Source organism: Hydrogenophaga sp. 2FB, assembly GCF_005503365.1.
Classification (GTDB): Bacteria; Pseudomonadota; Gammaproteobacteria; order Burkholderiales; family Burkholderiaceae_C; genus Hydrogenophaga.
In genome coordinates this window covers 1-56,181 of sequence record NZ_SCML01000014.1, presented here as the reverse complement: position 1 = coordinate 56,181, position 56,181 = coordinate 1, and the positions used below count along the sequence as shown (strand labels likewise).

The following is a 56,181-nucleotide window of genomic DNA, read 5'->3' as shown; positions in this document are numbered from 1 at the left end:
CAAGGTCGACAGCTACGCCTACTACGACGCCGAGAAGCGCGGCGTCAACTTCGACGGCATGCTCGCCAGCCTGAACGCGGCCACGCCCGGCACCATCGCCGTGCTGCACGCCTGCTGCCACAACCCGACGGGCTATGACATCACCCCGGCACAGTGGGATCAGGTGATCGCCGTCGTCAAGGCCCGTGGCCTCACGCCTTTCCTGGACATGGCGTACCAGGGCTTCGGCCATGGCATTGCCGAAGACGGCGCGGTCATCGGCAAATTCGTCGCCGCTGGCCTCACCTTCTTCGTCTCGACGTCCTTCTCCAAGAGCTTCAGCCTGTATGGCGAACGCGTGGGCGCGCTGTCGGTGCTGTGCGAAAACGCCGAAGAAGCCTCGCGCGTGCTGTCGCAACTCAAGATCGTGATCCGCACCAACTACTCCAACCCGCCGATCCACGGTGGCGCGGTGGTCGCCGCCGTGCTGAACAACCCCGAGCTGCGCGCCGTGTGGGAAAAGGAACTGGGCGAGATGCGCGTGCGCATCAAGGCCATGCGCCAGAAGCTGGTGGACGGGCTCAAGGCCGCCGGCGTGAAGCAGGACATGGGCTTCATCACCAGCCAGATCGGCATGTTCAGCTACTCCGGTCTGAGCAAGGACCAGATGGTGCGCCTGCGCAGCGAGTTCGGCGTGTACGGCACCGACACCGGCCGCATGTGCGTGGCCGCGCTCAACAGCAAGAACATCGACTACGTCTGCCAGTCGATTGCCAAGGTGGTTTGATACACCCCCGCAGGATCAAAAAAACCGCGCATTGCGCGGTTTTTTTTCGCGTTCAACCCCACACCACCGAACGCATGGAAATCGACGCGCCCTGGAAGCCGTCGTTGAAAAACCGGGGCGCCTCGTCCGCACCTGCGGCCCCGGCTGCGTACAGCAGCGGCAAGTAGTGCTCCCAGCTCGGGTGGGCCATCTGGGCCACCGCGCCGAGCTGTTGAAAATCGCTCAAGGCTTCCAGCCGGCCTTGCTCGATGTGCTCGGCCGTGACCCGGTCGAATTCGATCGCCCAGTCGTAGGCCTGGTTGTCGGCGGCATCGCGGCGCATCGTGCGCAGGTTGTGAACCATGTTGCCACTGCCGACGATCAACACGCCGCGCTCGCGCAATTGTGCCAACTGACGGCCAACGGCGAAGTGCTCAGCAGCGGGGCGCCGGTAGTCCATGCTCAGCTGGATGACCGGGATGTTCGCTTCGGGAAACATGGGCTTGAGCACCGACCACGCGCCATGGTCCAGACCCCATTCACCCTCGTCCAGATCCAGCGCGCGACCCGAATCGGGCTGGTGGACCACACCGCTGATCGCGCGCGCCATCGCGGGCGAGCCGGGCGCCGGATACTGCTGGTCAAACAGCGCCTGGGGAAAGCCGCCGAAGTCGTGGATGGTGGGCGGGGCCTGCATGGCGGTGAGCTGCCATCCGGAGGTCAGCCAGTGCGCCGAAATGCACAGGATCAGCGCCGGTGGCGCGCCGCGCAAGCGCAAGTCGTTGCCCAGAGCCTCCCAGCTGCGCCGCCAACGGTTGTCTTCGATCGCGTTCATGGGACTGCCATGCCCGAGAAACAGCACCGGCAAGCGCTCGGTGGCCGGCAAAATGTCGGCAAGGTCCATGGCGCGCTGGGCGACGGGTGTGAGGGGTGCGGTGGTGGAGGTGTTCATAGGGATCCCAAGGGCGGTGGCAGTGATGACCGTCCAGAATTCTTTCACGAAGGTGACGGCAGGCCGTACAAGTTAGGTGCGGCCCACTTCACCATTTGGTGCACAAACTGCTATATTGCACCGCAACATAACTGTATTTGACGGGCGCCCCATGCTGTACCAAATCTACGAAACCCAGCGTTCGATCATGGAGCCGTTTTCCGATCTGGCCGAAGTGGCCGCGCGGCTCTACAGCAACCCCATGCTTCCGCTGGCGCAATTGCCCGGCGCGCAACGCATCTCCGCAGGGTACGACCTCCTCCACCGCCTGGGCAAGGACTACGAAAAGCCGGTCTTCGGCATCCACACGGTCGACGTGGACGGCGTGGACATCGCGATCCACGAACGCATCGAAATCGACAAACCGTTCTGCGAGCTGCGCCGCTTCAAGCGCTTCTCGGACAACACCGAAACCCTGGCCAAGCTCAAGGGCCAGCCGGTGGTGCTGATCGTCGCGCCGCTGTCGGGCCACTACGCCACGCTGCTGCGCGACACGGTGCGCACCATGCTCAAGGACCACAAGGTCTACATCACCGACTGGAAGAACGCCCGCCTCGTGCCCCTGGCCGACGGCGAGTTCCATCTGGATGACTACGTCAACTACGTGCAGGAATTCATCCGCTACCTGCAGCAAGGCTATGGCAACTGCCACGTGATCAGCGTCTGCCAGCCCACCGTGCCGGTGCTCGCGGCCGTTTCGCTCATGGCCAGCCGCGGCGAAACCACGCCGCTGTCCATGACCATGATGGGCGGGCCGATCGACGCGCGCAAATCGCCCACGGCGGTGAACAACCTGGCCACGCAGCGCAGCCACGAGTGGTTCGAGAACAACGTGATCTACCGCGTGCCCGACAACTTCCCCGGCGCGGGCCGCCGCGTCTACCCGGGCTTCCTGCAGCACACCGGCTTCGTGGCCATGAACCCGGACCGCCATGCGTCCAGCCACTACGACTACTTCAAGGACCTGATCAAGGGCGACAACTCCAGCGCCGAAAGCCACCGCAAGTTCTACGACGAGTACAACGCCGTGCTCGACATGGACGCCGACTACTACCTCGAAACCATCGAGACCGTGTTCCAGGAATTCAAGCTGGTCAACGGCACCTGGGACGTGAAGAACGAAGGCGGCAAGCTCGAGCGCGTGCGCCCGCAGGACATCACCCGCACCGCCCTGCTCACCGTCGAAGGCGAGCTCGACGACATCTCCGGCTCGGGCCAGACCGCCGCCGCGCACGGGCTGTGCACCGGCGTCCCGAAGTCGCAGCAGATGCACTACGAGGCCCAGGGCGCGGGGCACTACGGCATCTTCAGCGGCCGGCGTTGGCGCGACATGGTGCACCCGGTGGTGAAGACCTTCATCCAGGCCCACCAGCCAGCCGCGGTCGCAGTGGCGCCTGTGGTCGCACACCCCCCTGCGGTCGCGAAGCGGCCTGCCGCCAAAAAGGCCGCACCTAAAGTGGTGGCCAGCAAGACCGTGGCGACGAAAAAAGCGCCCATCGCCGCCAAGCGCGCGGCGCGCAAGACCGGCAAGGCCTGAACGGCCTTTTGAAGGTCACCGGCGCTGCCGCAGCGCCGGTATATTCGTCCGCATGAACGAACTCGCCCGGCGCATCGACGACGCCCTGCCGCAAACGCAGTGCACGCGCTGCGGCTATCCGGACTGCGCCCGTTACGCGCAAGCCATCGCGGCCGGTGAAGCGGGCATCAACCAGTGCCCGCCCGGGGGCGCCGAGGGCATCGAGCGCCTGGCCGCCCTCACCGGTTTGCCGGTGCGGCCGCTGGACCCCCGCTGTGGCATCGAAGGTCCGGTGACGGTGGCGGTGATCGACGAGGCCTGGTGCATCGGCTGCACGCTGTGCATCCAGGCCTGCCCCACCGACGCCATCGTCGGCATCCACAAGCGCATGCACACCGTGGTCGAACCGTACTGCACGGGGTGCGAGCTGTGCCTGCCGGTGTGCCCGGTGGATTGCATCTCGCTGGAGATCGTCAGCGGCGAGCGCACCGGCTGGCAAGCCTGGACCGCCGAGCAGGCGCAGCAAGGCCGCGAGCGCTACAACAGCCGGCAGTTGCGCCTGGCGCGCGAGAAACAGGAACACGACGCACGGCTGGACACGAAGGCGCGCGAGAAGCTCACCGATCTGGCCGCGCACTCGCAGATCACCGACGAAGCCGTGCTGGACAAGAAGCGCGCGGTGATCGAAGCCGCGCTGGCCCGCTCTCGCGCGAAGCGCGGTCAAGCGGGCGGCTGAACTCAGGCCATGGCGCGCGCAACGGTCTTGTAGACGCCGCAGCCGACGTACAGATCGTCGATCTTCACCACGTAGGACATCTTGCCCTGGATGGCGCCGGTGACCGGGTTGGCAATGTCGTACTCCACCCAGCCCTCGCCGATCTCGGCTTGCGCGACGATCGCGTTGAGCAAGGCCTGCCCGTCGATGCCCGCAATGTCCTGCACCCGGCTGCCCACCTTCTCCGGCTTGCCACCGAAGGCGCGGTAGATGCCCGCGCTGTCGAGCGCAAACACGTACATGTCGCGGTCGTGGAAGCCGCTCGAGGGCTCGGTGATCGCGCGCACGAAGCCCTCGCGCCCGCCCCGTGTGCGCTGCGCCTGGGCGCGGCTCACCAGTTGCATGGCCTCTTCGGCCGTGCCCTGCTGCAGCATGAAGGATGACACCGCGCGGGAGAGGTGCGCGGCGCGCTGTTCGAGTTGATCGGCCTGCGTCACCGCGCGCTCCACCATTTGCGCGTTGCGCTGGGTGATCTGGTCGAGCTGTGACACCGCGGAAGAAATCTCGCTCAGGCCGGTGCTTTGCTCGGCGCTGGACGCGGAAATCAGGGACATGTTGGCGGCCACCCCGCGCACGCCCGCGACGATCTGTCCGATGCTGCCGCCGGCTGTGCGGATCTGCGCCACGCCCGCCTCCACCTGGCTGCGCGACGCTTCGATGAGCGCGCGAATTTCCTTGGCCGATGCCGCCGAGCGTTGCGCCAAGGTGCGCACCTCGTTGGCCACCACGGCGAAGCCACGTCCCTGTTCACCCGCCCGGGCCGCTTCCACCGCGGCGTTGAGCGCCAGGATGTTGGTCTGGAAAGCCAGGCTGTCGATCACGCCGATGATGTCGTTCATCTGCTGAGCGCTCTTCTGAATGCCCTCCACGGATTGCACCGCGCTGCCCATCGATTGCGCGCCCGATTCCGCCACATCGCGCACCTGCGCGGCCTGTCGGTCGGACTCGCCCGCGGTATGGGCGTTCTGTTGCACCGTGCCCGAGAGTTCGTGCACGCTGGCCGCGGTCTGCTCCAGATTGGCCGCCTGTTGTTCGGTGCGATCGGCGAGGTCGCGGTTGCCGGCTGCCAGGCTCTTGCCCGCGTGTGCCACCAGCGCCGAATTGCTGCGCACTTCGGCCACCATGGCCGAGAGGTTGCCGATGGTTCGGTTGAGCAGTTGCGCCAGTTCGGCCAGCTCGTCGTGCCCCTGCGTGCGCAAGTTCGAGCGCAGATTGCCCGAGGCGGTTTGCTCCGTCGCCTCCAGCACCTGGCGAAAGTCGCGCTGGAAGCTGACGTAGAAACTCAGCATGAGATAGGCCTGCAGCACCAGGCCGGCCGCGGCCACCCAGGCGGCGTGCCCCGCCAACCACCACGTGGCCAGGGGCGGCAGCGCGCAGGCGCCCGCCAGCAACAACAACTTGGCGCGCAAATGCAGCCGCCGCATCAGCCAGATGCCGGGCGACAAGGGATGAATTCCGGGCATGGCGGTCCGCTCTCCTGAACGTCAATGGCTGCGATCGACCATTCGATCAAGCCACGAGATTACGTTCGCGGACCGCCCCGCAGTGGACCGAACAACGCCTCAAAAGGCGCCCTGCTCCCGCGTTTTGCCGGCGCCCGGGTCAGGCTGGTGTCAGGCAGGTTGGCTTGCCAGGCGCGCGAACGCGTCCACCACCTCGGCCGGCGCCTGCACCAGCTCGATCAGCACGCCCTCGCCCGCAATGGGGAATTCTTCGTTGGCCTTGGGGTGCAGGAAGGTGATGTCAAAACCCGCCGCACCCTTGCGAATGCCGCCGGGCGCGAAGCGCACGCCGTGCGCGCTGAGCCATTCCACCGCCTGGGGCAGATCGTCGATCCACAGGCCCACGTGGTTGAGCGGCGTGGTGTGCACCGCCGGCTTCTTGTCCGGGTCCAGCGGCTGCATCAGATCGACCTCGACCTTGAACGGGCCGCTGCCGATGGCGCAGATGTCTTCGTCCACGTTCTCACGTTCGCTGCGGAAAGTGCCGGTGATCTCCAGGCCGAGCATGTCGACCCAGAGTTTTTGCAGGCGCTGCTTGTCAGGCCCGCCAATGGCGATCTGCTGGATGCCCAGCACTTTGAAGGGGCGTGAAGAAGGCATGTGTCAATGACTCCGTTGAAGCTTCAGCCGAACTCGACGATGGGCTGGTCCACCACCAGCGACTCGCCCTTGCTTGCCAGCACCTTGGACACCACGCCGTCGGCGGCGGCGAACAGCACGTTCTCCATCTTCATCGCCTCGATCACGGCCACGCGCTCGCCCGCCTGTACCTTCTGGCCCAGCTGCACCGCCACGTCCACCAGCAAGCCCGGCATGGGCGAGAGCACGTATTTGCTCATGTCGGCCGGGGCCTTGAAGGGCATGAGCGCGTGCAGCTCGGCCATGCGCGGCGACACCACCATGGTCTCGATGCGCGTGCCGTTGTGCTGCACCACCAGCGCCAGCGGGTTGCGCGGCGTGCCGCGCTCGATCTGCGCCGTGTAGGGCTGGCCGTTGCAGGTCCCGGTCACGCAAATGTCGTTCAGACGCGAGGGGCTGGACATGGCATAACGCTTGCCATCGACCGTCACCATGGCCGAGCCGATCTGGCCCACCACTTCATCGACGTGCACCGCCTTGTAGATGTGCTCGCCGGTGGCGCTGAGCACGATCACCGAGTAGTCGTGGCCCACCTTCACGCCGTAGCCGGGCAACTGCCCCGACAAACCGGCCGCGCGCTCGCGCGACTTGCGCCGCACGAAGGCCGCCAGCGCGACGAGAAAGTCCGGGTCGCTGTGCGGCACGTCTTCGGCGCGGAAGCCCTGGCCATAGTGTTCGGCGATGAAACCAGTGTTGAAATCGCCCGCCACGAACTTCGGGTGTGCCAGCAGCGCCGCCTGGAACGGGATGTTGCTGCTGATGCCGCGGATGACGAAACCGTTGAGCGCCTCGCGCATCTTGGCGATCGCCTCCGTCCGGTCCTTGCCGTGCACGATCAGCTTGGCGATCATGGAGTCGTAGAACATCGGGATCTCGCCGCCGTCCTGCACACCGGTGTCCACGCGCACGCCGAGCAAATCGGCCGTGTTGCCCTGGAACATGGTCTGGGCCGGCGGTGCGAAGCGCACCAGACGGCCCGTGCTGGGCAGGAAGTTGCGGAACGGGTCTTCGGCGTTGATGCGGCACTCGATGGCCCAGCCGTCGCGCTTCACATCGGCCTGCGTCAGCGGCAACTTCTCGCCCGCGGCCACACGGATCATCAGCTCCACCAGGTCCAGACCGGTGATGCATTCCGTCACCGGGTGCTCGACCTGCAGGCGCGTGTTCATTTCGAGGAAGTAGAAATCCTGGTCCTTGCCGACCACGAACTCCACCGTGCCCGCGCTCTGGTACTTCACGGCCTTGGCCAGCGCCACGGCCTGCTCGCCCATGGCCTTGCGCGTGGCGTCGCTGATGAAAGGCGACGGCGCTTCCTCGATCACCTTCTGGTGGCGGCGCTGGATGGAGCACTCGCGTTCGTTCAGGTAGATCACGTTGCCGTGCGAGTCGCCCAGCACCTGGATCTCGATGTGGCGCGGCTCCTGCACGAATTTTTCGATGAAGATGCGGTCGTCGCCAAAGCTGTTGCGCGCCTCGTTGCGGCAGCTGGTGAACCCTTCGAAGGCTTCCTTGTCGTTGAAGGCCACGCGCAGGCCTTTGCCGCCGCCGCCGGCACTGGCCTTGATCATCACCGGGTAACCGATGTCCTTCGCGATCTCCACCGCGCGTTCGGCGGATTCGATGGCGTCGTTCCAGCCCGGGATGGTGTTGACCTTGGCCGCGTTGGCCAGTTTCTTCGAGGCGATCTTGTCGCCCATGGCCGCGATGCTGAAGTGCTTCGGACCGATGAAGGCCATGCCCTCGTCTTCCACGCGCTTGGCGAAGGCTTCGTTTTCCGAGAGGAAACCGTAGCCCGGGTGGATGGCCTGCGCGCCGGTCTTTTTGGCGGCCTCGATGATCTTGTCGGCCACCAGGTACGACTCGCGCGACGGTGCGGGGCCGAGCAGCACGGCCTCGTCGGCCAGTTGCACGTGGCGCGCTTCCTTGTCGGCCTCGGAGTACACCGCCACTGTGGCGATGCCCATCTTCTTGGCGGTAGCAATAACCCGGCAAGCGATCTCACCGCGGTTGGCAATCAGGATTTTGGTAAACATCTTGTTGTTCTCCATGTGGCTCACAGCGGAATGTTGCCGTGCTTGCGCCACGGGTTCTCAAGCTTCTTGTCTTTCAGCATCACCAGGCTGCGGCAGATGCGCTTGCGCGTCTCGTGCGGCAGGATCACGTCGTCGATGAAGCCGCGCGCGCCCGCCACGAAGGGGTTGGCGAAGCGGGCCTTGTACTCGGCCTCGCGCATGGCGAGCTTGGCCGGGTCTTTCTTTTCTTCGCGGAAGATGATTTCCACCGCACCCTTGGCGCCCATCACCGCGATCTCGGCGTTGGGCCAGGCGAAGTTCACATCACCGCGCAGGTGCTTGGAGGCCATCACGTCGTACGCGCCACCGTAGGCCTTGCGCGTGATCACGGTGATCTTGGGCACGGTGCATTCGGCGTACGCGTACAGCAGCTTCGCGCCGTGCTTGATGATGCCGCCGTATTCCTGCGAGGTACCGGGCATGAAGCCGGGCACGTCGACGAAGGTGATCACGGGAATGTTGAAGGCGTCGCAGAAGCGCACAAAGCGCGCGGCCTTGATGGAGCTCTTGATGTCCAGGCAGCCGGCCAGCACCAGCGGCTGGTTGGCCACGATGCCCACGGTCTGGCCGTCCATGCGCGCGAAACCGATCAGGATGTTCTTGGCGTACTCGGGCTGCAGTTCGAAGAAGTCGCCATCGTCGACCGTCTTGACGATGAGTTCCTTCATGTCGTACGGCTTGTTCGGGTTCTCGGGCACCAGGGTGTCCAGGCTGAGTTCCGCGCGGTCGATCGGATCGCCGCTGGGGCGCACCGGGGCTTTTTCGCGGTTGTTGAGCGGCAGGTAGTTGTAGAGCCGGCGCAGCATCAGCAGCGCTTCCACATCGTTCTCGAACGCCAGATCGGCCACACCGCTCTTGGTGGTGTGGGTGATGGCACCGCCCAGTTCTTCGGACGTCACTTCCTCGTGCGTCACGGTCTTCACCACCTCGGGGCCGGTGACGAACATGTAGCTCGAGTCCTTGACCATGAAGATGAAGTCGGTCATGGCCGGCGAGTACACCGCGCCGCCGGCCGAGGGGCCCATGATCATGCTGATCTGCGGCACCACGCCCGATGCCATCACGTTGCGCTGGAACACGTCGGCATAACCGCCGAGCGAGGCCACGCCTTCCTGGATGCGCGCGCCGCCCGAGTCGTTGAGGCCGATCACCGGCGCACCGACCTTCATGGCCTGGTCCATCACCTTGCAGATCTTCTCGGCGTGCGCCTCGGACAGCGCGCCGCCGAAGACGGTGAAGTCCTGGCTGAACACGAACACCAGGCGGCCGTTGATCATGCCGTAGCCGGTGACCACGCCGTCGCCGGGAATCTTGTTGTCCTGCATGCCGAAGTCGGTGCAGCGGTGCTCGACGAACATGTCCCACTCTTCGAAGGTGCCTTCGTCGAGCAGCACGTCGAGCCGCTCGCGCGCGCTCAGCTTGCCTTTGGCATGTTGAGCGGCAATGCGCTTTTCGCCACCACCGAGTCGCGCGGCGGCGCGCTTGCGTTCGAGTTGTTCAAGGATGTCCTGCATGGAGTTTCTCCGGAATTAACAGTCGGTCAATCAATCAAAAAGGTCCAACAGCTGGCGCGCGGCGGTCGACGGCGGCAGCTCCCCCGCGAGCACCCGGCGGGTGGTCTCGTCGAGGTCGGCGCGCACGTGCGGGTGCGCGCGAAAACGTTGCTTCAGGCCCGCGTCGATGCGCTCCCACATCCAGGCGCGGGCCTGGTGCTGGCGGCGCTGGTCGAGTTGGCCATTGTGGGTCTGAACGGTGCGAAAGCGCGAGACTTCGGCCCAGAACGCGTCCACGCCACGGCCATGCAGCGCGCTGAGCTGGATCACCTGCGGGTGCCAGAACGCGTCATTGTGGTGGGCGTGTTCGGGATGGCCGTGCAAGCCGAGCAGGCGCAACGACGAGGTGATCTGCGCGCGGGCGCGTGTGGCGGCGTCGGGGTCGATGTCGGCCTTGTTGATCACGACCAGATCGGCCAGCTCCATCACGCCCTTCTTGATCGCCTGCAGGTCGTCGCCCGCGTTGGGCAGTTGCAGCAGCACGAACATGTCGGTCATGCCGCTCACCGCGGTCTCGCTCTGGCCCACGCCCACGGTTTCGACGATCACGATGTCGTAGCCCGCGGCCTCGCACACCAGCATGGCCTCGCGCGTTTTCTCGGCCACGCCGCCCAGCGTGCCGCTCGAAGGGCTGGGCCGGATGTAGGCGTGGTCGTGCACGGAGAGTTTTTCCATGCGCGTCTTGTCGCCCAGTATCGAACCACCGGAGACGGAAGAAGACGGATCGATGGTGAGCACCGCCACGCGATGGCCCTTGCCGATCAGGTACAGGCCCAAGGCCTCGATGAAGGTGCTCTTTCCCACGCCCGGCACGCCGCTGATGCCCAGGCGCAAGGCGTTGCCGGTGTGCGGCAACAGCGCCGTGAGCAGCTCATCGCCTTGCGCGCGGTGGTCGGCGCGCGTGGATTCGAGCAGCGTGATGGCTTTGGCCATGGCACGGCGTTGCACGGCAGGCTCGCCGCGCACGATGCCATCCAGAAGAACCGGAGGGGTCACCCCTGGGCCTTCCGGATTTGCTCCAGGACATCCTTGGCACTGGCCGGAATCGGCGTGCCCGGACCATAGATGCCCTTCACGCCCGCTTCGTAAAGCATCTCGTAGTCCTGGCGCGGAATGACCCCGCCCACGAACACGATGATGTCGTCCGCGCCTTGCTTCTTCAGCTCGGCAATGATCGCCGGCACCAAGGTCTTGTGGCCCGCCGCGAGCGTGGAGACACCCACGGCATGCACGTCGTTCTCGATCGCCTGGCGCGCGCACTCTTCGGGGGTCTGGAACAGCGGCCCCATGTCCACGTCGAAGCCGAGATCGGCAAAGGCCGTGGCCACCACCTTGGCGCCCCGGTCGTGGCCGTCCTGGCCGAGTTTGCTGATCATCACGCGCGGGCGGCGGCCCTGGTCCTGCGCGAAGGTATCGATCTCGGTCTTGAGGGCTTCCCAGCCCTCGGCGGAATCGTAGGCAGCAGCGTACACACCGGTCACCTTTTGCGTATCGGCGCGGTGGCGCCCGTAAATCTTTTCCAGCGCATCGCTCACCTCGCCCACCGTGGCGCGCAGGCGAACGGCCTGGATCGACAGTTCGAGCAGGTTACCTTCCCCGCTCTCGGCGGCGGCGGTGAGCGCGTCCAGCGCGTCTTGCACCTTCACCGCATCGCGCGTGGCGCGGATCTTTTGCAGGCGGGCAATCTGCCCGTCGCGCACCTTCACGTTGTCGATATCCAGGGTGTCGATCGCGGCTTCGGTGCCGAGCTTGTACTTGTTGACGCCCACGATCACGTCCTTGCCGGAATCGATGCGCGCCTGCTTCTCGGCCGCGGCGGCTTCGATCTTGAGCTTGGCCCAGCCGCTGTCCACCGCCTTGGTCATGCCGCCCATGGCCTCGACCTCTTCGATGATGGCCCAGGCCTTGTCGGCCATGTCCTGCGTGAGGCTCTCCATCATGTAGCTGCCGGCCCAGGGGTCGACCACATTGGTGATGTGCGTCTCTTCCTGAATGATCAGCTGCGTGTTGCGCGCGATGCGCGAGCTGAACTCGGTGGGCAGCGCAATCGCTTCGTCCAGCGCGTTGGTGTGCAGCGACTGCGTGCCACCGAACACGGCGGCCATGGCTTCGATGGTGGTGCGCACCACGTTGTTGTAGGGGTCCTGCTCGGTGAGCGACCAGCCCGAGGTCTGGCAGTGCGTGCGCAACATGAGGCTCTTGGGGTTCTTCGCGTTGAAGCCCTTCATGATGCGCGTCCAGAGCAGGCGCGCCGCGCGCATCTTGGCGATCTCCAGGTAGAAGTTCATACCGATCGCCCAGAAAAACGAGAGGCGGCCGGCGAAGTCGTCCACGTCCATGCCCTTGGCGATCGCGGTCTTCACATACTCCTTGCCATCGGCCAGCGTGAACGCCAGTTCCAGCGCCTGGTTGGCACCGGCTTCCTGCATGTGGTAACCCGAGATCGAGATCGAGTTGAACCTCGGCATGTGCTTCGCCGTGTACTCGATGATGTCGCCGATGATCTTCATCGACGGCTCGGGCGGGAAGATGTACGTGTTGCGAACCATGAACTCCTTGAGGATGTCGTTCTGGATCGTGCCGCTCAGCTTGTCCTGTCCCACACCCTGCTCTTCGGCCGCCACCACGTAGCCCGCCAGCACCGGCAGCACCGCGCCGTTCATGGTCATGGACACGCTCACCTTGTCCAGCGGGATCTGGTCGAACAGGATCTTCATGTCCTCCACGCTGTCGATCGCCACGCCGGCCTTGCCCACGTCGCCGGTGACGCGCGGGTGGTCGCTGTCGTAGCCGCGGTGCGTGGCCAGGTCGAACGCGACCGACACGCCCTGCCCGCCGGCGGCCAAGGCCTTGCGGTAGAAGGCGTTCGATTCCTCGGCGGTGGAGAAACCTGCGTACTGGCGGATCGTCCATGGGCGCACCGCGTACATGGTGGCCTGCGGGCCGCGGATGAAGGGCTCGAAGCCCGGCAAGGTGTTGGTGTGGACCAGCCCGGCCGTATCTTCCGCCGTGTACAGCGGCTTGACGCGAATGCCGTCGGGCGTGATCCAGTCCAGCGCCGACACGTCGCCACCGGGGGCGGACTTGCGGGCGGCCTGGGCCCAGGCTTCCAGGGTGGCGGGGGCGAATTCGGGCTGTTTCTGGCTCATGGCTAAGACTCGGTTGGCGGGATTCAAAAGCGCTCAGAGTTTACATGATTCATAATTATTGATGCAGAATATTCCTGCGGCCGTACAATCCGGCCCTGTCGCTTCCCCCACGGACATTCCCTCTCACATCCATGCCCGCCTTGTCGCTCGCGCCCCGCGCCCTCTATGAAGAAGTTGCAGAGCTGCTGCGCCAGCGCATCTTCCGGCGCGAACTCGAACCCGGCAGCTGGATCGACGAACTCAAGATCGCCGAGGAATACGGCATCAGCCGCACGCCTCTGCGCGAAGCCCTCAAGGTGCTGGCCGCCGAAGGCCTGGTGACGATGAAGATGCGGCGCGGCGCCTACGTCACCGAAGTGTCCGAGAAAGACCTGGCCGATGTCTACCACCTGCTCTCCTTGCTCGAATCGGACGCGGCCGGCGTGGTGGCCGAGCGCGCGAGCGACGAGGAACTGGCCAGTCTGCAGGCGCTGCACAACGAGCTGGAAGCAGCCGTGGCCGACCGCGACCGCTTCTTCGCGTTGAACGAGCAATTCCACATGCGCGTGCTCGAACTCGCGCGCAACCGCTGGCGCGAGCAGATGGTGGCCGACCTGCGCAAGGTGATGAAGCTCAACCGGCACAACTCGCTGCTCAAGAGTGGTCGCGTTGAAGAGTCGCTGGCGGAACACCGCGCCATCGTCGCCGCCCTCGTTCAGCGCAACCCCGCGCTCACGGTGCAGCGCATGCAGGAGCACTTCCAGAGCGGGCTCGAAGCCGCGGCCTGATCCGGCCCTGGCACCCCTGCAGGAGTGCCGCGCTCAATGGCGCGGCGGCTCCGCCTCCCACTGCTGCACCGCCTTGCCGTGGCGGTCGACACTCTCCAGCCGCACCTTGAACCCCCAGAGGCGCGCGACGTGCTTGAGCACCTCCGTGGCCTCGTCGTTCAACGGCCTGCCGTGCTGGCGGGTGTGCCGCAGGGTCAGAGAGCGGTCGCCCCGGACGTCCACGCTCCAGACCTGGATGTTGGGTTCACGCTCGTTGAGGTCGTGTTGGCGCGACAGCGCATCGCGCACCCGCCGGTAGCCGGCTTCGTCGTGGATCGCGGCGACCTCCAGTTCCGCCTTCTGCGCATCGTCCACAACGTCGAACAGCCGCATGTCGCGGATCAGACGGGGTGAGAGGAACTGCCCGATGAAGCTTTCGTCGCGGTAGTGCCGCATCGCGTGATCGACCGTCTTGAGCCAGGGAGAACCGGCGATGTCGGGAAACCACTGCCGGTCCTCCGGTGTGGGCGCCTCGCAAATGCGCTTGAGATCGGTGAACATGGCAAAGCCCAGCGCATAGGGGTTGATGCCGTTGTAGCCGGGGTGCGTCACCGGCGGCTGGAAGACCACGTTGGTGTGCGAGCGCAGGAACTCGATCATGAACCCATCGCTCAGCCGCCCCTGGTCGTACAGCGTGTTGAGCAGCGTGTGGTGCCAGAAACAGGCCCAGCCCTCGTTCATGACCTGGGTCTGGCGCTGCGGGTAGAAATACTGCGCCACCTTGCGCACGATGCGCACCACTTCACGCTGCCAGGGCTCCAGCAAGGGGGCATGCTTTTCGATGAAGTACAGCAGGTTTTCCTCTGGCTCGGGTGGAAAACGGCGGTTGCTCTTCTCCGCGGGCGGGTCGCTCGAGCGGGGCAGGGTGCGCCACAGGTCATTGACCTGCTGCTGGAGGTACGCTTCGCGCTCCTTGCGACGGACCTCCTCTTCCGCCAGCGACGGCTTCTGCGAACGGCGGTAACGGTCCACGCCCTGCCCCATCAAGGCATGACACGAATCCAGCAACTCCTCGACCGCCTGCATGCCATGCAATTCCTCGCACTCGGCCACGAAGTTGCGCGCATAGACCAGGTAGTCGACGATGGACTCGGCATCGGTCCACATGCGAAACAGGTAGTTGCCCTTGAAGAACGAGTTGTGTCCATAACACGCGTGCGCCATCACCAGCGCCTGCATCGTCAGCGTGTTCTCCTCCATCAGATAGGCGATGCAGGGGTCGGAATTGATCACGATCTCGTACGCCAGTCCCATCTGGCCACGCCGGTAGTTTTTCTCCACGGCAATGAACTGCTTGCCGAACGACCAGTGCCGGTAGCTCACCGGCATGCCGGCCGAGGCATACGCGGCGATCATCTGCTCGGCCGTGATCACCTCCAGTTGCACCGGATACGTGTCCAGGCCGAAATCTTGGGCCACACGGGCGATCTCCGCGTGGTATGTCTCGATCAGTTCAAAGGTCCAGTCCGAGGGGCAAGGCAACAGCGGCCCGCGTGGCGAACGGGGTTCGCTCCCGCGGGCCGCGACCGGGTTGGCATCGTCGCGGTTCATGAGGCTCCCGTCTTCGCGAACAGCTCGCGAAACACCAGGTAGATGTCCGAGGCGTTGGTGATCCTGCTCATCGCGAGCTTCGGCTCCGTCTCCTTGACCTGGGCGTATTCCTCCCAGAGGCTCTGCTCCTCGCCGGCCACCTGCACGTAGGCGAAGTAGCGCACCAGCGGCAACAGCTTGTCGGTCAGCAGTTCAGCGCACCGCGCCGAATCGTCGTACCAGTTCTCGCCGTCCGAGGCCTGGGCGCCGTAGATGTTCCAGTCGCTGCTCGGGTAGCGGGCCTCGATGATTTCGTGCATCAGCGTGAGCGCGCTGGACACCACGGTGCCCCCGCTCTCCGTGGCCTCGAAGAACTCCGTCTCGCTCACCTCGGCGGCCTGCGTATGGTGGCGGATGAAGATGACATCGGTCTTCTCGTAGTGCCGCATCAGGAACAGGTAGAGCAGGATGAAGAACCGCTTGGCGATGTCCTTTCGCGCCTCGTCCATCGAACCCGACACGTCCATCAGGCAGAACATCACCGCCTTGGAGGTGGGCAGCGGAACGCGCACCCGGTTGCGGAAACGCAGGTCCAGCGGATCGAGGAAGGGAATGCGGCGCACCTTGCGCTTCAGTGCCTCGACGCGCTCCTGCAGCGCTCGAAGCACCGTGCGCGGCGTGTCCGCGCTGCGCTCGGCGTGCACCAGTTCCTCCTGCAACGCACGGAGTTGCCGGTGCGGCTCGCCCCCCATGGCAATGCGCCGACCGAGCGCGGTGCGCAGCGATCGCACGATGTGCAGGCTGGCCGGGTTGCCCGAAGAAACGAAGCCCGTGCGCTGTGTTCGCCACTCCGGCGCGTCGGGAAGCAGTTGCGTGCGCACCAGGTGCGGCAGGGCCAGGTCGTCGAAAAAGACCTGCATGAATTCCTCGCGCGTGATGCGGAAGACGAAGTCATCTTCGCCGCTGCCATCCGGGCTGCCATTGTTTCCCGTGCCGCCGCCACCACCGCCGCCCCGGGGCCGTGAAATGCGGTCTCCCTGCACGTACTCGCGGTTGCCGGGATGCACCGACTCCCGCACGCCGCCCTGGCCATGCCCGAAGACGGGCTCCGACACATCGTGCCGAGGCAGCGTGATGTCTTCGCTCTGCTCGATATCGCGGATGCTGCGCCCCGAGACCGCCTTGCGCACCGCATCGCGGATCTGCTCACGGTAGCGGCGAAGGAAACGCTCCCGGTTGCCGATCGACTTGTTCTTTCCCGAAAGACGGCGATCAACGATCTGCTGCAGCATGATGCCCTGCCTTGTGGATGTCAGGTGGCGCCGACGCAGGCGCTCAAGAACTCTTTCGAACGCGCAGGTACCAGTCGCACAGCAGGCGAACCTGGCGTGTGGTGTAGCCTTTGTCCACCATGCGGTTGACGAAGTCCTCGTGCTTTTTCTGCTCGTCGGCGCTGGCCTTGGCATTGAAGGAGATCACCGGCAGCAGGTCCTCGGTGTTGGAGAACATCTTCTTCTCGATCACGGCGCGCAGCTTCTCGTAGCTCGTCCACGCCGGGTTCTTGCCCGCGTTGTTGGCCCGCGCGCGCAACACGAAATTGACGATCTCGTTGCGGAAATCCTTCGGGTTGCTGATGCCCGCGGGCTTTTCGATCTTCTCCAGTTCGGCGTTGAGAGACGACCGGTCGAAGATCTCGCCGGTGTCGGTGTCGCGGTACTCCTGGTCCTGGATCCAGAAGTCCGCATAGGTCACGTAGCGGTCGAAGATGTTCTGGCCATACTCGGAATACGACTCCAGGTACGCGGTCTGAATTTCCTTGCCGATGAACTCGGCATAGCGCACCGCCAGCGTTTCCTTGATGAAGGCCAGGTACTTCTGCTCCAGCTCGGCGGCGAACTGCTCGCGCTCGATCTGTTGTTCCAGCACGTACATCAGGTGCACCGGGTTGGCCGCGACCTCGGTGCTGTCAAAGTTGAACACCCGGGAAAGGATCTTGAAGGCAAAGCGGGTGGAAATGCCGCTCATGCCTTCGTCCACGCCGGCATAGTCGCGGTACTCCTGGTAGCTCTTGGCCTTCGGATCGGTGTCCTTGAGGTTTTCGCCGTCGTACACCTGGAGCTTGCTGAAGATGCTGGAATTCTCCGGCTCCTTCAGGCGCGTGTACACCGCAAACTGCGCCAGCATTTTCAGCGTACCGGGCGCGCAGATGGCCTGCGCCAGCGACGAGTTGCGGATCAGCTTTTCGTAGATCCGGATTTCCTCGGACACCCGCAGGCAATAGGGCACCTTGACGATATAGATGCGGTCCAGGAACGCCTCGTTGTTCTTGTTGTTGCGAAAGGCTTTCCACTCGCTCTCGTTGGAGTGCGCCATGACGATGCCGTCGAACGGTATCGCGCCGAAACCCTCCGTGCCCTTGAAGTTGCCCTCCTGGGTCGCCGTGAGCAAGGGGTGCAACACCTTGATGGGCGCCTTGAACATTTCAACGAACTCCAGCAGGCCCTGGTTGGCCAGGCACAACCCGCCCGAATAACTGTAGGCGTCCGGGTCGTCTTGCGCAAACGTGTCGAGCCTGCGAATATCGATCTTGCCCACCAGCGACGAAATGTCCTGGTTGTTCTCGTCGCCCGGCTCGGTCTTGGCAATGGCGCACTGCCGCAAGACCGAGGGGTAACGCTTGACAACGCGGAAGCGGCGGATGTCGCCACCATACTCGTCCAGCCGCTTGACGGCCCAGGGCGACATCACGCGCTCCAGGTAACGCGGCGCGATGCCGTACTGCGACTGGAGCACCTCGCCATCTTCCACCGGGTTGAACAGGCCCAGCGGCGATTCGTTGACCGGCGAGTCCTTCAGCGCATAGAACGGCACACCCTGCATGAGATGCTTGAGGCGCTCGGCGATCGACGACTTGCCACCGCCCACCGGACCGAGCAGATAGAGGATCTGCTTCTTCTCCTCCAGCCCCTGGGCACCGTGCCGGAAATAGGACACGACCTGCTCGATCGGCTCCTCAAGCCCGTAGAAATCCCGGAACGCCGGGTAGATCTTGATGACCTTGTTGCCGAAAATGCGTGAGAGACGCTGATCGTGGCGGGTGTCCAGCAGCTCCGGCTCACCGATCGCCACCAGCATGCGCTCGGCTGCCGTGGCGTAGACCAGAGGGTCCCGCTTGCAAGCCTCCAGGTACTCTTCGATCGACAGCTCGTCTTCACGCGTCTGCTCATACCGAGACAGGAAATGGCGGACCGCATCCATACAACCTCCTTCTGGAGCGGTGGCAGGCTACGCAAGCCCGACATCTGCTCCTCTGTTGAGATGAGCCTCCACGATACGCCGTTCGGCCCGTTTGTGCTCGACCTCTCGCACACGACCGTTGTGCGGATCGCACGTGCTCGTCAGAGGATGGTTGCGTGAGAAAAGTTCTGACGCAATGAACCTTGCGGATTTTCGAGCTCGGTGCCCTCACCTTCAGGCTGCGCGTGTGCCTGCGCCATCGCCCAAACTTCGCGCGGTGGCAAGGGCTTCAAGCGGTGGTCGCTCCAGATCTGGCGCCAACGGCGCGCGCCCCGCAGTCCGTGGCGCAAGCCCAGCATGTGGCGCGCAATCGCGTACCAGGGACAGCCGTCTTCCAGGAAGGCGCGCTCCATGTACGCCACCATCTGCTCTTCCACTGCTTCGCGCGTCAGCGTGGACGGCGCTGCACCGAAGAAAGCCTCGTCCCAGCTCGTGAGCACCCAGGGGTTGTGGTACGCCTCGCGGCCCACCATCACACCGTCCACGTGTTGCAGGTGCTCGGCGATCTGCTCGTTGGTGGTGAAGCCACCATTGATGCCGAAGGTGAGTTGCGGAAAGTCGAGCTTGAGGCGGTGCGCGAGTTCGTAGCGCAGCGGCGGAATCTCGCGGTTCTCCTTGGGCGAGAGGCCGTCCAGCCAGGCATTGCGCGCGTGCACCATGAACACCTCGCACCCGGCCTCGCTCACGGTGCCGACGAAGTCGCGCACGAAGTCGTAGCTCTCCACGCGGTCGATGCCCACGCGGTGCTTCACCGTCACCGGGATCGACACCGCATCGCGCATGGCCTTCACGCCATCGGCCACGGTCTGCGGTTCGGCCATCAGGCAGGCGCCGAACGCGCCGCGCTGCACGCGGTCGCTGGGGCAACCGCAGTTGAGGTTGATCTCGTCGTAACCCCATTGTTCGCCCAGGCGCGCGGCCTGCGCCAGCTCGGTGGGGTCGCTGCCGCCCAGCTGCAGCGCCACGGGGTGCTCTTCGGCGTTGAAACGCAGGTGGCGCTGCACGCTGCCGTGCGTGAGCGCACCGGTGGTGACCATCTCGGTGTAGAGCAGCGTGCGCCTGGAGAGCAGCCGATGCAGGTAGCGGCAATGCCTGTCGGTCCAGTCCATCATGGGAGCCACGCTGACCCGCCAGGGTGAATAGGCCCCAGGGGGCTGTTGATTTTCCGGTGTGTTCATCGCTCTTCATTTTCTCAGAGTCGCGCGCTGAGGGCATGTGGCGGGAATTCGACCACAGGATGACGCCCTGTACGATGCCCACTCCCATGAGCCCGGACTTGAACACATCGACGCAAGCCACCGCATGAGAAACCCGTCACAGCGGCTCATGGCCGCCCTGCGCTTTCGCCAGCTGGAGTTGCTCGGCACGCTGGCCGACACCGGCAACATGCGCGCCGCGGCGCAACGGCTGCACATGACCACGGCCGCCGTCAGCAAGGGCCTGAAGGATGTGGAAGCGTTGTTCGAGCAGCAGCTCTTTCACCGCCTGCCGCGTGGCGTGGTGCCGACCACGGCAGGCACCCTGGTGGTGCAGCGAGGGCGCGTGCTGCTGGCCGAGATGGAGCAGTTGTCCGACGAGCTGGCCGCGCCCCTGCGGCCCCTGCAGGAACGCTTGAAGATCGGCGCGACGCCGTTTCTCGTGTGGACAGTGTTGCCGGGCATCCTGGCCGCGCTGCAAGCCCAGGGCCAGTTGCCGGGCGCGCTGCTCTTTGAAGGACGGCTGGCCGACATCGCGCGCCAGCTCGAAGCGGGCGAGGTGGACGTGCTGATCACCATGGATACGCCCTCGGAGCTGGGCAGCCTGTCGGCGCAGGGTTTCACCATCGACCACATCGGGCTGGAGCAGTGGCGCGTGGTCTGCGCGCCCCAGCATGCGCTCGCCGCGCAATGCAGCGTCCAGGGCGCACCCCTGCGCTGGGCCCAGGTGGCGCAGGAACGCTGGATCCTGCCGCCACGCCCGACCAACTCGCGCATGATGCTGGAGCACACGCTGCGCGGGCATGGTCTGCCCGCGCTCATCCCGCACATCGAAACCATGAACGCGATCAGCCACCTGGCGCTGGCCGAGCAGAACCTGGGCCTCACGCTGGCGGCCCAATGCACGCTGACCGAACGGCTGGCACGCGGCAGCCTGGTGGAGTTGCCGATGGAGGACCTGCCGCCGCCCGTGGCGATCGCCATGGTCTACCGGCGCAGCGGCAGCACCTCGGCTCAGCTCACCGCGCTGGCCGAGGCGGCGCAACGCGCCAGCAACGCCGCCGCATCGGCGCGGGCGATGTCCAAGGCGTCGAGCAGGAAGTTGTCGGCGCGGAAGTCGCGCCCGTAGGTCACCGCCAGCAATGTGAGGCAGGCCGACAGCACCGGCGTGCGCACGCCCGCAGCGCGGCCCAGCGCCTCCAGAAAAGCCAGTCCGAACGGCGCGTCTTCCAGCACGTAGCGGTGCTGCAGCGACGCCGGCCCGTTCGGGCTCATGCCGTTGTGCGTGATCGCGGCGGCCATCGTGTGCAGCGGCCCTTCCGGCACATGGTAGGAGCGCGCGTAATGCTGCCGCAGCGACGGCAGCGCCAGCCCGAAGCCCTGCGCCACCGCGCGGCGCTCCACGTCGAGCGCTTCGGCCATGCGGCTCACCACCTCGGTGAAGTGGCCAAACAGCGACCAGGCCTCGCCGGCCTCCATGCGCGTCAGGTTCGGAATGACCTCCGCCGCGTGCGCGATCGGGTTGATGTTGGCCAGCGTGGGCGCGAGCAGGTTGTCGGCCGCGACGAAGCGCTCGCCGAACAACTGCTCGCACGCTTGCTGTGCCTGTGCGGGTTCCATGGGTCCCACGGTGGCCATGTCGATGTGGCCGCGCAGCGGGTTGATGTGCAGGCTGCCGTCCGGCTGGAAATGCGTGGTGGTGAGCGTCGTGCCCCAACCCGTGGCCTGCACACCCGGGGCGGCAGCGGCGATCCACAGCGGCGCGAGCGACAAGGCGCCGCTCACGATCACGTGTTGGTCACTGCGCCAACCGGCGTTCAGCGGCCCGAGCACGCTGGCGTACGCGTCCGCCGGCAGGCACACCAGCACCACCGGGAAATCGGCCAGGTGCGCCGGCGAAGCCAACCACTCGACGTCGATCTCGCCGGTGACCGCACCGGTGCACACGAAGCTCGCGCGGTCTGCGTGGCGCCGCAGCCGACTCCCGGTGGGCGACCACAGCGCGGGCGCGTGGCCCGCTTGCACGAGGAAGGCGGCGGCCGCGCAGCCGACCGGCCCCGCGCCCACGATGGCGATGCGCGAAGTCATGCGGCCCATCAGTCCAGCGACAGCTTGCGTTCGCTGATCAGACGGCCCCACTTCGCGAGGCCTTCCGTCACGTCCTTGTCCAGTTCCGCCGGTCCGCTGGCCGCCAGTTCGATGCCCTGCTGGCTCAGCTTGCTCTTGAGTTCGTCGTTCGTCTGCACGCTGCGCACCGCGTCATACAGCTTCGCCACGATTGCGGGCGGCGTGCCGGCCGGCGCGAACAGCGCGAACTTGGTGGCCGATTCGAAGCGCGGCACGCCCGCTTCTTCGACCGTGGGCACCTGCGGCAGTAGCGGGCTGCGCGTGCTGCCCGACACCGCCACCGCCTTCAAGCGGCCGGCGCGGATCAAGGGCATGGCCACGCCGATGTCGACGAAGCCCAGGTCGACTTCACCGGACGCCACCGCCAGCGTGGCCGGTCCGCCGCCCTTGTACGGAATGTGGGTGATGGAGGTGCGGGTCAGGTCCTTGAACAGTTCGCTGGCCAGGTGGCTGGTGGCGCCGTTGCCGCCCGACGAGTAGTTCAAGCGGCCCGGTTGTTGTTTCGCGAGTTCGATCACGCCCTTGACGCCTTGCACGTTGAGCGTGGGCCTGACGGTAAGGATCAGCGGGCTGGCGCCCACCAGCGCGATCGGGGCCAGCGCGTCAGGTCCGTACGGCAGCGGCTTGATCAGGTGCGGCGCGATCGCGTAGGTGCTATTGGTGGCCAGGATCAGCGTGTAGCCATCGGGTTTCGCGCGGCCTACTTCGCCGTGCGCGATGGTGCCGGAGGCGCCCGGGCGGTTGTCCACCACCACGGCCTGGTCCAGTTGCCTGGCCATGTGCGCGGCCAGCTGGCGCGCCAGGATGTCGGTGGCGCCGCCGGCCGTCCAGCCGACGACCAGCTTGATGGTCTGGTTCGGGTAGCCCGCCGTCTGCGCGAAGGCGGCCGGTGCGGTGCCCACCGCGATCGCGGCCAGGCCCGCTGCCCACACATGTTTCAGTTTCATCGCCCACCTCTGGAAGTTTCGTTGGAGGCGAGTCTAGGCAGCGGTGCGCACCGCCGCCAGCGAAGCATTTTCAAGAGGTCTTAACCGGGGGTGAACGCATGCACCGGATCGGTGCCGCCCTCGGTGCGCTCGGCCAGGACGCGCATCACCGCTGCCGTGCGCGTTTCCACGCCAAGCTTCATGTAGATGTGCTCCAGGTGCTTGTGCACGGTGCGCGGGCTGATGGACAGCAGCGCGGCAATATCCGCATCGGTCTTGCCACAGGCCAGCCATTGCAGCACGTCGCGCTCGCGCAGCGTGAGCCCGCGGGACGCGGGGTCGGGCAGCGGGGGCGCCTGCGCTTGCGCGGACGCGCCACCCGCTTCATGCGCCGCGGCGCGGCGGGCATGGCCGTACAGAAACGCAAGATGAGGCCGCAGCAGTTCGAGCCGCTCGCGATCGCGCTCGCCGAAATCCAGCTTGCTGCGGTTCAGGACGATGGCCACCAGGGTGTTGGCGTCCAGGTACAGCGGCAAGGCAATCGCGTGCTCGTGCCCGATGCACGCGTCCTCCTCTGTCCCCGCCTGGCGCTGGCCGTTTCGCAGGTCGCAGACCGACAGCGTCGCGAACTCGGAGGCCACATAACCATTGAGCGCCACCACCGCGGCGCGCGCGAACGCGTCGACATCGTCGGCCTGCGACTCGATGCGCCCCAGCAGCCGCAGGGCGGCGGCGTAGTCATGGCGAGTGAGATGGTTCATCGCGCGACCTGTCTGGACTGTGCATACGCATTGCTGCGTATTGGCCCCTTGCCAGAGTGGTCAGACGATACCGAGTTCGGGCGCCGGCAGCCCGTTCAGTATAGGCACTCACCCGCACCAGCGCCATCGGCGCGAAGGAGCACATCATGGCCATCAACGAAGACAAACTGAACGAGTTCATGGGGCGGTTCGTCGCCGACATCGGCGCCGTGATGCACGCCGCGACGGTGGCGGTCGGCGACCAGTTGGGCCTCTACAAGGCCCTGGCCGAAGGACCCAGCACCGCCGAGGCCTTGGCCAAACGCACGGAAACGGACGCGCGCTACCTGCGCGAATGGTTGTCCGCCCAAGCCGCCAGCGGCTATGTGCAATACGACCCCAAAACCCAGCAGTTTTCGATGACCGAGGAACAGGCCTTTGCGCTCGCGCAGGAAGGCAGCCCGGCCTTCATCGCGGGCGCGTTTCAGATTGCGGTCGCGCAATTCAAGGCCATCCCCAAGATGGTCCAGGCGATGCGCACGGGGCTCGGGCTGGGTTGGCACGAACACGACCCCGCCCTCTTCCTGGGCACCGAACGCTTCTTCCGCCCGGGCTATGCGGCCAACCTGGTCAGCCAGTGGATTCCCGCGCTCACCGGCGTGGAAAAGGCACTCCAGCGTGGCGTTCGTGTGGCCGACGTGGGCTGCGGCCACGGCTCGTCGACCATTCTGATGGCGCAGGCCTATCCGGCCTCCACCTTCACCGGGTTCGACTACCACGCGCCGTCGATCGAACGGGCCCGCGCCTCTGCCGCGGCGGCGGGCCTGGACGGACGTGCCCGCTTTGAAGTCGCCAGCGCCAAGGACTACCCGGGGAACGACTACGACATGGTGGCGATGTTCGATTGCCTGCACGACATGGGCGACCCGGTCGGGGCCTCGGCGCACGTCAAGCAAAGCCTCAAACCCGACGGCACCTGGCTGATCGTCGAACCCTTTGCCAACGACCGGCTGGAAGACAACCTCAACCCGGTCGGGCGTGTGTTCTATTCCGCCTCCACCTTCATCTGCACCCCCGCCTCCAGGTCGCAGGAAGTGGGCTTGTGCCTGGGCGCACAAGCTGGCGAGGAGCGGATGCGCAAGGTCGTGACCGAGGGCGGGTTCTCCCAGTTCCGGCGCGCCGCGCAGACGCCCTTCAACCTGGTCTATGAGGCACGTCCTTGAAAGGAAACACCATGACACGCCAATACATCGATTGCCGCGAGTTCCCCAGCACCATGAACTGCAGCGTCGCCCTCAGCGCGGATTCACCCAAGGAATTGCTGGAGGCGGCCGTCCAGCACGCCGTCGCGGTGCACGGCCACGAGGACACCCCCGAACTGCGCCACCAGTTGGCCAAGATGTTCAAGCTGGGCACACCACCCGTCACCATGCCGAGCGCCAAGGCGGCCTGACCTCGCCGTCAGGTCAGCAGCGCGATCAGGATGATGATGGGAATGGGAACGCCGAGAAAAAACAGCAGCAAGGAACGCATGGGGTTCTCCTTTGAAGGGGGTCAGGCGGCGTCGCGCTGGCGTCCACCGAACGTGGCGGCCAGACTGGCCACGAAGGCGCCGATCAACAGCGAGACGAACAACCAGAGCGCACCCTTGGCGGAGGCTTTGCGTGCCTTGTCGGCCGCTTCGCGCGCCGTCGCATCCGCTTCACGCGCCTGGATCTGGACGCGGGCGAAAGCCTCGGTCACACGCTTTTGCGCATCGGGCACGCTCAGCCCGGTGCGCGCGGCCACTTGCTGGCCCAGGTAGGCGGCGTCGTCCGCGGGCAGCGCGCCATTCCTGAGCGCGTTGAGGAAGATGCCCGTGGCTTCGGCGGCCGATGCCTCGGGTGATGGCGCGGGAGCGGGCAATGGCGTGGGCGAAACCGCTGGCGTTGGCACGGGCACGGTCGCGGGGTCTGACGAAGTCGAAGGAGAGGGCGAAGTCGACGAAGGGGCCGGGGGCGTGGTGGCACCCTGCCCGGTGCTGCCGGTGCTGCCGGTGGTGGGCGCGGTGGCACTGCCGCGGAACAGCGCGTGGATGAAGTAAGCCATGTCGTCCTTCCCATCGTCCCCGGCCTTGTCCGCCACTTGCGCGGCCACGCGGCTTGCCGCTGCGCCCCCACCGGCTGCGGCAGTCGCACCGGCCTGCACGCCGCCACCCACGATGGAGGCGATCACCGAGGTCAGCAGCGCGGCCGTGGCCAGCGACGCCACCGCCCAGGCCAGGAAGCCGTGCGCGGTGTCGCGGAAGTACACCTCGTCGGGCTGCGTGTCGGCCCAGCGCGAGCGAAGCCGCCCCGCGAGATAACCGCCCAGTCCCGAGGCCGCCAGTTGCGTGAACGTGATCCAGAGAATGGTCGATGCACCGAAGGCGGTAGCGCTGATGCCTTGCCGCGTCCATGGCGACACCGAGGACAGGCCCAGGCCGGTGCCGAGGATCAACAGAATGAGAGACAGGGCCGCGGCACCGGCAGCACCCGCAAAAATGGCCGGCCACGACACGGCGTGCCGGTATTGCGGCCGGGCACTGCGGTAGTCGTTCTCGTCGATGACACGGCGCGCGTGATCAGCGGCGGCGGGCGAATACGTCTGAACCATGGTGCATCTCCTGATGTGGTGTCAGGATCATGGAATGCACACCCGTGCCGGCGTGTCGGACAGAGGCGCAATGCCGTGTAGGAACGGCGTTCGCGGAAAAAGGCGGCTCAGGCCGCCGAGCGCGTGGCCGCGTGCGACCCCCGCGAGTGCTCGAGCACGTAGCGCGTCATCGACTGGGCCAGCTCTTCTTCCCCCAGAAACACCTTGCCCGCCACTTCCTTCTCCAGCAGCGTGGCCTCTTCCTCGCTGTGGGTGCGCACCACCGTCAGGATCTCGGGGTTGAGGGTGCGCGCCGTCGCGATCATCTGCCGCACGTTGAGGGTGTCGGGCGTGGCAATCACCAGCATGCCCGCGCGCGCGATGTGGGCCTGGATCAGCACGGCCGGGTCGGCCGCGTCACCGAACACCGCCGCCACGCCCTTCTCGCGCAAGCGCTCCACGATGTCGCGGTTCTCTTCGGCCACCACGTAGGGCAGATGCTGTTCTTCGAGTGCGGCAGCAATGCGCCGCCCCACCCGCCCGTAGCCCACCAGCACCACCTGGCGCGAGAGGAATTTTTCGTGCGTGGTCGTGGGCAGCTCGGCCAATGGGTCGTCGCGTTGCTCCAGCTTGCGGGCGAAGTCGGAGTTCTTGCGCAGCCATTCCTGCAAGGGGTTGATGGCCTTGAACCACAGCGGGTTGGTGGCGATGGAGATGAGCGCACCGGCCAGCACCAGGCTTTGCCCCTCGGGTGGCAGCAGGCCGAGCGATGCGCCCAGGCCCACCAGGATGAACGAGAACTCGCCGATCTGCGCCAGGCTGGCCGACACGGTGAGGGCCGTGTTGAGCGGGTAGCGCATGGCCACCACCAGCGCGGCCGCGGCCACCGACTTGCCCACGATGATGATCAGCACCACGCCCAGCACCTGCAGCGGCCGCTCGATCAGCACCGCCGGGTTGAACAGCATGCCCACCGAGACGAAGAACAACACCGCGAACGCATCGCGCAGCGGCAAGGACTCTTCGGCCGCACGGTGGCTGAACTCGGACTCGCGCAGCACCATGCCGGCGAAGAACGCGCCCAGCGCGAACGACACACCGAACAGCGCGGCCGAGGCGAACGCGATGCTCACCGCCGCCGCGACCACGCACAGCGTGAACAGCTCGCGCGAGCCGGTGCGCGTGACCTGCCAGAGCAGCCAGGGAAACACGCGCCGCCCCACCACCAGCATCAGTGCCACGAAGCCGCCCACCTGCAGCAAGGTATAGCCCAGCGTGCGCCAGATCGAATCCAGATCACCGTCCGACCCCGTGCCGCCAAGAAAACCCGCCAACGGCGGCAGCAGCACGAGCACCAGCACCATGGCCAGGTCTTCCACCACCAGCCAGCCCACCGCGATGCGGCCGGTGAACGAATCCAGAATGCCCAGGCTCTCCAGCGCGCGCAGCAGCACCACCGTACTGGCCACCGAGAGCGAGATGCCGAACACCAGCGCCGAGCCAAAACTCCAGCCCCACCACCACATCGCCAGCCCCAGGCCCATGAGCGTGGCCACGGCCATCTGCACCACCGCGCCGGGCAGCGCGATCTTGCGCACCGAGAGCAGGTCGTCGAGCGAAAAATGCAGGCCCACGCCGAACATCAGCAGCATCACGCCGATCTCGGCCAGTTGCGCGGCGATGCCCGCGTCGGCCACGAAGCCCGGCGTGAACGGGCCAATGATCACCCCCGCCAGCAGATACCCCACCAACGCCGGCAAGCGCACCTTGGCCGCGAGAAAGCCGAGGATCAGTGCCAGACCCAGCCCCGCCGCAATGGTGTTGATCAGTGAAACGCTGTGCGGCATGGGCCGAAAACTCCTTGTCGCAAAGGGTGGGTGGGGGATGCGGTCGAATTTACACCAGCACCTTGTGCAAAACGGACACGCAACAAAAAACCCGCCGAAGCGGGTTTGAGGGTGTGAGGCGGGACGCCTTCAACCCATGTGCAGGCCGCCGTTGACGGAGAAGTCAGCGCCGGTGGCGTAACCGCCCTCTTCACTCGCCAGCCACGCGATGATGGACGCGATTTCGCTCGGCTCGCCCAGGCGCTTGACCGGCACGGTGGCCACGATCTTCTCCAGCACGTCAGGGCGGATCGCCTTGACCATGTCGGTGCCGATGTAGCCCGGGCTCACGGTGTTCACCGTCACGCCCTTGGTGGCCAGTTCCTGCGCCAGCGCCATGGAGAAGCCGTGCATGCCCGCCTTGGCCGCCGAGTAGTTGGTCTGTCCGGCCTGGCCCTTCTCACCGTTGACCGACGAGATGTTGACGATGCGGCCCCAGCCCTTTTCCACCATGTCGGCCACGACCTGCTTGGTCACGTTGAACATGGAGTTGAGGTTGGTTTCGATCACCGCGTCCCAGTCGTCGCGCGACATCTTCAGGAACATGCGATCGCGCGTGATGCCGGCGTTGTTCACCAGCACGTCGATGGTGCCGTGCTCGGCCTTGGTTTTGGTGAAGGCTTCGACGGTGGAGTCCCAGTCGCCGACATTGCCGACCGAGGCGTGGAACGTGTAGCCCTCCGCCTTCTGCTCGTCGAGCCATTTCTTGAAGTCACGTGTGGGGCCACAGCCCGCAATGACGGTGAAGCCTTCCTTGTGCAGGCGTTGGCAGATGGCCGTGCCGATGCCACCCATGCCACCCGTGACGTACGCGACCTTTTTGCTCATTCAGTGTGCTCCTAATGCCTTTTTGGCGATGTGGGAGCCGGAAGGCCCTCCCCTCCGGCAGTCCGTTTCCATTTAACCGTGCAATCAGCGTTCGACCGCGAGGGAAACCCCCATGCCGCCACCAATGCACAGCGCTGCGAGACCCTTTTTGGCATCGCGGCGTTGCATTTCGTGCAGCAGGGTCACGAGGATGCGGCAGCCGGATGCACCGATGGGGTGGCCGATGGCGATCGCGCCACCGTTGACGTTGACCCGCGCCGGGTCGATGTCGAGTGCCTTGTTGACCGCGCACGCTTGTGCGGCGAAAGCTTCGTTGAGTTCGAACAGGTCCACGTCGCTGGCCTTCCAGCCCGCGCGCGCCAGCGCCTTCTTCGATGCGGGCACGGGGCCCATGCCCATGGTGGCCGGGTCCAGGCCGCTGGTGCCGAAGGCGGCGATGCGCGCCAGGGGTTTGAGGCCGAGCGCTGCAGCCTTCTTCGCCGTCATCACCACCACGCCGGCCGCGCCGTCGTTGATGCCCGAGGCGTTGCCCGCCGTCACCGAGCCGGCCTTGTCGAACGCGGGGCGCAGACCCGCCAGCGCTTCGGCGCTGGTTTTCTTGTTGATGAACTCGTCGGCGTCGAACACGACCGGGTCGCCCTTGCGCTGCGGAATGCTCACGCCGACGATTTCGTCCTTGAACTTGCCGGCGTCTTGCGCGGCGCTGGCCTTCTGCTGGCTGCCCAGCGCGAGCGCGTCCTGCGCGTCGCGGCTGATGCCGTGTTCCTTGGCCACGTTCTCGGCGGTGATGCCCATGTGGTACTGGTTGTACACGTCCCACAGGCCATCGACGATCATGGTGTCGGTCATCTTCCAGTCGCCCATGCGCTGGCCGTCGCGGCTGCCGTTGAGCACGTGCGGCGAGGCGCTCATGTTTTCCTGGCCACCGGCGATCACGATCTCGCTGTCGCCCCAGGCCACGGCCTGCGCGGCCAGCATCACGGCCTTGAGACCGGAGCCGCACACGGCGTTGATGGTGAGCGCCGGCGTTTCCTTGGCCACGCCGGCTTTCATCATGGCCTGGCGCGCGGGGTTCTGGCCCACGCCGGCCGCCAGCACCTGGCCCATGATCACTTCACCAATGGCATCGGCCGGCAGGCCGCTGCGCTCCAGCAGTGCCTTGATGACGATGCTGCCCAACTCGGTGGCCGGGGTCTTGGCGAGCGAGCCGCCGAACTTGCCCACTGCGGTGCGGGCGGCTGAAACGATGACGATGTCTTCCATGCAATGTCTCCTCGGATGAAATGAAAAAGATGTTCAGGCCCTTGCCTTGACGTAGCGGCCCGGTGCGGGTTCGATGGCGGCGTAGGTCTTGCCTTTGCCGTAGGCCTTGGGCGCAGCAATTTGCTTGCCAGCCAATGGTTTGAGCCAGGCGGACCAATCGGTCCACCAGCTGCCGGGGTGTTCGGTCGCGCCGTCGACCCAGTCCTTCACGTCGGCCGGGAACTTGCCCGCGGGACCGATCCAGTGGCTGCGCTTGTTCTTCGACGCCGGGTTGATCACGCCCGCGATGTGGCCCGAAGCACCCATGACGAAGCGCTTCTTGCCCGGAAAAATCTGCGAACTGGCATAGGACGCGCCGATGGGCACGATGTGGTCTTCGCGCGAACCATAGATGTAGACCGGCAGCGTGACCTTGCGGAAGTCGATCTTCTCGCCGCACACCGTGACCTTGCCCGGCTGCACCAGGTTGTTCTCCAGGTACATGTTGCGCAGGTACCAGGCGTAGTACGGTCCTGGCAGGTTGGTGCTGTCGGAGTTCCAGTACAGCAGGTCGAACGGCGGCGGCGTTTCACCCTTGAGATAGTTGCCCACCACGTAGTTCCACACCAGGTCGTTCGGGCGCAGGAAGCTGAAGGTGGTGGCGAGATCGCGCCCAGGCATAAGGCCGCCGTCGGCGAACTGCATCTCGCGGTATTTCACGAAGTTCTCGTCGATGAACACGTCGAGAATGCCGGTGTCGGTGAAGTCGAGGAAGGTGGTGAGCAAGGTGGCGCTGTTCACCGGCTCTTCGCCACGCGCGGCCAGTACCGCCAGCGCGGTGCCCAGCATGGTGCCGCCCACGCAGAAACCCAGCGCATTGATGGTGTCGGCGCCGGTGATGTCCTGCGTGACCCCGATCGCCTTGATGACCGCGTCCTCGATGTAGTTGTCCCAGGTCTTGTGTGACAGCGACTCGTCCGGGTTGCGCCAACTCACCACAAATGTGCGGTGGCCCTGTTCCACGCAGTAACGGATCAGCGAGTTCTCGGGCTGCAGGTCAAGGATGTAGAACTTGTTAATGCAGGGCGGCACCAGCAGGAAGGGCCGCTCGTACACCTTGGCCGTGAGCGGCTTGTATTCGATGAGCTGGAACAGCTCGCTCTCGAACACCACCGCGCCTTCGGTGGTCGCCACGTTCTTGCCGACCTCGAACACGCTTTCGTCCGTCATGGACACGTGGCCCTGCTTCATGTCGTGCAGCAGGTTGGCCACGCCCTTGGCAATGCTCTCGCCTTGCGTGTCGATGGCCTTCTTCTGCGCCTCGGCGTTGAAGGCCAGGAAGTTGCTCGGCGCGCTGGCGTCGATCCACTGCTGCACCGCGAAGCGCACGCGCGTGCGCGTCTTGGCGTCGCCCTGCACCGCGTCGGCCATGGCCATGAGGGTGCGCGCGTTGAGCAGGTAGGCCGCGGCGGTGAAGGCGGCCATGGGGTTGCTGGCCCAGGCGTCGGCGGCAAAGCGGCGGTCGCCAGCCGGCTTGGCCGTCGGCCCCTGGTTCCACAGGCCCGTCAGGTCCTTGAGGTAGTTGTTCTGGATTTCGAGCAGCTGGGCCGGATCGAAGCTGACCTGCTGGCCATTGTTGGCCTTGCTGAACATCTCTCCCACCGCGGGCATGCCGGGGAAAGCCGCCGCGCCGCCGGGCATCGCCATGCCGAAGGGGTTGGCCGCGCCCGCCTGCGGCATGAAGGCCTTGAAGGCCGCGAACGGGTCGTTGCCATCGGGTGGGGCCGCGGCGCCGGGGAAGGCCTGCGCCATTTGCGTCCATTGCTGGACAAGGTTTTGCTGGAACTGTTGCGCGTTTTCCAGCCAATCCGTGGATGGATTCTTTCCCGATGCCATGCCGATCTCCCGAGGTGTTGCACGAAGCTTAATATGGGCGGCCTCGGGGAAGAACATTCCGGATCTTCCCCAGGGTCTTCAGTCTTGCTTCCTGCAGGCTGACCCCATGGTCCGGACTGCAAGGAACGTTGTGTATCTGGTGGTGATCGGTTGGATGTACGTGGTGCTCATGATGTCGGTGGCCGAAGCAACCAACTCCACAGGCTCCATTCTCGGTGCCATTGTGACCTTTTTTCTTTACGGTTTGGTGCCTGTCGCACTGGTGGTTTACCTGATGGGCACGCCACACCGGCGCAAGGCCATCAAAGCGCGAGAAGCGGCCGAGCAGGCGGAACGGGAGGCCGCCGCCGCTTCAACGGCACCGAAGGAATCAGCGGCGTCAGCCGATCCAGACGCAGGCGGCCATGCGCCCGGTGCTGCCGAGGCGGGCAGCGTCGCGCCGGTGCGAAAAGAACCGTGACTTCTGCGTGACGGTGCACCACTGGGCGCTGCCGTCGTTGCCATGCACGTCGGTCACGCCCACGGCCTTCAACCGCCGCCGCGCCAGCGCGGGCAGATCGGCCAGGAACTTGTCGTCGCCGGTCGGCCAGAAATGCGCCGCGGTGGCATGGTCCTCTTCGACGAACGCCCCGCACACATCGGCGCCCACTTCAAACGCCTGCGGCCCGATGCAGGGGCCGAGCCAGGCAACGATCTCGCCTTCACCGGCGGTTTCGCGCAGGGCACGCACGGTTTCTTCGATCACGCCGCTGACCGCGCCGCGCCAGCCCGCATGGGCCGCTGCCACGGCCGTGCCCGACGCGTGCGCCAACAGCACCGGCAGGCAGTCGGCCACCATGATGGTGGCCACCACGCCGGGGCCACGCACCACGCAGCCATCGGCCATGGTGCCATTGGCCGTGTGGCGTGACAGCTGCACGACCCGGGTGCCGTGCACCTGCTGCAGGAACACCGGGCGCGCCGGCGCGGTGAACGCCGCGAGCCGTTCGCGGTTGCCCGCCACGGCCAGCGGCTCGTCGCGCACATGGTCACCCAGGTTGAAACTGTCGAACGGCGCCACCGACACACCGCCCGAGCGGGTGGTGAACACGGCCCGCACACCGGGCGGTGCGGGCCAGTCGGGAACCAAGCCGTCGGCCGCCAGCAACATGGCTCAGGCCTCGGCGTCGGGACAGGCCGACGGTTGCGATTGCTGGAACGCCGGCAAGGCCATGCAGGCCTCGTGCGCAGCCATGGTGCGTGGCAGGCCACTCAGATCGGTGTTGAAGCGCTGGGCGTTGAAGATCTGCGGCACCAGGCAACAGTCGGCCAACGTGGGCGTGTCGCCGAAGCAGTAGGTGGACTTCGGTTGCTGGGCGAGCTGGCGCTCGAAGGCCTCCAGGCCGCTGCGCACCCAGTGGCGGTACCAGACGTTCTTCGGCTCGTCCTCCACCTTGAGTTCCTTGACGAGGTACTTGAGCACGCGCAGGTTGTTGAGCGGGTGGATCTCGCAGGCCACGATCTGCGCGAGCGCGCGCACGCGGGCGCGGCCGAGCGCGTCGGCGGGCAGCAAGGCGGGCGCGGGTTGCAGCTCGTCGAGGTATTCGATGATCGCCATCGATTGCGTCAGGCGCGTGCCGTCGTCCAGCTCGAGCAGCGGCACCAGGCCTTCCACGGCCTTGTCGGTGAACGCCGGCAGCTTGTGGTCGCCACGCGCGATGTGCACGGGCACGTACTCGTAGGCCATGCCCTTTAGCGCGAGCGCGATGCGCACGCGGTACGAGGCCGAGGAGCGGAAGTAGTTGTAGAGCTTCATAAGGTCGGAGGATAAACCGCTTGCGCCCGTCCACGGGGCACTTGGGTCTGCTCATTCCTTCGGGGCCGCCGCGGCGTCCTTGTTCAGCAGCCGCCCCAGCAGGTCCATGGGCAGCGGGAACACGATGGTCGAGGCGCGGTCGCCGGCCACCTGCGTCATGGTCTGCAGGTAGCGCAGTTGCATGGCTTCGGGCTGGCGCGCCAGCATCTGCGCGGCTTCGAGCAGCGACACGGCCGCCTGCTTTTCGCCTTCGGCATGGATCACCTTCGCGCGCCGTTCGCGCTCGGCCTCGGCCTGGCGGGCAATGGCGCGCACCATGGATTCGTTGAGGTCGATGTGCTTGATCTCGACGTTGGTCACCTTGATGCCCCAGGCCGCGGTCTGGGCGTCCAGGATCTGCTGCACATCGAGGTTGAGCCGCTCGCGCTCGGCCAGCATTTCGTCGAGCTCGTGCTTGCCCAGCACGACGCGCAACGTGGTCTGCGCCAGCTGGCTGGTGGCGAAGAGGAAGTTTTCCACCTGGATGATCGCCTTGTCGGGCTCGACCACGCGGAAGAACACCACCGCGTTGACCTTGACCGAGACGTTGTCGCGCGAAATCACGTCCTGCGGCTCCACGTCCATCGTCACCACGCGCAGGTCCACGCGCACCATCTGCTGCAGGCCGGGGATCACGATCACCAGCCCCGGGCCCTTGACCTTCCAGAACCGGCCAAGCTGGAACACCACGCCCCGCTGGTACTCGCGCAGGATGCGGAACGAGGACGCCAGCAGGATCAGCAGGACGGGCACGAGGATCGCGCCGATGCCAAGGTTGAGATCAAACATGGTGCTGGCCTCCTTCTTCTACGGGTTCAGGGAACTGGGGTGATGTGTCGGGCTGCACCTGCAGCAGCAGCCCGGTCAGGCCCACCACGCGCACGGTTTGTCCGGGCCACATGGGCGCCTCCGAGCGCACCCTCCAGCGCTCGCCGCGGACCTCGGCCCAAGCCTCACCGTCCTGGATCTGCAGCACCCGGCCCCGGGTGCCGACCATGTCCTCGCCACCGCTGACGATCGGCAAGCGGCGTGCCCGCAAGGCCATGCCGCCGCCCAGCAACACCGCCGCGGCGGCGACGATGGAGATGCCGAACAGCAGCGGCAGGGGCACGCCCATGCCCGGCACGTCGCGGTCGAACAACAACAGGCCGCCGGCGATGAACGCCACCACACCACCCACGCCCAGCACGCCAAAGGACGGCGACATCAGTTCGGCCGCGAGCAGCGCAAAACCGAGCAGGATCAACGCCAGGGCGGCGTAGTTCACCGGCAGCAACTGCAGCGCAAAGAGCGCCAGCAACAGGCAGATCGCGCCCACGGTGCCGGGTATGCCAAAGCTCGGTGAGGAAAACTCGAACATCAGGCCGTAGACCCCGATCATCAACAGGATCAGCGCAAAACTCGGGTTGGCGATCACGTTCAGCAGGCGGTGCCGCCAGTCGGGCGGGTGCGCCTCGGTCGCCAGGCCGCGCGTGGCCAGGCGCAACTCGCCACTGGCCATGCGCACGCTGCGGCCGTGAATCTGGTTCAGCAGGTCGGTGATGTCGGTGGCCACGACATCGATGACCTTCTCGTTCAGCGCCTCGGCCGCGGTCAGGCTCACCGCCTCGCGCACCGCACGCTCGGCCCACTGCGCGTTGCGACCACGCTGTTCGGCCAGGCCCCGGATGAAGGCCGCGGCGTCGTGGATCTGCTTGACCGTCATGGTGTCGGCGGGTGACGCGGGCGCCGGCTTGTCGCCGGGTGTGGGCGCGCTCTTCGGTGGCTGCGGCGCGCCGGGCATGCCGATCGACACCGGCGTCGCCGCCCCGAGCGTGGTGGCGGGCGCCATGGCGGCGATGTGGCTGGCGTAAAGGATGTAGGTGCCGGCGCTGGCCGCGCGCGAACCCTGTGGGGTCACGTAGGTGGCCACCGGCACGGGCGAGGCCAGGATGGCCTGGATGATCTGGCGCGTGGAACTGTCCAGGCCACCCGGCGTGTCCAGCTCCAGCACCACCAACGGTGCGCCTTGCTTGTGCGCGCGCGCCATGCCGCGAATGATGTAGTCCGCGCTGGCCGGGCCGATGGCGCTGTGCACCGTGAGCACCACCACGGGTGACGCGGCCCGTGCGCCCACCACCGTCAGGCCCAGCAGGAGCGCGAGCACGAACAGCGCGCAGCGGCCCAGGGCGCTGAAGCTGCTGCATCCAGACGCCACGGATTCCGTCGCATGGGCTGTCCGCATCGCACCTCCGATCGAGAGACACGTGAACCCTGTTTATGCCCCAGCGCGGGCGGTGCGCGCACCGTCCGCCGATTCGGCCACGACGGCACAAGGGGTACGCACCCGCGCCCGGCGGGTGCGGGCGGGTCAGACCGTCAGCGCGGGGTAGTCGGTGTAGCCCTTCTCGCCACCACCGTAGAAGGTGGTCTTGTCGGGCTCGTTGAACGGGCCGCCTTGCTGGAGGCGGGTCACGAGGTCGGGGTTGGCGATGTAGGTCTTGCCGAAGGCGACGAGATCGGCGCCATCGCTCAAGGCCTTCTGCGCGAGCGAGAGGTCGTAGCCGTTGTTGACCATCCAGGCCGCTCGGCCACCCGCCGTGTGGTACGTGGCGCGCAGGGCGGCGTAGTCGAAGGGGCGGTCGGCGATCTCGCGCGGGCCGCCCGTCGCGCCTTCGATGAAGTGCACGTAGGCCAGACCCAGCGGCGCCAACTGCTTCATCACATGGTCAAACAGCGGCTGCGGGTCGGCGTCGACCACGTCGTTGGCGGGCGTCACGGGTGAGAGGCGAATGCCGGTGCGCCCGCCGCCAATGGCATCCGTCACGGCCTTCACCACCTCGAGCAACAGGCGCGCGCGGTTCTCGATACTGCCGCCGTACGCATCGGTGCGGTGGTTGCTGCCGGTCTTGAGGAACTGGTCGATCAGGTAACCGTTGGCCGCGTGGATTTCCACGCCGTCGAAGCCGGCTTCGATGGCCGCGAGCGCGGCCTTGCGGTAGTCCTCGACGATGCCGGGCAACTCGGACAACTCGAGCGCGCGCGGCTCGGACGTGGCGACAAACGTGGGCACACCGTCCTTGATGAGCACCGTCTTGGTCTTGGCAGCGATCGCCGAGGGCGCGACCGGCGCGCCGCCGCCGGGCTGCAGCTCGTTGTGCGATACGCGGCCCACGTGCCAGAGCTGGGTGACGATCTTGCCGCCCTGGGCGTGCACGGCCGCGGTCACGCGTTTCCAGCCATCGATCTGCTCGGGCGCGTACAGGCCGGGCACGTCGGCATAGCCCTGGCCCTGGTGGCTGATGGCGGTGGCTTCGGTGATCAGCAAACCGGCGCTGGCGCGCTGCTCGTAGTACGTGGCCATGAGCGGCGTGGGCACGGCGTTGGGCGCGCGGTTGCGCGTGAGCGGCGCCATGACGACGCGGTTGGCCAGGGCCAATTGGCCCGCGGTGATGGGTTCGAAGAGTTGGGTCATGAATGCGGGGCGGGTCGCGGTGAAAAAGGAACGGCCCATTGTGCGCAGCCCCAGCCGCTGCGATGACCACGCCCGCAAAAGTCCCCGCGCGGGTGAGGACGTTCGCGCGCCCCCTGCATCCCGCCCGCGCTTGTGCTGCGTCAGCCCACCACCAGCCGAATGCCGGGCATGTACTGCTCCGATTCGGCGCGCCGTTCCAGCGCCAGGCGCATGTTCATCTGCGCCACTTCGGTGTGCTCGGTGGCCAGCGCCTGCGCGCGGGCGCTTTCGCCGCGTAGCAGGGCTGCGAACAGCATGTGGTGCTGGCGGTGCGCGTAGAGCATCCAGTCGCGGTCCATCGCCACCGTGCCCTGCATGGGCAGCATGGCCGAGGCCGGCGCGAAGGGCAGCTTGTCGTTGAGTTCCACCGCGCGCTGCAAGGCGCGGTTGCCACAGGCGTCGAGGATGAGCGCGTGGAAGCGGTCGTTCATCAGCGCATACGCGGCGTAACTTTCAATCGTCAGCGGGTTGTCCGCCAACAGACGGTCGCCTTCGTCGAGCACGGTCTGCAACTGGCCCTGCAACTGGCGCGACACGCCGTGTTCGGCCACCAGCCGCGCCGCCATGCCTTCGAGGTGGCCGCGCACCGCGATGGCGTCGGTCACTTCCTGCGCGGTGAACTGGCGCACCAGGTACTTGCCGGTTTCGTTGGCCTGCACCAGGCCTTCCTGCTCCAGCGTCACCAAGGCCGCCCGCACCGGCGTGCGCGACGCACCCAGTCGCTCGGCAAGCTGTTGTTCGGCCAGGCGGTGGCCGGGCTCGAACTGGCCGCTCAGGATCAGGTCGCGCAACTGCATCAAAACGGTGTCTTGCAAGTTCATGGTCAAAAATGTACACCGAATTTAAAAAACGGGATACCATTTCGATACACCACCCCGTTTTATTGCCGGAGATCTCCCTCATGAAAGCCGAACTCAACCAGCGCCTCACCCAAGTCGGGCCGGGCACCCCCGGCGGCGAGCTGCTGCGCCGCTACTGGCAGCCCGTGGCCTTGCTGGACGAATTCAACCCCGCACTGGACCCGCAGATGGCCGTGCGCCCGGTGAAGGCGGTGCGCGTGCTGGGACAGAACTTCGTGCTGTTCCGCGACGCCCAGGGCCAGTTCGGCCTGCTGGACCGCGACTGCCCGCACCGCGGTGCCGACCTCGCCTTCGGCCGCAACGAAGGCGACGGCTTGCGCTGTCCCTTCCACGGCTGGAAGTTCGACACCACCGGCCAGTGCATCGAAACCCCGGGCGAGCCCGCGGGCAGCACCCTGTGCACGCGCATCCAGCAGCGCAGCTACCCGCTGGTGCAGCGCAGCGGCGTGCTGTTTGGCTGGTTCGGCCCGGAGAGCTTCACGCCACCGCCCTTCCCCGACCTCGACTGCTTCACCGCACCCGAGAGCCACACCTTCGCCTTCAAGGGCCTGTGGCACTGCAACTGGCTGCAGTCGCTGGAAGTGGGCATCGACCCGGCGCACGCGTCCTACCTGCACCGTTTCTTCAACGACGGCTCGCTCGAAGACAGCTACGGCAAACAGTTCCGGGGCGCCAGCGCCGGCGACGTGGGCGGCGAGCGCTGGCCCATGACGCGGGTGATGCGCGAGTTCGGCCAACCCATCATCAGCTTCGAGGCCAAGCCCTACGGCCTGCAGCTCACCGCGCTGCGTCCGATGACCGACGAACTCACCCACGTGCGCGTGACCAACGGCGTGTTCCCGCAGACCTTCGTGATCCCGCTGTCCGAAACGATGACGATCACGCAGATGCACGTGCCGGTCGACGACACGCACAACTACTGGTACGCCTTCTTCACCAGCTTCACCGGCCCGGTCGACAAGGACGCCATGCGCACGCCGCGCCTGCAGGCCGTGACCCTGCCCGACTACATCCCCAAGTCCGGCCGCCACAACAACTGGGGCTTCAACGCCGAAGAGCAGCAGAACCGCACCTACCTCGGCATGGGCGAAGACGACATCAACGTGCACGACCAGTGGGCCTGCGAGAGCATGGGCCCGATCCAGGACCGCACGCGCGAGCACCTGGGCACGACCGACAAAGTGATCGTGACGCACCGGCGCATGCTGCAGCAGGCGATGGACGCGGTCGAACAAGGCGGCACCGCCCCCGGCATCGCCGACCCGGCCTTGCACGGCGCCATCTCGGGCCCGGACACGGTCGACGGCATTGCCCCCGCGCAAAGCTGGCAGGCCTGGTGGCAGGACGCGGTGCGCAGCAAGCGCGAAGGCGCGCCCTGGCACGCCGCCGAACACGCACCCACCGTGGAAACGGCGGGCGCGAAATGACGGGATCGTTCGCCGAACGCTGCGGCATCCACACCCACGCCCGCGACATCGAGTGCCAGCGCGTCGCCAAACTCATTGAAGCCAGCGGCATCGAGCTGGTGCGCTTTGGCTGGTGCGACGCGCACGGCATGCTGCGCGGCAAGACGCTCACCGCCAAGGCTGCGGTGCGCGCGCTGCGCGATGGCGTGGGCATGGTGGGCACGCTCATGCTCAAGGACACCGCCGACCGCACGGCCTGGAAGGTGTTCGAACCCGGTGGCGCGGCCGACCTGCCCGGCTTCTCGGGCGCGGCCAACCTCATGCTGGTGCCGGACCCGCAAAGCTTCACCCTCCTGCCGTGGCAGGAGCGCACCGGCTGGCTGCGCTGCCAGCCCTGGTTCGCCGATGGCACGCCCGTGCCGCTGGACACGCGCCACGTGCTGCAGACCGCACTGCAACGCCTGGCGCACGCGGGCTATGGCCTGAAGACCGGGCTCGAAGTCGAGTTCCACATCTACCGCATCACCGACACCCGGCCCCAGCTCGACCCCGAGCTTGCCGCCTGGCCCGGCCTGCCGCCCACGGTGGAGATGATCCACCCCGGCTACAACCTGCAAGCCGAGGCCATGGTCGACCTCAGCGACGAGCCGCTGCGCATCGTGCAACGCACCGCGCAAGCGCTGGGCCTGCCCTTGCAGTCATTGGAAATCGAGCTCGGCCCGAGCCAGGTGGAAGCCGTGTTCGACGCCACCGATGCGCTCACCGCCGCCGACCAGATGGTGCTGTTCCGCAATGGCGTGCGCCAGGCGCTGCGCCGCGCCGGCTACCACGCCACCTTCATGTGCCGTCCGCCGTTTCCGAACATCATGTCCAGCGGCTGGCACCTGCACCAGTCCCTGGTGGACCTGGAGACTGGCCGCAACGCCTGCGTGCGCGATGCGCCTGCCGAGGGCAGCACGCGCGCCGACGCCACGCACACCCTGTCCGCCGCCGGCGCGCACTGGCTCGCGGGCCTGCTCTCGCATGCGCGCGGTATGACTGTGCTGTGCACGCCCACCATCAACGGCTTCGCGCGCTTTCGCCCCAACGCGCTCGCGCCGCAGGCCGCGCTGTGGGGACAGGACAACCGCGGCGCCATGCTGCGCGTGGTGGGTGGAGCGGGCGACAGTGCCACCCGCATCGAGAACCGCGTGGGCGAGCCGGCGGCCAATCCCTACCTCTACATGGCCGCGCAGATCCACGCCGGGCTCGACGGCCTGGCGCGCGCCACGCTGCCGCCGCAAGCCACCGACTCGCCGTACGCCACCGAACACCAGAAACTGCCCTCCTCGCTCGGTGAAGGACTGGAGGCCTTGCGCGCGGACACGGTGTTGTGCCAGTCCCTGGGTGACGACGTGGTGCGCTACTTCAGCCGCATCAAGCAGAGCGAGCTGGACCGCCACGCGCAGGCCGACGACAAGGCCGACTTCGAGCGGCGCGAGTATTTTTCTCGCACCTGAGGCGGCCGCCCCGCACCGGCCCGCTTCGCGAATACCGGAGCGGGCAGACCGCGCCACACGCACATGGCAAACTGACAACCCCGCACAACCACACGAGACAGAGCCCCCATGTCAGACAGCCGTTTCACCTTCGCCCCTCCCGCCACCGTGAGCGTGCCCGTCGTGGGCCGCGCCGAGCGTTTTCCCGTTCACCGCATCTACTGCGTGGGCCGCAACTACGAGGAACACGCCAAGGAAATGGGCTTCACCGGCCGCGAGCCGCCGTTCTTCTTCCTCAAGCCAGCCGACGCCATCGTGGTGGTCGACGCCGGACAGACCGCCTCCATCCCCTACCCCAGCCTCACCGGCAACCTGCACCACGAAATCGAACTCGTGGTCGCCATCGGCACCGGTGGCAAGAACATCAAGGCCGCCGACGCCGCGAAGCACATCTACGGCTACGCCGTGGGCCTGGACATGACGCGCCGCGACCTGCAGAACGACATGAAGAAACAAGGCCGTCCCTGGTGCATCGGCAAGGCCTTCGACGAATCCGCGCCCATCGGTCCCATCACGCCCACCGCGCAAGCCGGTGACGTCAACCAGGCGCCGATCTGGTTGCAGGTCAACGGTGCGGACCGCCAGCGCAGCACCGTGGCCAAGCTGATCTGGAGCGTGGCCGAAACCATCGAGCACCTCTCGGCCGCCTGGGAACTGCAACCCGGCGATCTGATTTACACCGGCACCCCCGAGGGGGTGAACGCGGTGGTCAGCGGCGATCTCATGCAAGGCGGTGTGGACGGTCTCAAGCCGATCACAGTCAAGGTGGCCTGACGCCCCGCAGCGCGGGCGAATTCAAGGGTAAGACCTGTGGTTGCGCCCGCCTCCACTGGGTAATCTGCTCTCATCTTTTTCTCAGACACTCCAGGAGACCTTTCACATGATCCAGCGCAGAACCCTGCTCCAGTCCGGCGCGGCCGTTGCCCTCGGCGCGCCCGCGCTCGTGGGCTTTGCCCAGCAAAGCGTCACGCTCAAATTCCACACCTTCATGGCGCCGCAGTCCAACGTGTGGCTCAACATGCACAAGGCCTGGATGGACAAGGTCGAGAAGGACTCGGGCGGGCGCATCAAGTTCGAAGCCTACCCCGCCATGCAATTGGGCGGCACGCCGCTGCAACTGTTCGACCAGGCGCGCGATGGCGTGGTCGACATCGTGTGGACGCTGCCTGGCAACACCCCAGGCCGCTTCCCGCGCACCGAAGTGTTCGAGCTGCCGTTCATGATGAGCAACGCCGAAGCCACCTCCAAAGCGTTCTGGGAATACATCACCACGATGGCGCCCGATGAGTACAAGGAGGTCCAGCCCATCGCGCTGCAGGTGCACGGCCCAGGCATGTTCCACATGCGCAGCAAGCAGATCAAGACCGCCGAAGACCTGCGCGGCTCCAAGGTGCGCGGCCCCACCCGCCAGATCACCAAGATGCTCGGTTACCTGGGTGCGATTCCCGTGGGCATGCCGCTGCCGCAGATTCCCGATGCGCTGTCCAAGGGTGTGATCGACGGCTGCGTGATCCCCTGGGAAGTGGTGCCTTCGGTGAAAGTGCACGAGCTCACCAAGTTCCACAGCGAGTTCGATCCCGCCGGCGGCGCGCTCTACACCACCACCTTCGTGATGGGCATGAACAAGAACAAATACGCCTCGCTGCCGCCCGACCTCAAGGCCATCATCGACAAGAACTCCGGCATCGAAACCTCGGGCTGGCTGGGCAAGGTGCAACAGGCCGGCGACGCGCCCGCGCGCGCGCAGGCCGTCAAGCAGGGCAACAGCATCTACACCATTCCATCGGCCGAAGCGCAGGAGTTCAAGCGCAAGGCACGCCTCGTGGAGGTGGAGTGGGTGCAGGACATGGACAAGCGCGGCTTCGACGGCAAGAAGCTGCTCGACACCGCCAAGGCCTTGATCGTCAAACACACGAAGAAGGTCTGAGCGCTGGCGCTGCGCGCTCTCGAACAAGCCGGGCTCCTGCCCGGCTTTTTTTCGCCATCCGCGCGCGCGCCAGATTCACTGCAGGCAATGGATCGGCCGCCCGAGCCCCTTCCATCGATCCCGAAGCAAAGGCGGGAACCACACGGGGCCCCTCGTCACACAGAGCGCACGCAAGGCGCGCATCGACATCACGGATCTCCGCGCCTGTCCCGACCGGAACCACCGGTCTTCCTTGACGGAGTTCACTGCTTGTCTCTCAACACCTCGGGCCCCAACACGGCCACACCCACCCCTCTCGCGCCTTCGACCGACAAAGGCATTCCCGTTCCGACGGGCAACGCAGGTACACGTGCCACGGCGCTCAGCCGTCCTGCCCCGACGCCACCCGATCAACGCGTTCCATTCACCGTGGTCCTGGATGCAACGGCCTTGCAGAACGCGCGCGGACGGGCTTCAACACGCTGCGTCGAGGAACACCGGGACAGGCTGGTGGACGAGTTGCACCGTCCGGATGGGCCCGATGTCACCCAGGTCAAACAATGCCTGCAAGCCTTGATCACCGAAAACAAGCGCTTCCTGCACCTCGAAGACGAGATGCCCCAAAAATTGGCGCTCTACATGGGATTCAAAAGCCAGACCCCCGCCAGGACGGCCGAGTTTGCCAGCGATCTGAGCCTGCGCGCCAAGACCGTTCAGGCGCAACTGAACGACCCCGACTGCGAGCAGATGCTGGGCTGGATCGCCAAGGATTGGGAGGTCTACGCGCACAGCCACGACCCGGAGAGCGCCCGCCCGTCGAAGGTACATGCCTATCGCAAGCCTGTGCAGCGGTCGACCAGTGAAAGCACCCGCTCCACGCCGCGGCCCAAGCCCACCGGGGATTGGCACGGGCACACCGCCAGCGGCGTCGGCCGTGGAACGGTGGAAATCGGACCGCAACGCAGAGAGAGCGACGCGAGATCCAACACCTCTCAGACCACGACGGACACCACGTCGACGGCCACGTCAACCGCCACATCAACCGCCACGGTATGGACAACAACGGATACGACGACCACTACGGTCACCACGGGCACAACGACCACGGACAGGGTCGACGCTCAAGACGCCGTCACCCTCCTGATGCAGGTGTATGTGCGCGACGGCTTGCTGAAGGCTGCTGAATCCAGAAACTACAAAGCGGTTGACGAACTGCTGCAAAAGATTCCCCCGGAGGTCAAGGACCTCACCACCTACCTCCCGGCGGCCACCCCGGACGGCACGTATGACCATGCCAGGCACGCGGATTGGGCGCATCAATACGTCGCAGCGAACAGCGCGTTCGGCATGCTGGCGCGCTACCTTGACGACGGCGCCCTGCGCGCCCGGAGGGTGGCTGAGCTCAACCAAGACATGAAAAAGTATGTGGCCATGGAGGAGGCCTACGCCTCGGGCGTGCGCGACGTCTGTACCGCGATGAGCGCCACCCACGAGACCAGATTGAAGGCCAGTGCCCGATCCATCGAACAGAAGATGGGCGTCGCGCTGCAGGACAAGTCGCTTGCAGAGCATCTCGCGGCACAACCGTTCGCCCACCTGCACATGCTGCTGCACAAATGCACCCTGCTCCAACCTCACATGAACACCGCAACCTTGGCCGCGTTTCGAAAAGCGGTTGAACAAGCCGCCGTGCAACAACAGGATGCCGGAACCCGTCTGTGCAAGGAACTTCTCAAAAACCCCATCGACGAAAGCATGGTGAAGCGGCTGGCGTTGCAGGAATACGCCAGGGTCGCCACGGCCTCGCCCACCGAGCCGTTGGGCAGCGACGCCGACGGCGACCAGATCGATGCCATACACACACAGATCACCGCCATGCACACGCAGATCGATGCGCTGATCACCCGTCTGGTGCGCGGCTACGACTTCAACACCTCGGATGCGGAAATCGTGGCACTGAACTCCGCTCGGTCGCGGCTCAAGGAAACGCTCGATTCGATCCTGTGACGCCGGCTTTGCCGGCAAGGGGTTGGGTGGCGAGTTGCTGTGCGCGTGTGTCGCCGGGCTGCGCCGCCTATGTGACAGTTCAACGACAGCGCCCCCATCCAGATGGCCGGCGGAAACTCAGTAAACTGCCGCGATGCAGCGCTTTCCCGCCAAACATTGCCGCAATTGCGGCACCGCCGTCGACATGCGTCTTCCTGATGACGGCGACACCCGAATGCGCGCCGTTTGCCCGTCGTGCCACACGGTGCACTACGACAACCCGCTCAATGTGGTCGGCACGGTGCCGGTGTGGGGCGATTCGGGCGAGTACGTGTTGCTCTGCAAGCGCAATATCGAACCGCGCTGGGGCAAATGGACCTTGCCGGCCGGCTTCATGGAGCTCGGCGAAACCACCGCCGAGGGCGCGGCCCGCGAAACCGACGAAGAAGCCGGCGCGCAGTATGAGATCGGCGACATCTTCACGCTGATGAACGTAGCGCGCGTGGGCCAGGTGCACATGTACTACCGCGCACGCCTGCTCAGCGACCAGTTCAATCCCGGCCACGAAACCATCGAGGCACGGCTGTTCACCGAAGACCAGATCCCCTGGGACGAGATCGCCTTTCGCACCGTCAAGGAAACGCTGGAACACTACTTCGCCGATCGCCGGCAAGGCCGCTTCGGGTTCCACGCCTTCGACATCACCTGAGCACGTCCATGGCCGGCGTCTCACGCGACGGGCTCCTCGTGCTGCGCCTGGGCACGGCACAAACCCTGGCCTGGGCCTCCACCTACTACCTGCCCGCCCTGCTCGCCGTGCCCATGGCCCAGGGGCTGGGCCTGCCGGTGGCCTACGTGTGGGGAGCCTACTCAGCCGCGCTCTTGCTCTCGGCCGCGCTCGGTCCGTTCGCCGGCCGAGCCATTGACCGCTGGGGCGGCCGCCCCGTTTTGATGGGCACCAGCGTGCTCTGCGCGCTGGGGTTGACGGCCCTCTCGCAAGTGCAGGGCGTGGTGAGCCTGGTGTTGGCCTGGCTGGTGATCGGCGTGGTGATGGGCAGCGGCTTGTACGAGGCCGCCTTCGCGGCGCTGGTGCGGCTCAAGGGCCGAGAGGCGCGCGCGTCCATCACCGGCATCACCCTCATCGCCGGCTTTGCCAGCACCGTCGGCTGGCCGCTGAGCAGCTGGATGGAAGCGGGGTTCGGCTGGCGCGGCGCCTGCCTGGGCTGGGCGGCCTTGCACTTGCTGCTCGGCCTGCCGCTGAACGCCAGCATTCCGGGAACTCAGGCGCCGTCCGAACCCACGCGCACCACCGCGCCCGAGCCTTCGACCGACCACGACAGCGCGCCAACGGCACCACCGCCCCACCCCTGGACCGCAGGGGTCTTGGCCTATGTGTTTGCCGCCACATGGTTCGTGAGCACCGCGATGGCCGCGCACTTGCCGACCCTGCTGGTGGCCAGTGGCGCCACGCTGGCGGGTGCGCTGGCCATGGGCGCGCTGGTGGGCCCCGCGCAGGTGGCAGGCCGCTTGCTCGAATTCGGCCTGCTGCGCCGCATGCACCCCTTGCTGGCCGCACGCGCGGCCACCCTGGGTCACCCACTGGGTGCGGTGTGCTGGATGCTGCTCGGCCCAGTGGCCGGGCCGTTCTTTGCCATCCTGCACGGCGCGGGCAACGGCATTCTCACCATCGCCAAGGGCACGCTGCCACTGGCGTACTTCGGTGCCGCGGGCTACGGCCAACGCCAGGGGCTGATCATGGCGCCCTCGCGCGTGGCACAGGCTTTTGCGCCGCTGGCGTTTGGCGTCTGCATCGAACGCTGGGGCACGGGTGCTCTGTGGATCTCCAGCGCGTTGGGGCTCAGCGCGTTCGCCTGCCTGATGTGGCTGCGCATGGGCTCGCGCCGCTGATCGGGATCAGCGCTCGGCGTCGCCCACCGGCAGACGCCAATCCAGCAACTCGGCCAGACGCCGCACCACCCACTGCGACTCGGCTTCGCTCACCACCGTGGGCTCGACCCGCAGACCCTGCCCGCAGCGCGCGAGCACGTCGGATTCGGTGATGCCCAGGCTGAACTCCATGTTGCGCGCGGTCTCGGTGAGCATCTGCGCCATGTCTTCGCACAGCTCGTAGCGCGCGGCCAGCTCGGCATGCGGCAGGCTGGGCTTCTGGCGCCCGGGGGCGAGGTACAGCGCCATGAAGGATGGCGGGATTTCAATCTGCGATTCGTCGGACATGGATGCACTGTAAACAACAAGGGCGGCGCGGCACCTACGGCGCCTCGGGCACGTCAGCCAGCAGGCGCTCGGCCCAGCCCGGCCAGCGCTCCGGGTTCTTCCAGCGCACATGCCCGGCCCGGCAACGCGCCACCAGGCGCGGCGGCTGCACCACGCGGTTGCGTGGGCCCGAGGTGTCGTACAGCAGCGCCAGATCGACCCGGCGAACGGCCTGCGCCAGGTTGGCCAAGGTGCGCGGGTACCGTGCCAGGATGCGCTCGGGCGGCACGCTGTGCCCGCCCTCCAGTTCGCGCTGCTGCACGCGTGCCAGCAGATGCCGCGGCTCGTCCACACAGACCACCAGCAGCACCACGGCAAAGCCCGCCGCCGTGGCCGCGTCGAGCAGGGCCAGCTTGGACGGGTGCGAGAACACGGTCTCGCTCACGAAGGAATCGCCCGCCGCCAGACAGGCCGCGCGGCGCTCGTCCGCCCACTGCCGCGCCATGGCCGAACGCTTCACCGGGTGGGTGATGTGCTGCAGGTGCGCGGCCTCGTACAGATCGGCGTTGACGAACTCGGCCTCCGGCGGGATCAGACCGGTGGCCAGCGCCGCGCGGTACAGCGTGGACTTGCCCGCCCCGTTGGGGCCGGCCAGCAGATAGAAGACCGGTGGGGTCACGCAGCGCGACGGGCTGCCGTGGCCTTGCTGCGGTTGCTCTGCACGGTCTGGCGCACCGCGTCGGCCAGACGGCCGCTGGATTCGGCGGCGAGGAAGCGCGCTTCGATCGCGTCGACGGGATCGGCCGACTCGGCATGGCGCGCCACCGCGTCGTACCGGGCGATGGCTTCACGCGCTTCCTGCACGGTCAAGCCGGTTTCTTCGGCGATGCGGCCGAGCGTCGCCCAGTATTCGATCTGACCGGCCACCGAGCGGCGCTGGGGCTGCGCGGCTTCACGCGCCTGCCGCACGAGCCCGGCGGGCAACTTGACCGAGGAAAATGCGCTGCTGCTGGTAGACGACATGGAAATCTCCTGATTGGCGCATTTTGCGCCATTTGGGATACCATCGCAACCGAGCGGGCTTGTCCATCCGAACCCATACACAGGCGATCATGAAGAAAAAGCAGGGAACCGTTGTGCGTTGGGACGGCGAGAAGGCCTTCGGCTTCATCCGCTGCCCCGACATTCCGGCCGACGTCTTTTTCCACCTGCGCGATTTCACAGGCCCTGCCAAGCCCCAGGAAGGGTTGAAGGTGTTGTTCGAAGACATCCACGTGGGCGGCAAGGGCCCGCGCGGGCTGTCCGTGGAGCCGGCGCGCAACACCATCATCACCGAGCCACCCGCGCCGCCGCCCATCCCTGCAGAAGCGCAGCTGCTGCCGCGCAGCCAGCCAGCGTCTCGCTCGCGCTCGCAATGGCAGAAACGGCGCGAGGAACGGCCCCTGTGGGTCGGTCTGGGCCTCATTGCCTTCTGGTTGCTGCTGTGGCTGGTCGGCATCGGCATGGGCCGCTTCCCCTGGGTCATCCTCACGGCCGTCGTGCTGGTCAACCTCGCCACGTTCTACATGTACTGGCGCGACAAGGACGCGGCCGTCCACGAAACGCAGCGCACGCCCGAGGAGCAGTTGCATGCGCTGGCGGTGGTGGGTGGCTGGCCGGGCGCGTGGTTCGCGCAGCAGATCCTGCGGCACAAGACCGTCAAGCAACCCTTTCGCCTGATCTACTGGGGCACCGTGGCGGTCAACATGGGCGCCCTGCTGGCCTGGATTCTGTGGCCAGCGCTCAGCAGCGCACCCGCCGCCTGAGCTTCAGCGCGGCTTGCGCTTGCCCGCGCCCGCAGGCGCCGAACCCGTGACACGCGGTGGCAGACCGGTGTGCTGCGTGAGCATGCGACCCTTCGTGGGCTGACCGCCCGACGTCTTGCCCACCGGCGTGCTGTTCTTGCGGCGCGCGCTCTGGTAGCTGCCATCCGTCATCGGCTGGAACGTGGGAATGAGATGGTGCTTGCCGTTGCCGATCAGGTCGGCGCGGCCCATGGTCTTGAGCGCTTCGCGCAGCAGCGGCCAGTTGTTCGGGTCGTGGTAGCGCAGAAAAGCCTTGTGCAGGCGGCGGCGCTTGTCGCCCCGCACGATGTCCACGCGCTCGGCGCGCTCGTCGCGGTGGATACCCTTGAGCGGGTTCAGGCTGGTGTGGTACATGGCCGTCGCGGTGGCCATGGGGCTGGGGTAGAAGGTCTGCACCTGGTCGGCGCGAAAACCGTTCTTCTTGAGCCAGACCGCGAGGTTCATCATGTCCTCGTCGCTCGTGCCCGGGTGCGCGGCGATGAAGTACGGAATGAGGTACTGCTTCTTGCCGGCCTCTTCGCTGAACTTCTCGAACAGTTGCTTGAACTTGTCGTAGGCGCCGATGCCGGGCTTCATCATCTTCGACAGCGGCCCACCTTCGGTGTGCTCGGGCGCGATCTTGAGGTAACCGCCCACGTGGTGCTGCACCAGCTCTTTCACGTATTCCGGGCTCTTCACCGCGAGGTCGTAGCGCAGGCCGGAACCGATCAGGATTTTCTTGATGCCGCGCAACTCGCGCGCACGGCGGTAGATCTTGATCAGCGGGCCGTGGTCGGTGTGCAGGTTGGAGCAGATGCCTGGATACACGCAGCTGGGCTTGCGGCAGGCAGCCTCGATCTCGGGCGACTTGCAGCCCAGGCGGTACATGTTGGCGGTGGGACCACCGAGGTCGGACACCACGCCGGTGAAGCCTTCCACCTTGTCGCGGATGTCCTCCACCTCCTTGATGATCGACTCTTCCGAGCGGCTCTGGATGATGCGGCCTTCGTGTTCGGTGATCGAGCAGAAGGTGCAACCGCCGAAGCAGCCGCGCATGATGTTCACGCTGAAGCGGATCATTTCCCAGGCCGGGATCTTGGTCGCGCCGTCGTGCTTGCCGTGTTCGTCGGCGTAGGCCGGGTGCGGGCTGCGGGCGTACGGCAGGTCGAACACGTGGTCCATCTCGGCCGTGGTCAGCGGGATGGGCGGCGGGTTGATCCACACGTCGCGCGCGGTGGCGCCTTCGCCGTGCGCCTGCACGAGCGCGCGCGCGTTGCCGGGGTTGGCTTCGACGTGCAGCACACGGTTGGCGTGGGCGTAGAGCACGGCGTCGCTGCGGACCTGTTCGTAGCTGGGCAGGCGGATCACCGAGCGGTCGCGCGGCGGCATCTTGAGCTTGCCCTTGCCTTGCAGCATCGGATTGGGCACGAACTTCAGCGTCTGGATCGCGGGGCTGGCCTCGGCCGGTGCAACGCCCTCGCCCTCTTCCTTCGCGCAAGTCTGCCCTTGCGACTGCGCCTGCTCGCTCGTCGTCATGTAAGGGTTGATGTGGCTGTCCACACGCCCAGGCGCATCCACCTCGCTCGAATCGATCTCGATCCAGCCCTCGGCGGTCGGGTCGCCTGGCCGGCGCACGAAAGCGGTGCCGCGCACGTCGGTGATGTGCTCGACGGGCTCGCGCGCCGCGATGCGGTGCGCCACTTCCACCAGCGCGCGTTCCGCATTGCCGTACAGCAGCAGGTCGCACTTGCTGTCCACCACCACGCTGCGGCGCACCTTGTCGCTCCAGTAGTCGTAGTGGGCGATGCGGCGCAGGCTGCCTTCGATGCCACCGAGCACGATCGGCACGTCCTTGAAGGCCTCGCGGCAGCGCTGGCTGTAGACGATGGCCGCGCGGTCGGGCCGCTTGCCGCCCACGTCGCCGGGGGTGTAGGCGTCGTCGCTGCGGATCTTGCGGTCCGCCGTGTAGCGGTTGATCATCGAATCCATGTTCCCGGCGGTCACGCCCCAGAACAGGTTGGGCTTGCCCAGGGCCTTGAAGGCCTCGGCGCTGGTCCAGTCGGGCTGCGCGATGATGCCGACGCGAAACCCCTGCGATTCGAGCACCCGACCGACCACGGCCATGCCGAAGCTGGGGTGGTCCACATAGGCGTCGCCGGTCACCAGAATGATGTCGCAGCTGTCCCAGCCGAGCTGCTCCATTTCGGCGCGGCTCATCGGCAGGAACGGCGCCACGCCGAACCGCTTGGCCCAATACGGGCGGTAGCTGGTGATGGGCTTGGCGGCGCGCGCGAAGAAGGAGACGTCGATGGGGGCGTTCATGGGGCTGGCACAGAGACCCGGAGCGCGGGCGCGTGAAAAGCCGTGATTTTACCGGCCCACCCTCGTTTCAGGGGCGTTCAGGGGTACTCATCGGCCCTTTCGCCCTCACAGGGGCAGCCCCGCCACACTCAACCCTCGCCTTCCTGCACCAAGGCCATGATGTTCCCTTCCGTGTCTTTGAACCAGGCCGCTTGGGCGCCGCCGCCGGCAAACACGCTGTTCACCGTCTTCATCTGCGGCGTGTCGTACTCCTCGAACACCACACCACGACCTTTCAGCCAGACCACCGCGGCCTGGATGTCATCCACCTGCCAGAAGGCGCAACTGGCCTTGTTCGTGCCTGCGCCCGGTGAGGGATACATGAAGAACGCGGTGCCGTTGGCGCAGGTGTAGTGCCTGCCCGGGCCTTCCGGCTTGCCAGGAGCCAGGCCCAGCGTGTTCTCATAGAGCCGGCGGGCGCGTTCCAGATCATGAACGGGAACATAGGAAACCAGGGGCGCGTTCCGCAGCATATGGTGTTCTCCTTGGACCAAGACGACTGCAGGCCCACTTCAATTGCTTCGGCTTGAGCGGCCAGCTCGGGTATTTTTATATACCGAAGCGGCTCATTCGCCGACACCGTCCTTCCGGGAATGCGCAATCAGTCGGTCAAAAAATGTTTCCAGCTGTCGCTGTTCGTTCGGCGACATGCAGCCAAAAATGTCGGCATTGCGCTGCGCGATCAGGCGCATCACGCGCTTCCACAGCGCCCGACCGGTGCGTGTGGGCGTGAGCACGACGCCACGCGCGTCCGTTTCGCTCGCGGACTTGAGCACCAGTTCGCGGTCCACCAGCATCTGCGCGGCCCGGCTGGCCTGGGCCTTGTTCAGGTTGGCGCGCGCGGCCAGATCGTTCACCGAGAGGGGGGCGAACTCGCCGATCGCGGCCAGGCAGCGTGCCTCGCCCACGCCCAGCCCCATGGCGGCATAGGCCTCGGTGCTCTGGCGGTCGGTGATCTTGTTGAGCTTGTGCAGGCGGTAGGTCAGGAAATCCTGCAGCGAGGGGGAGTCAGGGTGCATGGGTCGACGCCTTTTCGCTTTGTGCCAACGCGTTGGCGATCAGGGGCTGCACCTGGTCGGCGCGCTCGAAGCGGCTCATCAAGGACAGGCACAGCATGGACAGAAACAGCGGCGTGCGCGCTTCGCCCACCTGCGACAGCGCTTCGCACACGGCGCTGTAGGCCTGGTCCAGGTCGGGTTCGGTCATGCGAGCACTCCTGTGTCTTTCAGTACAGCGCGCAGCGGCGCGGGGTCGAGGCCGTGCCAGCGGCCCATCACGTAACCGTCGGGCCGCACGAGCACCAGCACGGCTTCGTCCGCGCCGCGCAAGCCGTAACGTTGCCAGGCCTGGCCGAGGGTGTCGATGTCGGGCGGCAGTTCGAGCGTCGCCATGCCGAGATCGCGGAGATCCGGCCCCGCGCCGCCAAACGCCAGGCACACGAAGCCGCGGCCGAAGCGCTGGCTCAGGTGGGAGTGCCCTTCAACGCCTTGCAGCAAGGCCTCGGGTGCGGGCGCGCCGGGCGCGGCGAGGTCGTTGACCCAAAGGCCCGCCTGCGCCGCGTTCAGCGCGGAGCCCACGTACGTGACGGGCGACGACTGGCGCGGGTTGATGAGGGAGCGCACCTGCGCATCGTTCACCGACAGGCGCAGTGTGGCCTCGCGCATGAGCCGGTAGGCGAAGTTCGGCGGGGCCATGAACTCGGTGCTTTTGGCGCCGTAGTCGATGTTCTCGCGCGCGGCGTGCACGCGCTCGGTGGAATACGAATCCAGCAAAGCATCGGGCGATTCGCCGCGCAGCACCCGCGCGAGTTTCCAGGCCAGGTTGCCTGCGTCGTCCAGGCCCGAGTTGAGCCCGCGCACACCGAAGATGGGCACCAGGTGCGCGGCATCGCCGGCGAAGAACACGCGGCCGTGGCGGTAGCTGGGCAGGGTCAGGCACTTGGCGTTGTAGATCGAGATCCACAGCGGCTCCCAGGGTTCGTCCTCGCCGATCATGGCCAGGTGGCTTTGCACGCGCGGCAGCACGTTCTCGGGCTTGACCGCCTCCACCGGGTCTTCGTCGTCGCGGATCTGGTAGTCGATGCGCCAGACGTCGTCGGGCTGGCGGTGCATGAGGATGGTGGAGCCGGGGTTGGAAGGCGGGTCGAACCAGGCCAGGCGTTCCACCGCGCGGCGCGTTTTCTGCACCACGTCGACGATGACGTACTTGCCGTCGTACTGCGTGCCCTGCAACTGCAGGCCGAGCTGGTCGCGCACCGTGCTGCGGCCGCCGTCGCACGCGACGACAAAGCCGGCCCGCACCGTCTGCCGGCCCTCGGGCGTGTCCACATCCACCAGCACGCCATCGGGCTGTGGGCGCACCGCCACCACGCGGCTGCTCCATTGCACGCGCGATGCATCGCCCATCGCCTGCGCCGCGCGGTGGGCGAACGCTTCCACGTAGAACTGCTGGATGTTGACCATGGGCGCAAAGCGCTGCGTGGGCTCGGAGGGCATTTCGAAATGCAGCACCTCGGTGTCGCGCCAATGGCTGCGGCCACCCACCCAGCTCAGCCCCTTGGCCACCAGCGGCGCGTCCGCGCCCACCCAGCCCAGGATTTCCTGCGAGCGCCGCGACATGCAGATGGCACGGCTGCCGCTGCAGTAGCCCTCATCGGCCTCGATGACGAGGTTCGCCATGCCCTCTCGCGCCAGCAGAGCCGACAACGTGAGCCCCACAGGGCCACCGCCGGCGATGAGCACCGGAACGGAAGAAGGCAGTCTGGATGTCATGGCGTGAATCTGGTTGCTCGCGCAACTTTATCGAAAACCGGTTGCGCGCGCAACCAATCACCATCGCAAGGATGGTGCACACCGAGAAACGCGAAGCGGAAAAGCGCAAGAGGCCGTCGTCGCCCAAATGAAACCGCATGTACGGTTCATCTCGTTACCCCTCTTACGGAACGCACGCGAATGTAAGGGACATGGCCCTTAGCATGACCGCTTCACTTATAGAAGGAGCTGGCATGGCATTGCACTTTGGCAAACGAGACGATCAACCCAAGACCCTGAACAGCGGCATGGCCACACAGCGCTACGGCCAATCGACCACCAGCGGCGGCACCACGCAGCCCCAAGCGCAGACGCTGGCCACACCCGCTCCTGAGGCGGATCTCGCCAAACCGGTCACCACCGCAGCCAGCACGCCGGCAACCGAAAGCGGCGGCAGCAAGCTCACCGTGGGACCCAATATCAAGCTCAAGGGCGTTGAAATCACCGACTGCGACACGCTGGTGGTGGAAGGTCTGGTCGAAGCGACCATGGACTCGCGCGTCATTCAGATCGCCGAGCAAGGCGAATTCAAGGGCTCCGCCGAAATCGACATCGCGGAAATCCACGGCGTTTTCGATGGCAACCTCACCGTGCGCCAGAAGCTGGTGATCTACAAGACCGGCAAGGTCACGGGCAAGATCGTCTATGGCAAGGTCGTGATCGAAGAAGGCGGCCAGCTCTCCGGCGACATCCAGTGCTCGGAATCGTCGAGCGCCAAGTACCCCGCATCGGCTGCGCAACGCAGCATGGCCCTGGCGGCCTGATCGGTTCGCCACTGGCGGCCCCGACCCCGCCTTGAGGCGCGGGCCGGGCGCCGTTGCCCGCGTCTGGCGGCCCCGTTATGCTCCGGGGCATGTACGCCGAATTCTTCGGGTTGAAGCAAGACCCGTTCTCCATCGCGCCCGATCCGCGCTACCTCTTCATGAGCGAGCGCCATCGCGAGGCTTTGGCGCACCTGCTCTATGGCATTCGCGGTGGCGGCGGTTTCGTGCTGCTCAGCGGCGAGATCGGCGCGGGCAAGACCACCATCTGCCGCTGTTTCCTCGAACAGATTCCCGAGCAGTGCCGCGTCGCTTACATCTTCAACCCCAAACTCACCGTCAGCGATCTGCTCAAGACGATCTGCCGCGAGTTTCATCTCGACGTCCAGCACGACGGCATCGGCCCCGCGACGATCAAGGACCACCTCGATCCGCTCAACGAGTACCTGCTGCAAAGCCATGCCAGGGGTGAGCGCAATGTGCTCATCATCGACGAGGCGCAGAACCTCTCACCCCACGTGCTGGAGCAGTTGCGCCTGCTCACCAACCTGGAAACCAACGAGCGCAAGCTGCTGCAGATCATCCTGATCGGTCAGCCGGAATTGCGCGAAATCCTGGCCCGCCCGGAGCTCGAGCAACTGGCCCAGCGCGTGATCGCGCGCTTTCACCTGAGCGCGCTCAACGAGGACGAGACCCGCCAGTACATCCACCACCGCATGCAGGTGGCCGGCCTTCGCGCACCATTGCCCTTCTCCGGCGTCGCGCTCAAGCGCATCCACGAGATCACACGGGGCGTGCCACGCCGCGTGAACCTGCTCTGCGACCGCGCCCTGCTTGGCGCCTACGCGACCAACCAGCCACGCGTGGAACGCGCGGTGGTCGAAAAAGCCGCCAGCGAGGTGTTCGAGACCGACACACCGCCGACCAAGTCCCGCCAACGCACGGCGGCGCCGCTGACCCCATCGCCCGCCGCGCTCGGTTTGCTGGGCACCGGCCTTCTGGTGGGCGTGCTGGCCACCGGCGCGCTGTTCTGGCTGTGGAATCGCAGCGACACCCCGCTCGCGGCAACCGCCATCGCGCAGCCCACGGCCCGCCCGACACCGCCACCTGCGGCAACCGCTCCCGCACCCGGCGCAACGGCAACGCCCCAGGTCCCGGCG

51 protein-coding genes (1 of these 51 only partly in view) are annotated in these 56,181 nt (G+C 66.3%); 18 read left to right on the top strand and 33 right to left on the bottom strand.

Annotation, left to right across the window (positions count from 1 at the left end; translation table 11 throughout):
• A protein-coding gene (locus tag FFS09_RS10560; RefSeq protein ID WP_137918830.1) for an amino acid aminotransferase crosses the window boundary here: on the top strand, positions 1-766 show its 3' portion. 431 nt of this gene lie to the left of the window's left edge; the window shows 766 of its 1,197 coding nt (coding positions 432-1,197); its start codon lies beyond the left edge, outside the window; its stop codon occupies positions 764-766.
• A gap of 52 nt (positions 767-818) precedes the next feature.
• On the opposite strand, the gene ygiD is transcribed toward FFS09_RS10560, so the two are convergent.
• Positions 819-1,697 carry a 4,5-DOPA-extradiol-dioxygenase gene (gene ygiD, locus FFS09_RS10555; RefSeq protein WP_137918829.1) on the bottom strand — a complete coding sequence of 293 codons (879 nt, stop codon included), beginning with the start codon at positions 1,695-1,697 and terminating at the stop codon, positions 819-821.
• A gap of 151 nt (positions 1,698-1,848) precedes the next feature.
• On the opposite strand from ygiD, the gene FFS09_RS10550 reads away from it, so the two are divergent.
• The gene (locus FFS09_RS10550; protein ID WP_137918828.1) at positions 1,849-3,273 is read left to right on the top strand and encodes a polyhydroxyalkanoate depolymerase; all 1,425 of its coding nucleotides are present in this window, start codon (positions 1,849-1,851) and stop codon (positions 3,271-3,273) included.
• Positions 3,274-3,325: 52 nt separating this feature from the next.
• Positions 3,326-3,988 (top strand): electron transport complex subunit RsxB, encoded by a 663-nt coding sequence (rsxB, locus tag FFS09_RS10545; RefSeq protein WP_137918827.1) that lies wholly within the window; start codon positions 3,326-3,328, stop codon positions 3,986-3,988.
• A gap of 2 nt (positions 3,989-3,990) precedes the next feature.
• Here the strand turns inward: rsxB and FFS09_RS10540 are convergent, their stop codons facing one another.
• The 6 genes from FFS09_RS10540 to scpA form a co-directional block, all read right to left on the bottom strand.
• Entirely contained in the window at positions 3,991-5,490 is a 1,500-nt protein-coding gene (locus tag FFS09_RS10540; protein WP_137918826.1) for a methyl-accepting chemotaxis protein, read from the bottom strand.
• A 150-nt stretch (positions 5,491-5,640) separates the two neighbouring features.
• Positions 5,641-6,129 (bottom strand): VOC family protein, encoded by a 489-nt coding sequence (locus tag FFS09_RS10535; protein ID WP_137918825.1) that lies wholly within the window; start codon positions 6,127-6,129, stop codon positions 5,641-5,643.
• A gap of 23 nt (positions 6,130-6,152) precedes the next feature.
• Positions 6,153-8,201 carry an acetyl-CoA carboxylase biotin carboxylase subunit gene (locus FFS09_RS10530; protein ID WP_137918824.1) on the bottom strand — a complete coding sequence of 683 codons (2,049 nt, stop codon included), beginning with the start codon at positions 8,199-8,201 and terminating at the stop codon, positions 6,153-6,155.
• A gap of 20 nt (positions 8,202-8,221) precedes the next feature.
• On the bottom strand, positions 8,222-9,754 hold the full coding sequence (locus FFS09_RS10525; protein WP_137918823.1) for an acyl-CoA carboxylase subunit beta: 1,533 nt from the start codon (positions 9,752-9,754) through the stop codon (positions 8,222-8,224).
• Positions 9,755-9,784: 30 nt separating this feature from the next.
• Positions 9,785-10,789, bottom strand: coding sequence for a methylmalonyl Co-A mutase-associated GTPase MeaB (gene meaB / locus FFS09_RS10520; RefSeq protein ID WP_137918822.1), 1,005 nt, complete (start codon positions 10,787-10,789; stop codon positions 9,785-9,787).
• The gene (gene scpA, locus FFS09_RS10515) at positions 10,786-12,942 is read right to left on the bottom strand and encodes a methylmalonyl-CoA mutase (protein ID WP_137918821.1); all 2,157 of its coding nucleotides are present in this window, start codon (positions 12,940-12,942) and stop codon (positions 10,786-10,788) included. Before scpA ends, meaB begins: the two co-directional genes overlap by 4 nt.
• A 131-nt stretch (positions 12,943-13,073) precedes the next feature.
• On the opposite strand from scpA, the gene FFS09_RS10510 reads away from it, so the two are divergent.
• On the top strand, positions 13,074-13,709 hold the full coding sequence (locus FFS09_RS10510) for a GntR family transcriptional regulator (protein ID WP_137918820.1): 636 nt from the start codon (positions 13,074-13,076) through the stop codon (positions 13,707-13,709).
• A gap of 33 nt (positions 13,710-13,742) precedes the next feature.
• On the opposite strand, the gene FFS09_RS10505 is transcribed toward FFS09_RS10510, so the two are convergent.
• The 4 genes from FFS09_RS10505 to dusA form a co-directional block, all read right to left on the bottom strand.
• Entirely contained in the window at positions 13,743-15,299 is a 1,557-nt protein-coding gene (locus FFS09_RS10505; RefSeq protein ID WP_137918819.1) for a SpoVR family protein, read from the bottom strand.
• Positions 15,296-16,570 carry a YeaH/YhbH family protein gene (locus FFS09_RS10500; RefSeq protein WP_137918818.1) on the bottom strand — a complete coding sequence of 425 codons (1,275 nt, stop codon included), beginning with the start codon at positions 16,568-16,570 and terminating at the stop codon, positions 15,296-15,298. Before FFS09_RS10500 ends, FFS09_RS10505 begins: the two co-directional genes overlap by 4 nt.
• A 43-nt stretch (positions 16,571-16,613) precedes the next feature.
• Positions 16,614-18,536, bottom strand: coding sequence for a PrkA family serine protein kinase (locus FFS09_RS10495; protein ID WP_137918817.1), 1,923 nt, complete (start codon positions 18,534-18,536; stop codon positions 16,614-16,616).
• Between the two features lie 140 nt (positions 18,537-18,676).
• Positions 18,677-19,753, bottom strand: coding sequence for a tRNA dihydrouridine(20/20a) synthase DusA (dusA, locus tag FFS09_RS10490; protein ID WP_137918816.1), 1,077 nt, complete (start codon positions 19,751-19,753; stop codon positions 18,677-18,679).
• A gap of 124 nt (positions 19,754-19,877) precedes the next feature.
• Between dusA and FFS09_RS10485 the strand changes: the two genes are divergently transcribed.
• Positions 19,878-20,900: a LysR family transcriptional regulator gene (locus tag FFS09_RS10485; RefSeq protein ID WP_137918815.1), complete on the top strand. Its 1,023-nt coding sequence runs from the start codon at positions 19,878-19,880 to the stop codon at positions 20,898-20,900.
• Here the strand turns inward: FFS09_RS10485 and FFS09_RS10480 are convergent.
• The 3 genes from FFS09_RS10480 to FFS09_RS31680 all read right to left on the bottom strand — a co-directional run bounded on the left by FFS09_RS10480 (position 20,786) and on the right by FFS09_RS31680 (position 23,585).
• Positions 20,786-21,859 carry an NAD/NADP octopine/nopaline dehydrogenase family protein gene (locus FFS09_RS10480; RefSeq protein ID WP_171019964.1) on the bottom strand — a complete coding sequence of 358 codons (1,074 nt, stop codon included), beginning with the start codon at positions 21,857-21,859 and terminating at the stop codon, positions 20,786-20,788. The two genes, FFS09_RS10485 and FFS09_RS10480, sit on opposite strands and share 115 nt — an antisense overlap.
• 8 nt (positions 21,860-21,867) lie before the next feature.
• Positions 21,868-22,845, bottom strand: coding sequence for a Bug family tripartite tricarboxylate transporter substrate binding protein (locus FFS09_RS10475; protein ID WP_137918813.1), 978 nt, complete (start codon positions 22,843-22,845; stop codon positions 21,868-21,870).
• Between the two features lie 80 nt (positions 22,846-22,925).
• Positions 22,926-23,585: a helix-turn-helix domain-containing protein gene (locus FFS09_RS31680; RefSeq protein WP_137918812.1), complete on the bottom strand. Its 660-nt coding sequence runs from the start codon at positions 23,583-23,585 to the stop codon at positions 22,926-22,928.
• A 146-nt stretch (positions 23,586-23,731) separates the two neighbouring features.
• Between FFS09_RS31680 and FFS09_RS10465 the strand changes: the two genes are divergently transcribed.
• Both FFS09_RS10465 and FFS09_RS10460 read left to right on the top strand, forming a co-directional pair.
• A complete protein-coding gene (locus tag FFS09_RS10465; RefSeq protein WP_137918811.1) occupies positions 23,732-24,787 on the top strand; it encodes a class I SAM-dependent methyltransferase in 1,056 nt (351 codons plus the stop codon).
• Between the two features lie 11 nt (positions 24,788-24,798).
• Positions 24,799-25,017 carry a DUF1059 domain-containing protein gene (locus FFS09_RS10460; protein WP_137918810.1) on the top strand — a complete coding sequence of 73 codons (219 nt, stop codon included), beginning with the start codon at positions 24,799-24,801 and terminating at the stop codon, positions 25,015-25,017.
• Between the two features lie 101 nt (positions 25,018-25,118).
• On the opposite strand, the gene FFS09_RS10455 is transcribed toward FFS09_RS10460, so the two are convergent.
• From FFS09_RS10455 to FFS09_RS10435, 5 genes are all read right to left on the bottom strand, one after another.
• Positions 25,119-26,198: a hypothetical protein gene (locus FFS09_RS10455; protein ID WP_137918809.1), complete on the bottom strand. Its 1,080-nt coding sequence runs from the start codon at positions 26,196-26,198 to the stop codon at positions 25,119-25,121.
• Positions 26,199-26,305: 107 nt separating this feature from the next.
• Positions 26,306-28,024 carry a cation:proton antiporter domain-containing protein gene (locus FFS09_RS10450; RefSeq protein ID WP_137918808.1) on the bottom strand — a complete coding sequence of 573 codons (1,719 nt, stop codon included), beginning with the start codon at positions 28,022-28,024 and terminating at the stop codon, positions 26,306-26,308.
• Positions 28,025-28,153: 129 nt separating this feature from the next.
• The gene (gene phbB / locus FFS09_RS10445; protein WP_137918807.1) at positions 28,154-28,891 is read right to left on the bottom strand and encodes an acetoacetyl-CoA reductase; all 738 of its coding nucleotides are present in this window, start codon (positions 28,889-28,891) and stop codon (positions 28,154-28,156) included.
• An 84-nt stretch (positions 28,892-28,975) separates the two neighbouring features.
• Entirely contained in the window at positions 28,976-30,154 is a 1,179-nt protein-coding gene (locus FFS09_RS10440) for an acetyl-CoA C-acetyltransferase (RefSeq protein ID WP_137918806.1), read from the bottom strand.
• 33 nt (positions 30,155-30,187) lie between these two features.
• Positions 30,188-32,029, bottom strand: a complete 1,842-nt coding sequence (locus tag FFS09_RS10435; protein WP_252374319.1) for a PHA/PHB synthase family protein — start codon at positions 32,027-32,029, stop codon at positions 30,188-30,190.
• A gap of 130 nt (positions 32,030-32,159) precedes the next feature.
• On the opposite strand from FFS09_RS10435, the gene FFS09_RS10430 reads away from it, so the two are divergent.
• A complete protein-coding gene (locus tag FFS09_RS10430; protein ID WP_137918857.1) occupies positions 32,160-32,489 on the top strand; it encodes a hypothetical protein in 330 nt (109 codons plus the stop codon).
• On the opposite strand, the gene pgeF is transcribed toward FFS09_RS10430, so the two are convergent.
• The 6 genes from pgeF to FFS09_RS10400 form a co-directional block, all read right to left on the bottom strand.
• Positions 32,409-33,179, bottom strand: a complete 771-nt coding sequence (gene pgeF, locus FFS09_RS10425; RefSeq protein ID WP_137918805.1) for a peptidoglycan editing factor PgeF — start codon at positions 33,177-33,179, stop codon at positions 32,409-32,411. The two genes, FFS09_RS10430 and pgeF, sit on opposite strands and share 81 nt — an antisense overlap.
• Before the next feature lie 3 nt (positions 33,180-33,182).
• Positions 33,183-33,824, bottom strand: a complete 642-nt coding sequence (maiA, locus tag FFS09_RS10420; RefSeq protein WP_137918804.1) for a maleylacetoacetate isomerase — start codon at positions 33,822-33,824, stop codon at positions 33,183-33,185.
• 51 nt (positions 33,825-33,875) lie between these two features.
• A complete protein-coding gene (locus tag FFS09_RS10415; protein WP_137918803.1) occupies positions 33,876-34,652 on the bottom strand; it encodes a slipin family protein in 777 nt (258 codons plus the stop codon).
• A complete protein-coding gene (locus FFS09_RS10410) occupies positions 34,645-36,060 on the bottom strand; it encodes an NfeD family protein (RefSeq protein ID WP_212745084.1) in 1,416 nt (471 codons plus the stop codon). Before FFS09_RS10410 ends, FFS09_RS10415 begins: the two co-directional genes overlap by 8 nt.
• A 153-nt stretch (positions 36,061-36,213) precedes the next feature.
• Positions 36,214-37,317, bottom strand: a complete 1,104-nt coding sequence (locus FFS09_RS10405) for an alkene reductase (RefSeq protein WP_137918801.1) — start codon at positions 37,315-37,317, stop codon at positions 36,214-36,216.
• A 140-nt stretch (positions 37,318-37,457) separates the two neighbouring features.
• On the bottom strand, positions 37,458-38,177 hold the full coding sequence (locus tag FFS09_RS10400; RefSeq protein ID WP_137918800.1) for a GntR family transcriptional regulator: 720 nt from the start codon (positions 38,175-38,177) through the stop codon (positions 37,458-37,460).
• An 80-nt stretch (positions 38,178-38,257) separates the two neighbouring features.
• On the opposite strand from FFS09_RS10400, the gene FFS09_RS10395 reads away from it, so the two are divergent.
• The 7 genes from FFS09_RS10395 to FFS09_RS10365 all read left to right on the top strand — a co-directional run bounded on the left by FFS09_RS10395 (position 38,258) and on the right by FFS09_RS10365 (position 46,960).
• Positions 38,258-39,643, top strand: coding sequence for a Rieske 2Fe-2S domain-containing protein (locus tag FFS09_RS10395; protein WP_137918799.1), 1,386 nt, complete (start codon positions 38,258-38,260; stop codon positions 39,641-39,643).
• A complete protein-coding gene (locus FFS09_RS10390; RefSeq protein ID WP_137918798.1) occupies positions 39,640-41,121 on the top strand; it encodes a glutamine synthetase family protein in 1,482 nt (493 codons plus the stop codon). Before FFS09_RS10395 ends, FFS09_RS10390 begins: the two co-directional genes overlap by 4 nt.
• 108 nt (positions 41,122-41,229) lie before the next feature.
• Positions 41,230-41,934, top strand: coding sequence for a fumarylacetoacetate hydrolase family protein (locus tag FFS09_RS10385; protein WP_137918797.1), 705 nt, complete (start codon positions 41,230-41,232; stop codon positions 41,932-41,934).
• A gap of 106 nt (positions 41,935-42,040) precedes the next feature.
• Complete coding sequence (locus tag FFS09_RS10380; RefSeq protein ID WP_137918796.1) at positions 42,041-43,087, top strand: TRAP transporter substrate-binding protein; 1,047 nt, start codon at positions 42,041-42,043, stop codon at positions 43,085-43,087.
• 249 nt (positions 43,088-43,336) lie between these two features.
• Positions 43,337-45,073 carry a hypothetical protein gene (locus FFS09_RS10375; protein ID WP_137918795.1) on the top strand — a complete coding sequence of 579 codons (1,737 nt, stop codon included), beginning with the start codon at positions 43,337-43,339 and terminating at the stop codon, positions 45,071-45,073.
• 133 nt (positions 45,074-45,206) lie between these two features.
• A complete protein-coding gene (locus FFS09_RS10370; RefSeq protein WP_137918794.1) occupies positions 45,207-45,761 on the top strand; it encodes an NUDIX hydrolase in 555 nt (184 codons plus the stop codon).
• Positions 45,762-45,769: 8 nt separating this feature from the next.
• Positions 45,770-46,960: an MFS transporter gene (locus FFS09_RS10365; protein ID WP_137918793.1), complete on the top strand. Its 1,191-nt coding sequence runs from the start codon at positions 45,770-45,772 to the stop codon at positions 46,958-46,960.
• A gap of 6 nt (positions 46,961-46,966) precedes the next feature.
• Here FFS09_RS10365 and FFS09_RS10360 read toward each other — a convergent pair whose 3' ends face one another.
• Genes FFS09_RS10360 through FFS09_RS10350 form a run of 3 tightly spaced genes read right to left on the bottom strand, consistent with a single transcriptional unit; the run spans position 46,967 to position 48,289 of the window.
• Positions 46,967-47,287, bottom strand: coding sequence for an ATPase with chaperone activity (locus FFS09_RS10360; RefSeq protein WP_137918792.1), 321 nt, complete (start codon positions 47,285-47,287; stop codon positions 46,967-46,969).
• Positions 47,288-47,321: 34 nt separating this feature from the next.
• A complete protein-coding gene (locus FFS09_RS10355; protein ID WP_137918791.1) occupies positions 47,322-47,945 on the bottom strand; it encodes an ATPase in 624 nt (207 codons plus the stop codon).
• Positions 47,942-48,289, bottom strand: a complete 348-nt coding sequence (locus FFS09_RS10350) for a TA system antitoxin ParD family protein (protein ID WP_137918790.1) — start codon at positions 48,287-48,289, stop codon at positions 47,942-47,944. The genes FFS09_RS10355 and FFS09_RS10350 overlap by 4 nt, the downstream gene beginning before the upstream one ends.
• An 89-nt stretch (positions 48,290-48,378) precedes the next feature.
• Here FFS09_RS10350 and FFS09_RS10345 point away from each other — a divergent pair, with 89 nt between their 5' ends.
• Positions 48,379-49,071, top strand: a complete 693-nt coding sequence (locus FFS09_RS10345) for a DUF1294 domain-containing protein (protein WP_137918789.1) — start codon at positions 48,379-48,381, stop codon at positions 49,069-49,071.
• A gap of 3 nt (positions 49,072-49,074) precedes the next feature.
• Here FFS09_RS10345 and FFS09_RS10340 read toward each other — a convergent pair whose 3' ends face one another.
• The 5 genes from FFS09_RS10340 to FFS09_RS10320 all read right to left on the bottom strand — a co-directional run bounded on the left by FFS09_RS10340 (position 49,075) and on the right by FFS09_RS10320 (position 54,221).
• On the bottom strand, positions 49,075-51,411 hold the full coding sequence (locus FFS09_RS10340) for a YgiQ family radical SAM protein (RefSeq protein WP_137918788.1): 2,337 nt from the start codon (positions 51,409-51,411) through the stop codon (positions 49,075-49,077).
• A gap of 128 nt (positions 51,412-51,539) precedes the next feature.
• Positions 51,540-51,923: a VOC family protein gene (locus FFS09_RS10335; RefSeq protein ID WP_137918787.1), complete on the bottom strand. Its 384-nt coding sequence runs from the start codon at positions 51,921-51,923 to the stop codon at positions 51,540-51,542.
• A 93-nt stretch (positions 51,924-52,016) separates the two neighbouring features.
• The gene (locus FFS09_RS10330; protein WP_137918786.1) at positions 52,017-52,469 is read right to left on the bottom strand and encodes a MarR family winged helix-turn-helix transcriptional regulator; all 453 of its coding nucleotides are present in this window, start codon (positions 52,467-52,469) and stop codon (positions 52,017-52,019) included.
• Positions 52,459-52,656 carry a hypothetical protein gene (locus FFS09_RS10325; protein ID WP_137918785.1) on the bottom strand — a complete coding sequence of 66 codons (198 nt, stop codon included), beginning with the start codon at positions 52,654-52,656 and terminating at the stop codon, positions 52,459-52,461. The genes FFS09_RS10330 and FFS09_RS10325 overlap by 11 nt, the downstream gene beginning before the upstream one ends.
• Entirely contained in the window at positions 52,653-54,221 is a 1,569-nt protein-coding gene (locus FFS09_RS10320; protein ID WP_137918784.1) for an FAD-dependent monooxygenase, read from the bottom strand. The genes FFS09_RS10325 and FFS09_RS10320 overlap by 4 nt, the downstream gene beginning before the upstream one ends.
• A 233-nt stretch (positions 54,222-54,454) precedes the next feature.
• On the opposite strand from FFS09_RS10320, the gene FFS09_RS10315 reads away from it, so the two are divergent.
• Together FFS09_RS10315 and FFS09_RS10310 are read left to right on the top strand one after the other, a co-directional pair.
• Positions 54,455-55,024 carry a bactofilin family protein gene (locus FFS09_RS10315; protein WP_137918783.1) on the top strand — a complete coding sequence of 190 codons (570 nt, stop codon included), beginning with the start codon at positions 54,455-54,457 and terminating at the stop codon, positions 55,022-55,024.
• Between the two features lie 89 nt (positions 55,025-55,113).
• A partial coding sequence (locus FFS09_RS10310) for an ExeA family protein (RefSeq protein WP_171019963.1) occupies positions 55,114-56,181 on the top strand: 1,068 nt, incomplete at its 3' end.

What these genes read in the sequence shown, in the direction of transcription:
- ygiD (WP_137918829.1), bottom strand. Translation starts at nt 1,697, where the DNA reads ATGAACACCTCCACCACCGCACCCCTCACACCCGTCGCCCAGCGCGCC.
- FFS09_RS10550 (WP_137918828.1), top strand. Translation starts at nt 1,849, where the DNA reads ATGCTGTACCAAATCTACGAAACCCAGCGTTCGATCATGGAGCCGTTT.
- rsxB (WP_137918827.1), top strand. Translation starts at nt 3,326, where the DNA reads ATGAACGAACTCGCCCGGCGCATCGACGACGCCCTGCCGCAAACGCAG.
- FFS09_RS10540 (WP_137918826.1), bottom strand. Translation starts at nt 5,490, where the DNA reads ATGCCCGGAATTCATCCCTTGTCGCCCGGCATCTGGCTGATGCGGCGG.
- FFS09_RS10535 (WP_137918825.1), bottom strand. Translation starts at nt 6,129, where the DNA reads ATGCCTTCTTCACGCCCCTTCAAAGTGCTGGGCATCCAGCAGATCGCC.
- FFS09_RS10530 (WP_137918824.1), bottom strand. Translation starts at nt 8,201, where the DNA reads ATGTTTACCAAAATCCTGATTGCCAACCGCGGTGAGATCGCTTGCCGG.
- FFS09_RS10525 (WP_137918823.1), bottom strand. Translation starts at nt 9,754, where the DNA reads ATGCAGGACATCCTTGAACAACTCGAACGCAAGCGCGCCGCCGCGCGA.
- scpA (WP_137918821.1), bottom strand. Translation starts at nt 12,942, where the DNA reads ATGAGCCAGAAACAGCCCGAATTCGCCCCCGCCACCCTGGAAGCCTGG.
- FFS09_RS10510 (WP_137918820.1), top strand. Translation starts at nt 13,074, where the DNA reads ATGCCCGCCTTGTCGCTCGCGCCCCGCGCCCTCTATGAAGAAGTTGCA.
- FFS09_RS10505 (WP_137918819.1), bottom strand. Translation starts at nt 15,299, where the DNA reads ATGAACCGCGACGATGCCAACCCGGTCGCGGCCCGCGGGAGCGAACCC.
- FFS09_RS10500 (WP_137918818.1), bottom strand. Translation starts at nt 16,570, where the DNA reads ATGCTGCAGCAGATCGTTGATCGCCGTCTTTCGGGAAAGAACAAGTCG.
- FFS09_RS10495 (WP_137918817.1), bottom strand. Translation starts at nt 18,536, where the DNA reads ATGGATGCGGTCCGCCATTTCCTGTCTCGGTATGAGCAGACGCGTGAA.
- dusA (WP_137918816.1), bottom strand. Translation starts at nt 19,753, where the DNA reads ATGAACACACCGGAAAATCAACAGCCCCCTGGGGCCTATTCACCCTGG.
- FFS09_RS10485 (WP_137918815.1), top strand. Translation starts at nt 19,878, where the DNA reads ATGAGAAACCCGTCACAGCGGCTCATGGCCGCCCTGCGCTTTCGCCAG.
- FFS09_RS10480 (WP_171019964.1), bottom strand. Translation starts at nt 21,859, where the DNA reads ATGACTTCGCGCATCGCCATCGTGGGCGCGGGGCCGGTCGGCTGCGCG.
- FFS09_RS10475 (WP_137918813.1), bottom strand. Translation starts at nt 22,845, where the DNA reads ATGAAACTGAAACATGTGTGGGCAGCGGGCCTGGCCGCGATCGCGGTG.
- FFS09_RS31680 (WP_137918812.1), bottom strand. Translation starts at nt 23,585, where the DNA reads ATGAACCATCTCACTCGCCATGACTACGCCGCCGCCCTGCGGCTGCTG.
- FFS09_RS10465 (WP_137918811.1), top strand. Translation starts at nt 23,732, where the DNA reads ATGGCCATCAACGAAGACAAACTGAACGAGTTCATGGGGCGGTTCGTC.
- FFS09_RS10460 (WP_137918810.1), top strand. Translation starts at nt 24,799, where the DNA reads ATGACACGCCAATACATCGATTGCCGCGAGTTCCCCAGCACCATGAAC.
- FFS09_RS10455 (WP_137918809.1), bottom strand. Translation starts at nt 26,198, where the DNA reads ATGGTTCAGACGTATTCGCCCGCCGCCGCTGATCACGCGCGCCGTGTC.
- FFS09_RS10450 (WP_137918808.1), bottom strand. Translation starts at nt 28,024, where the DNA reads ATGCCGCACAGCGTTTCACTGATCAACACCATTGCGGCGGGGCTGGGT.
- phbB (WP_137918807.1), bottom strand. Translation starts at nt 28,891, where the DNA reads ATGAGCAAAAAGGTCGCGTACGTCACGGGTGGCATGGGTGGCATCGGC.
- FFS09_RS10440 (WP_137918806.1), bottom strand. Translation starts at nt 30,154, where the DNA reads ATGGAAGACATCGTCATCGTTTCAGCCGCCCGCACCGCAGTGGGCAAG.
- FFS09_RS10435 (WP_252374319.1), bottom strand. Translation starts at nt 32,029, where the DNA reads ATGGCATCGGGAAAGAATCCATCCACGGATTGGCTGGAAAACGCGCAA.
- pgeF (WP_137918805.1), bottom strand. Translation starts at nt 33,179, where the DNA reads ATGTTGCTGGCGGCCGACGGCTTGGTTCCCGACTGGCCCGCACCGCCC.
- maiA (WP_137918804.1), bottom strand. Translation starts at nt 33,824, where the DNA reads ATGAAGCTCTACAACTACTTCCGCTCCTCGGCCTCGTACCGCGTGCGC.
- FFS09_RS10415 (WP_137918803.1), bottom strand. Translation starts at nt 34,652, where the DNA reads ATGTTTGATCTCAACCTTGGCATCGGCGCGATCCTCGTGCCCGTCCTG.
- FFS09_RS10405 (WP_137918801.1), bottom strand. Translation starts at nt 37,317, where the DNA reads ATGACCCAACTCTTCGAACCCATCACCGCGGGCCAATTGGCCCTGGCC.
- FFS09_RS10400 (WP_137918800.1), bottom strand. Translation starts at nt 38,177, where the DNA reads ATGAACTTGCAAGACACCGTTTTGATGCAGTTGCGCGACCTGATCCTG.
- FFS09_RS10395 (WP_137918799.1), top strand. Translation starts at nt 38,258, where the DNA reads ATGAAAGCCGAACTCAACCAGCGCCTCACCCAAGTCGGGCCGGGCACC.
- FFS09_RS10390 (WP_137918798.1), top strand. Translation starts at nt 39,640, where the DNA reads ATGACGGGATCGTTCGCCGAACGCTGCGGCATCCACACCCACGCCCGC.
- FFS09_RS10385 (WP_137918797.1), top strand. Translation starts at nt 41,230, where the DNA reads ATGTCAGACAGCCGTTTCACCTTCGCCCCTCCCGCCACCGTGAGCGTG.
- FFS09_RS10380 (WP_137918796.1), top strand. Translation starts at nt 42,041, where the DNA reads ATGATCCAGCGCAGAACCCTGCTCCAGTCCGGCGCGGCCGTTGCCCTC.
- FFS09_RS10370 (WP_137918794.1), top strand. Translation starts at nt 45,207, where the DNA reads ATGCAGCGCTTTCCCGCCAAACATTGCCGCAATTGCGGCACCGCCGTC.
- FFS09_RS10365 (WP_137918793.1), top strand. Translation starts at nt 45,770, where the DNA reads ATGGCCGGCGTCTCACGCGACGGGCTCCTCGTGCTGCGCCTGGGCACG.
- FFS09_RS10360 (WP_137918792.1), bottom strand. Translation starts at nt 47,287, where the DNA reads ATGTCCGACGAATCGCAGATTGAAATCCCGCCATCCTTCATGGCGCTG.
- FFS09_RS10350 (WP_137918790.1), bottom strand. Translation starts at nt 48,289, where the DNA reads ATGTCGTCTACCAGCAGCAGCGCATTTTCCTCGGTCAAGTTGCCCGCC.
- FFS09_RS10345 (WP_137918789.1), top strand. Translation starts at nt 48,379, where the DNA reads ATGAAGAAAAAGCAGGGAACCGTTGTGCGTTGGGACGGCGAGAAGGCC.
- FFS09_RS10340 (WP_137918788.1), bottom strand. Translation starts at nt 51,411, where the DNA reads ATGAACGCCCCCATCGACGTCTCCTTCTTCGCGCGCGCCGCCAAGCCC.
- FFS09_RS10335 (WP_137918787.1), bottom strand. Translation starts at nt 51,923, where the DNA reads ATGCTGCGGAACGCGCCCCTGGTTTCCTATGTTCCCGTTCATGATCTG.
- FFS09_RS10330 (WP_137918786.1), bottom strand. Translation starts at nt 52,469, where the DNA reads ATGCACCCTGACTCCCCCTCGCTGCAGGATTTCCTGACCTACCGCCTG.
- FFS09_RS10325 (WP_137918785.1), bottom strand. Translation starts at nt 52,656, where the DNA reads ATGACCGAACCCGACCTGGACCAGGCCTACAGCGCCGTGTGCGAAGCG.
- FFS09_RS10320 (WP_137918784.1), bottom strand. Translation starts at nt 54,221, where the DNA reads ATGACATCCAGACTGCCTTCTTCCGTTCCGGTGCTCATCGCCGGCGGT.
- FFS09_RS10315 (WP_137918783.1), top strand. Translation starts at nt 54,455, where the DNA reads ATGGCATTGCACTTTGGCAAACGAGACGATCAACCCAAGACCCTGAAC.